We start from the raw sequence: 55402 nt of genomic DNA, 5'->3' as shown, positions 1-55402 counted from the left end.
TATTGAAGGCGCCTGCACAGGCGCCTTTTTACTGGGCGCGTGGATTTGCAGGCGCCGACCAAGCGCTTGACCAATCCCGACTCCCCAATCCCCAATCCCGGCTCCATGCAATAATCCCCGGCCCCCAGCATCGCCGGCCGCCATGACCACCGCTCTCGTCACCACCGCCCTGCCCTATGCCAACGGACCGCTGCATCTGGGGCATCTGGTCGGCTACATCCAGGCCGATATCTGGGTGCGCGCGCGGCGGCTGCGCGGCGACCGTACCTGGTTCGTGTGCGCCGACGACACGCACGGCACGCCGATCATGCTGGCCGCGGAGAAGGCCGGGGTCACCCCGGAAAGCTTCATCGCCGCCATCCAGGCCAGCCATGAGCGCGACTTCGCCGCGTTCGGCGTGGCCTTCGACCACTACGACTCGACCAACTCGGCCGCCAACCGCGCCCTGACCGAGGCGTTCTACGCCAAGCTCGAGGCCGGCGGCCACATCGCGCGGCGCTCGGTGGCGCAGTTCTACGACCCGGCCAAGGGCATGTTCCTGCCCGACCGCTACATCAAGGGCATCTGCCCGAACTGCGGCAGCGCCGACCAGTACGGCGACAACTGCGAGGTCTGCGGCGCCACCTATTCCCCGACCGAACTGAAGGAACCGAAGTCGGTGATCTCGGGCGCCACGCCGGAGCTGCGCGATTCGGAGCACTTCTTCTTCGAGGTCGGCCGCTTCGACGGCTTCCTGCGGCAGTGGCTGGCCGGCGACGTCGCCCTGCCCGGGGTCAAGGCCAAGTTGATGGAATGGCTGGACAGCGAAGGCGGCCTGCGCGCCTGGGACATCTCCCGCGATGCGCCGTACTTCGGCTTCCAGATTCCCGGCCAGCCGGGCAAGTATTTCTACGTGTGGCTGGACGCGCCGATCGGCTATCTGAGCAGCTTCCAGACCCTGTGCGCGAGCCTGGGCGAAGCGTTCGAGCCGCACCTGGCCGCCGGCACCGCCACCGAGCTGCACCACTTCATCGGCAAGGACATCGTCAACTTTCACGGCCTGTTCTGGCCGGCGGTGCTGCACGGCACCGGCCACCGCGCGCCGACCCGGCTGCACGTCAACGGCTACCTGACCGTCGACGGCGCCAAAATGTCCAAGTCGCGCGGCACCTTCGTCATGGCCCGCACCTACCTGGACGTGGGCCTGGAGCCGGAAGCGCTGCGCTATTACTTCGCGGCCAAGTCCTCCGGCGGCGTCGACGATCTCGACCTGAACCTGGGCGACTTCGTGGCGCGCGTCAATGCGGACCTGGTCGGCAAGTTCGTCAACCTGGCCAGCCGCTGCGCCGGCTTCATCGACAAGCGCTTCGCCGGCAAGCTCGCCGACGCGCTGCCGGACCCGGCGCAGTACACGCGCTTCGTCGCCGCGCTGGCGCCGATCCGCGACGCCTACGAGCGCAACGACCCGGCCAGCGCGATCCGCCAGACCATGGCCCTGGCCGACGAGGCCAACAAGTACATCGACGAACACAAACCCTGGGTGCTGGCCAAGCAGGACGGCGCCGGGGCGCACCTGCAGGCGGTGTGCACGCAGGGCCTGAACCTGTTCCGGGTACTGGCCGCCGCGCTCAAGCCGGTGCTGCCGCGCACCTGCGCCGAAGCCGAAGCATTCCTGTCGGCCCCGCTCGGCGCCTGGGACGACCTGCAGGCGCCGCTGCTGGCGCACGTGATCCAGCCCTACGCCCCCTTGTTCACCCGTATCGACCCGAAACTGCTCGACGCCATGACCGACGCCTCCAAGGACACCCTCGCCCCCGCCCCGGCCGCCGCGGCCGCTGCCGCCAAACAGGAAGCAAAGGCCGCCACCAATCCCCAATCCCCACTCCCGAATCCCGGCGTCATCGGCATCGACGACTTCGCCAAGCTCGACCTGCGCATCGGCAAGGTGCTGGTCTGCGAGTTCGTCGAAGGCTCGGACAAGCTGCTGCGCTTCGAACTGGATGCCGGCGAGCTGGGCAAGCGCCAGATCTTCTCCGGCATCCGCGGCAGCTACGGCGAGCCGGACAAGCTGGTCGGCCGCAACGTGGTGTTCATCGCCAACCTGGCCCCGCGCAAGATGCGCTTCGGCCTCAGCGAGGGCATGATCCTGTCGGCAGGCTTCGATGGCGGTTCCCTGGCCCTGCTCGACGCCGACAGCGGCGCGCAACCGGGCATGCCGGTGCGTTGACGGCCGGGAGTCGGGATTGGGGATTGGTTGAGCGCACACCCTCGGCCCAGTCGAGCCCATGAACTGCTGTTGCGAATCCCTAATCCCAAATGCCGAATCCCAGCGCCCTCGCGCTCTTCGACTTCGACCATACGGTCACCACCGCCGATACCTATTCGGGGTTCCTGCGCCGTGTGGCCACGCCGGCGCAGCAGGCGCGGGCGCGCTGGACGGTCGGGCCGTGGCTGGCCGGCTATCGGCTGGGCCTGGTGTCGGCGGCGGCGTTGCGCACGCGGGTGACCCGGCTGGTGTTCGCCGGACGCGACGCGGACGACATCGCCCGCCAGGCCGAACACTACGCGCAGGAGGCGCTGCCGTCGCTGTTGCGGCCGGAGATGATGCAGCGGATCGCCTGGCACCAGGACCAGGGGCACGCCGTGGCGCTGGTCTCGGGTTCGCTGGATCTGTATCTGCAGCCCTGGTGCAAGCAGCATGGGCTGCACCTGATCTGCAACCGCCTGGAAGTGCAGGACGGGCGCCTGACTGGCCGCTATCGCCACGGCGACTGCGGGCCGCGCAAGGCCGCGCTGATCCGCGTGCAATACGACCTGAGCACCTATCGGCGCATCTACGCGTATGGCGACAGCCGCGAGGATCGGCCCATGCTGGCGCTGGCGCACGAGCGCTGGTACCGCGGGCGCCGGATCGCCTGAGCCGATGACGCTGCGCCAGACGCCGCCGCCCCTGCCGCCCCTGCCGCCCGCGACGCAGCGCGTGGCCGCCTCCGCGGCACGCAGCGACGCCGAGGCGACGCCACCGCGCGACCGCAGCGCGGTCGTCGCCTTGTCGATCGTGGCGCTGGCGATCCCGCTCGGCATCGCATTCGCCGTCAGCATGTGGGGCTGGCGCATCCACCCCGCGGCGCGCAGCGACGACGCCTGGGTGGCGATGCCGGCGCCGCGCCCCGGTGGCGCCATGCCCGGCGCGCCGGCCGCCGTCTCCACGCGTGCGCCCACGAACGACCCGACCGTAGTGATCGCCCGGTTCCGCGAGGACGTGCTGCCGGCGATCCGGGTCGGCCAGGCCGCGCAGGTGCGCCTGGCCGACGCTGCCGACATCGCCTGGATTGGCCACGTGCAGGCGATCGGTGCCGGCGCGGACGCGGACACGGCGATCGACACGGCCGCGCAGGCCGGCAACCATGTCCAGCGCGTGCGGCGGCAGCCGGTGCGAATCGTGCTGGACCGTGCGCAGGCCGCGCCCGCCACGTTGGAACCGGGCACCGCGGTCCAGGTCGTGATCAACACCAGCAGCGCGCGCTAGGGTCGGGCCGCGACGAGGCCGCGCTACACTGTGCCGGCCAGCCACGCCGGCGTTTCCGCTTCTTCGCCCCTGCTCCACGCCGTGCGCTCGCGCGCCGCCTCCGTCATGACGCCCGCCCACGACACCCTGCTCGAACGCCTCGATCGCCTGCTGCCGCAGACCCAATGCGGCCAGTGCGGGTTCGATGGCTGCCGTCCCTACGCCGAGGCGATGGCAGCTGGCACGGCGCAGGTGGACCGCTGCCCGCCCGGCGGCGATGCCGGCGCGCGCGCCCTGGCGCGGGTGCTCGGGGTCCCCGCCCTGCCCTACGACCGCAGCCGCGGCACGCACGCGCCGCCGCAGGTGGCGTGGGTGGTCGAGGCCGACTGCATCGGCTGCACCAAGTGCATCCAGGCTTGCCCGGTCGACGCCATCGTCGGCGGCGCCAAGCACATGCACACGGTACTGGCGCCCTTGTGCACCGGTTGCGCGCTGTGCCTGCCGGCCTGCCCGGTGGACTGCATCGTCCTGCGCTGAGACTGCCGCTGCAGCGCGGCCGCCACGGCGGGCGCATCCGGATCGACACCCGCCGCGTATGTCCTGGTGTCATCCCACCGGAGCGCCGTGCATGCCGACGTCGACCGCCGCCTTCCCGTTCACCCGACCGTCCCTGCCGCTGGCCCTGGCTCTGGGCAGCGCCGCCCTGGTCGCCGCCACGCCGGCGCGGGCGATGCTGCACTACGAGGGCATCGCCTATGCCGCAGACGGCAAACAGGTGCTGTACCGCGAAAGCCACTGGGTGCGCGAGGATGGCGCGCGCCTGGTGCTGTACCAGTGCGCGGACGGCGCCGCGTTCGCGCGCAAGCGCGTGGACGACGGCAGCGCCGCGCCGGACTTCGAACTGGTCGATGCGCGCAGCGGCTACCGCGAGGGCGTGCGCCGCAGCGGCAGCGGGCGCGAGATGTTCAGCCAGGCCAAGGGCCAGGCCGAACGCCGCGCGCCGCTGCCGAAGAGCGCCCAGGCGCAGGTGATCGACGCCGGCTTCGACGCCTACCTGCGCCAGCGCTGGGACAGCCTGGGCAGCGGCGCGCCGCAGCGCATCGCCTTCGTGCTGCCCAGCGAACTGCGCACGCTCGACTTCCGCATCACCCCCGGCCCGGCCGATGCCGAGGTGCAGCGCTACACGCTGAGCCTGGCCGCCTGGTACGGCACGCTGCTGCCCGACCTCAGCGTCGCCTACACGCGCAAGGACCGGCGCCTGCTGGAGTTCCGCGGCGTCGGCAACATCCGCGACGCACGCGGCCGCTACCCGAGCGTGCGCATCGAGTTTCCCGAACGCCTGCGCGGCCAGGCCGACGCCGGCGCGTGGGAGCAGGCGCTGCAGCAACCCCTGGTCGCGCAATGCAGCGCGCGCTGAGCCGCGCCGCCAGCGCATTCACGCCGGCCCCTGCCGCACCCGCTACAACCATGCCTGCGCATCGCCCGCGCATCGACGAGGACACCTCATGGCCAAGGCCTACCTGTGGTTCAACGCTGCGCTGTACGCGCTGCTGGCAGTCTGGTGCACGCTGCTGCCGGCGCAAACCGCCGCGGCGGTGGGCTATGTCGGCCTGGACCGCTCCGGCCAGTCCGAATACCTGGTCATCTACGGCGGCCTGCAACTGGGCATGGCCTTCCTGTTCGGCTACTTCGCCCGCACCGGGCAACTGCGCACCGGCCTGCTCCTGGCGCTGGCCTTCTACGTCCCCATCGTGCTCTACCGCAGTGCCAGCCTGTTGCGGCTGTGGCCGGTGGGCCCGACCACGACCGGGTTGGCCGCGTTCGAGATCGTCCTGCTGCTCGCCGCAGTCGTCCTGTGGCGACGCCAGCGCGCCTGAGCGACGGCCGCGGCGAAAGCCTGTAGCATCGCGCCGACCTTCGCCACCGTCTCCAGGCATGACCGAGTCGCCCGATCACGACGAAGCAGGACAATTGCTGGTCGCCACCGCCACCGGCGACAGCGCTGCGTTCGAACGCCTGTACCGCACCACCTCCTCGCGCCTGTTCGGCGTGTGCCTGCGCATCGTGCCGCAGCGCGGCGAAGCCGAGGACGTGTTGCAGGAGGTGTTCTCCGCTGTCTGGCGCAAGGCCGCGCAATTCGATCCGCAGCGCGCACGCGGCCTCACCTGGCTGACCATGATCGCCCGCAACAAGGCCATCGATTATCTGCGCGCACGCGCGCCTGCGCGGCAGTCGGTGGCGCTGGACGACGCCGGCGAGCTGCAGGACGAAGGCCGCGATCCGCTCGCCGACACCGAGTGGCGGGTGGCCGGCCGGCGCCTGGACGTGTGCATGGGCGAACTGGAGCCGCCGCGCGGCGAGCTGATCCGCACCGCGTTCTTCGAAGGCATCACCTATGAGGAACTGGCCCAGCGCAGCGGCACGCCGCTGGGCACGGTCAAGAGCTGGATCCGCCGCGGCCTGGCCAAACTGAAAGCGTGCCTGGAACGATGAACGCCTCCGTGCCCGATCCGCAGGAAACCCCGCCGCCGCGCGACGTGCTGGCCGGCGAGTACGTGCTCGGCGTGCTCGACGCGCAGGAGCGCCGTGCCGCCGAGGCGCGCATCGACAGCGACCACGCATTCGCCGCGGCGGTGCTGCAGTGGCAACAGCACCTGATGCCACTGGCCGACGAGATCGCCCCGGTGGAGGTACCCGAACGTGTGTGGGTGCGCATCCGCGCCTCGCTGGGCCTGGATGCGCCGGCGCCGCGCGCGCGCCCTGCCGCACCCGGGTTCTGGGACAGCGTGCGGACCTGGCGCTGGCTCAGCGCCGGCGGCTTCGCCACCGCCACCGCCTGCCTGCTGGCGCTGCTGCTGGCGCGCGCGCCGGTGCCGCCGCCGGCCACGCAGCCGCCGCCGGTCGCCACCACCACGCCCAAGCCCAGCGGCATCGCGATGACCTCCACGCTGATGCAGGACGACGGCAAGCCCGGCTATGTGGCGCTGATGGACGCCGACAAGCGCAGCATCACCCTCACCCCACTGGGCGGCAACCGCGACAACGCCCGCGTGCCCGAGCTGTGGCTGATCCCGGCCGACGGCAAGGCGCGCTCGATGGGCGTGTTCGACGAGGCCAAGGCGCGCGTGGCACGCATTCCCGATGCGTTGATGCCCTTGCTCAGCGACGGCGCCGTGCTGGCAGTGACCATGGAACCGCCCGGCGGCGCGCCCGGCGGTGTGGCCACCGGCCCGGTCGTGGCCAAGGGCGGCATCAGCACGCTGCAGCTGGCACCGTAGACAATTTCCCTTCTCCCCTCGGGAGAAGGTGCCCCGAAGGGGCGGATGAGGGTACGGGCGAAGCCTCGTGGACCTGATTCCGCGAGCGCTTCGCTCCGTACCCTCACCCCAACCCCTCTCCCGATGGGAGAGGGGCGCTAGCGCCTCGGCGCTTTCGGCGCCTTGCACGCACCGCGCACAGGCCGTGCCACCCGCAGGCTGTGCCGCGCTCCTCCAGGAAAACACGGCGCGCATTCACCCGCCCACCACTCGTCTGCCGTCAGCATCGACGCCGCCATCGCGCATCCGCACGACAGCCAAGATCTTCCGATTCGCGCAACGCCTGCGCTGCGCTGTCGTGGCCGCAATGCCTCGCAAGCAGCTGTGCAGGGGAAATCCGACGCGGGTGCATCCGTCTTCCGGTTTCGCTCGTATCGCTCCCCAAGTCCCCCAATGAGACGCGCTTGTGCCGAGTCCCGTTCCGGAACCCCGCCCTGCCTCACCCCCGCCTGCGCCGCCTGGCCGCATCCTGCGCACCTTGCGGCGCTGGTTCGACACCAGCGCCGAGATCGAGCTGGATCCGGCACGCGCCGACCGCATCGACTGGCTGCGCGCCGCGCCCTACATCGGCCTGCACCTGGCGTGCCTGGGCGTGTTCTGGGTCGGCGTATCGTGGTTCGCCGTCGGCATGGCCGTGGCGATGTACGCGGTGCGCATGTTCGCGCTCACCGGCTTCTACCACCGCTACTTCGCCCACCGCGCGTTCAAGACTTCGCGCCCGGTGCAGTTCCTGTTCGCCGCGATCGGCGCCACCTGCGTGCAACGCGGGCCGCTGTGGTGGGCCGCGCACCACCGCAACCACCATCGCCACACCGATACGCCGGCCGATCCGCATTCGCCGCGCCAGCACGGCTTCTGGTGGAGCCATAGCGGCTGGTTCCTGACCCCGCGCGGTTTCCGCACCGATTGGGAAGCGATCCCGGACCTGCGCCGCTTCCCCGAACTGCGCTTCCTCGACCGCTTCGACCTGCTGCTGCCGGTGCTGCTGGCGCTGGCGCTGTTCCTGCTCGGCGGGTGGCTGCAACAGCACGTGCCGCAGCTCGGCACCGATGGTCCGCAGTTGCTGGTGTGGGGCTTCTTCGTCTCCACCGTGGCGCTGTTCCATGCCACCTTCACCATCAATTCGCTGGCGCACCGCTTCGGCAGCCGCCGCTTCGACACCCGCGACGACAGCCGCAACAACCTGTGGCTGGCGCTGCTGACCTTCGGCGAAGGCTGGCACAACAACCATCATTTCTTCCCGGGCGCCGCGCGCCAGGGCTTCCGCTGGTGGGAACTGGACCTGACCTGGTATGGACTGAAGGCGCTGTCGTGGACCCGCGTGATCCGCGAGCTCAAGCCGGTGCCGGCCGGGCTGGTGCGCGCGCAGGCGCGTGCCCGATGAGCCGGATCGCGGTGGTGGGCTCGGGGATCGCCGGCCTCGGCGCGGCGTGGCTGCTGTCGCAGCGTCACGAGGTGACGCTGTACGAAGCGGCCGATTATCTCGGCGGCCATACCCATACCCATGCGATCGAACTGGACGGCGTGGAATACGCGGTGGACAGCGGCTTCATCGTGTTCAATCCGCAGCACTACCCGCTGCTGAGCGCGTTGTTCGCGCGGCTCGGGGTGGCGTCGCAGCCGACCACGATGAGTTTCTCGGTGCACGAGGAGCGCACCGGACTGGAGTACAACGCCGGCACGCTTGGCGGGCTGTTCTGCCAGCGCCGCAATCTGCTGTCGCCGCGCTTCTGGCGCATGCTGCGCGATCTGCGGCGGTTCTACCGGGAAGCGCCGCAGGCGCTGCACGACGTCACCCTGGCGCAACTGACCCTCGGCGAGTTCCTGCAGCGCCACGGCTACTCCGAGGTATTCCGCGACGCACACCTGGTGCCGATGGCCTCGGCGCTGTGGTCCTCGCCCTCGCGGCAGATCCTCGACTTCCCGATGCGCCAGCTAATCGGCTTCATGGCCAACCACCACATGCTGCAGGTCAGCGGCCGTCCGCAGTGGCAGGTGGTGCGCGGCGGCTCCAACAGCTATGTGCGTGCGCTGCGCAGCCGCTGGCGGGTGCGCGAGCGGCTGGGCACGCCGGTGCGCGCGCTGCAGCGGACCGCGCACGGCAGCGTCGCGATCGCCTGCGATGCCGACACCCAGCAATACGATCATGCGGTGTTGGCCTGCCACGCCGACGACGCGCTGCGCCTGCTCACCGATCCCAGCGAGGCCGAAACCGAGATCCTCGGCGCGATCGGCTACCAGGACAACGAGACCGTGCTGCACACCGACGCGCGCGTGCTGCCGCGCGACCGCCGCGCCTGGGCCGCGTGGAACGCGCACGTGCCGGCCGATCCGGACGCGCCATGCACGGTCAGCTACTGGATGAACGCCCTGCAGTCGCTGCAGGCGCCGCAGCCGTTCATCGTCAGCCTCAACCGCAGCGACGCGATCGATCCGGCCAAGGTGCTGCGGCGCATGCGCTACCGGCATCCGCTGCAGACCCAGGCATCGGTGGCGGCGCAGGCGCGCAAGGGCGAGATCCAGGGCCAGCGCAACACCTGGTTCGCCGGTGCCGGCTGGGGCTTCGGTTTCCACGAAGACGGCCTGCGCAGCGCGGTCGACGTGGCCGCGGCACTGGGGGTACCCTGGTCATGACGCTGATGCGCCGTGCTGCCGTGCCCGCCCCGCCGGCTGGCGCCGTCTCGACAACGTCGGCGGCGGCGGGCACGACCTTGCATGGCCTGCACAGCGCGGTGTACACCGGCTGGGTGCGGCATCGCCGCTATGCGCCCAAGGCGCTGGCGTTCCGTTATCCGCTGTTCCTGCTGTACTTGGACCTGGACGAACTGGAGCAGGTGTTCGCGCGGCGCTGGCTGTGGTCAGTGAACCGGCGCAACGTGGCCGAGTTCCGCCGCAGCGACTATCTGGGCGACCCCGCGCAGCCGCTGGACGAGGCGGTGCGCGACCGTGTGCAGCAGCACACCGGCGAGCGCCCGCTCGGCCCGGTGCGCATGCTCACCCACCTGCGCTACTTCGGCCACTGCTTCAATCCGGTCACGTTCTACTACTGCCACGATGCGCAGCAGCGGCTGCACAGCATCGTCGCCGAGATCACCAACACGCCGTGGCGGCAACGCCACGCCTACGTGCTGCCGATGGCAGAAGCGCGCAGTCACGGCGCCACGCACGCCTGGCGCTTCGCCAAGCGCTTCCACGTCTCGCCGTTCATGGCGATGGCGCACACCTACGCCTGGCGCTTCAGCGAGCCCGGCGCGCAACTGCGCGTGCACATGGACGTGCTCGATCCCACGCCGGCGACGACGCGGCGGCGCTTCGACGCCACCCTGGTGCTCGAGCGCCGCGCCCTCGACGGCGCCAGCCTGGCGCAGGCGCTGCTGCGCTATCCGGCGATGACCCTGCAGGTCATGGCCAAGATCCACTGGCAGGCGCTGCGGCTGTGGCTGCGTGGCAACCCGGTGCACGACCATCCCGACCATTCCCTTCCGCGAGAACGCCGATGAACGCTCCGCATGCGCCCTCTTCCGCCGCCGCGCTAGCCCCAGCCGCACCGCCGTTGCGCGGTCTCGATCGCCTGCTGCGGCAGCGCCTGCTCGCCACGCTGGATGGGCTGCGCGAAGGCCAGTTGCGCATCGAGGAGGCCGGCACGCTGACCACGCTGGGCGATGCCAGCGCCGGCGCAGACGCGCTGCAGGCGCATCTGCGCATCCACGACCCGCACTTCTACCGCCAGGCCGCGCTCAACGGCAGCGTCGGCGTCGGCGAGGCGTATATGGATGGCCTGTGGGACTGCGACGACCTGGTCGCGCTGGTGCGCCTGCTGGTACGCAACCGCGACCGCCTGGACGCGATGGAAACCGGTCTGGCCCGGCTCGGCGGCCTGGCGATGCGCGGCCTGCACGCGTTCGCGCGCAACACCCGCGCCGGCAGCCGCCGCAACATCGCCGCGCACTACGACCTGGGCAACCAGTTGTTCGAACTGTTCCTGGATCGCAACCTGATGTACTCCTCGGCGATCTTTCGCGACGCCGACGCCGCCTTGGGCGAGGCTGCGCTGGAGCGCGCGGCCGAACGCAAGCTGCAGCGCATCTGCGCCAAGCTCGACCTGCAGCCGCACCACCACCTGGTCGAGATCGGCACCGGTTGGGGTGGCTTCGCGCTGTACGCCGCCAAGCACCACGGCTGCCGCGTCACCACCACCACCATCTCGCGCGAGCAGTACGAACTGGCCCGGCAGCGCATCGCCGCCGCCGGGCTGTCGGACCGGGTCGAGGTGCTGCTGCGCGACTACCGCGATCTCGACGGCCGCTACGACCGCCTGGTCTCGATCGAGATGATCGAGGCGATCGGCCACCAGTACCTGGACACCTACTTCGGCAAGGTCGGCAGCCTGCTCAAGGACGACGGCCAGGCGCTGATCCAGGCCATCACCATCGAGGATCATCGCTACGCGCAGGCGCTCAAGTCGGTGGACTTCATCAAGCGCCACATCTTCCCGGGCAGCTTCATTCCCTCGGTGGCGGCGATGACCGGCGCGATCGGCCGCGCCAGCGACCTGCGCCTGTTCAACCTGGAAGACATCGGCCCCAGCTATGCGCTGACCCTGCGCGCCTGGCGTGAGCGCTTCATGGCCAAGTTGCCGCAGGTACGCGCGCTCGGCTACGACGAACGCTTCATCCGCATGTGGGAGTTCTACCTGGCGTACTGCGAAGGCGGCTTCCTGGAGCGCTCGATCGGCGACGTGCACCTGTGGCTGAGCAAGCCGCGCGCGCGGCCGGCGCAGTTCGCGCCGGCGCTGGCGGGCGACGCATGAGCAACCTGATCAACTACCTCGCCCTGCAGGGGCTGTGGCTGGCCGCGGTGGTCGGCGCCGCGCACGGGCTGGCCTGGGCCGGCCCGGCGGCGCTGGCGCTGTTCGCGCTGTACCAGTTGTGGCCGCGCCGCCGTGCCCGCGGCGACGCCGCGCTGATCGCACTGGCGCTGCCGCTGGGCGCCGGTGTCGATGCCGCCATGCGCGCCGGCGACTGGGTGCGCTACGCCGCCGCGCCGCCATCGCCGTGGCCGCCGCTGTGGATCCTGGCGCTGTGGGCCGGCTTCGCGCTGACCTTCCAGCATTCGCTGGCCTGGGTGATGCGCCATCCCTGGCGCGCGGCGCTGTTCGGCGCCACTGCCGGCCCGTTGGGCTATGTGCTGGCCGCACGCGGCTGGCAAGCGGTGACGCTGGTGCAGCCATTGCCGCAGGCGCTGCTGGCGCTGGCCCTGGGCTGGGCCGCGGCACTGACCCTGCTGAGCCTGGCCACGCGCCGCCTGAGCGCCGCCACGCCGGTGCTGTCGGCAACCGGAGCGGCGCGATGAACGCCTGGCCGTTGTTGCATGTGGGCGTGTTCACCGTGCTGGTCATGCTCGCCGGCTGGGCCTGGCAGCGGCAGACCCGCAACGCCGGCGCGGTCGACGTGCTGTGGTCGGCGTGCATGGCCCTGACCGCGGTGTACTGCGCCTGGCGCGCCGACGGCGCGCTGCTGCCGCGCGTGCTGACCGCGGTGCTGGGTGGACTATGGGGCGCGCGCCTGGCCTGGCACCTGGGTGTGCGCGTGTTCGGCGATGCCCACGAGGACGGCCGCTATCGCGCCCTGCGCGAGCACTGGCACGGCGACCAGCGCAAGTTCCTGGCGTTCTTCCTCGGCCAGGCGCTGGTGGTGCTGGCGTTCGCGGTGCCGTTGTCGGTGGCCGCGCACAATCCGCAGCCGCAGTGGAGCGTGTGGACCACCCTGGCGGTGGGGACCTGGCTGATCGCGGTGGGCGGGGAAAGCCTGGCCGACCGGCAACTGGCCGCGTTCCGCGCCGACCCGGCGAACAAGGGCAAGACCTGTCGCCAAGGCCTGTGGCGCTATTCGCGGCATCCGAACTACTTCTTCGAATTCGTGCACTGGTTCGCCTATGTGTTCCTGGCGGTGGGCAGCGGCGCGCTGTGGGTCGGCGTGGCCGCGCTGGGGCCGGCGCTGATGTTCGCCTTCCTGTACCGGGTCACCGGCATTCCCTACACCGAACAGCAGGCCCTGCGCTCGCGCGGCCGCGACTACGCCGACTACCAGCGCAGCACCAGCGCCTTCTTCCCCATGCCGCCGCGGCACTGAGCCGCGCCAGGAGATCCGCCGATGTCCAGCACCTTCGCCACCTCTTCCCCGCCCGCCGCGCCGGCCGAGCCGCTGGCCACGCGCCTGGCCGAATCCGGCCTGCTGCCCGACGCCGTGCTGCGCGCGGCGATGCGCCGGCTGTGCACGCAGCGCCTGCGCGACGAGCGCGACGGCGGTGCCGACGCCGCCTGGGAGCGCCAGCGCCTGCTGATCGAATCGCTGCGCGAGAGCGCCATCGCCATCGAGACCGACGCGGCCAACCGCCAGCACTACGAAGTGCCGCCGCGTTTCTTCGAGCTATGCCTGGGCAAGCGCCTGAAGTACAGCAGTTGCTACTGGGATGCGAGCACGCCGGACCTGGACGCGGCCGAGGAACGCATGCTGCAGCTGTATGCCGAACGCGCGCAGTTGCGCGACCGCCAGCGCATCCTCGAACTGGGCTGCGGCTGGGGCTCGCTGACCTTGTGGATGGCCGAGCACTTCCCCGGCGCGCGTATCACCGCGGTGTCCAACTCGCGGCCGCAACGCGAACACATCGAAGCGCAGTGCCGCGCACGCGGACTGAGCAACGTCAAGGTGATCACCCACGACGCCAACACCCTGACCCTGCCCACCGAGAGCTACGACCGCGTGGTCTCGATCGAGATGTTCGAGCACATGCGCAACTACCGCGAACTGCTCAAGCGGGTCAGTCACTGGCTGGTGCCGGGCGGACGGCTGTTCGTGCACATCTTCTGCCATCGCGACCTGGCCTACCCGTTCGAGGTGCAGGGCGAGGACAACTGGATGGGCCGGCACTTCTTCACCGGCGGGTTGATGCCGGCGGCCGACACCCTGCTGCAGTTCCAGGACGACCTGGCGATCGAACGCCGCTGGCTCCTGTCCGGCCAGCACTACGAGAAGACCGCCAACGCCTGGCTGCACAACCAGGACCGCCATCGCGATGCGCTGATGCCGGTGCTGCAGGCCACCTACGGCGCCGACGCCAAGATCTGGTGGCAACGCTGGCGCATGTTCTGGATGGCCTGCGCGGAACTGTTCGGCTACGAACAGGGCCAGCAGTGGAGCGTGGCGCATTACCGGTTTGTGAGGCGCTGAGGCGCCGGGATTGGGGAGTGGGGATTGGGGATTGGCAAAGGCGGCGTACTGCCGCCTGATCGACCCTGTGTAGGAGCGGCTTCAGCCGCGAGGGGCGTTACCGGTGATGCCTGTCGCGGTCGAAGCCCCTCCTACGAAGATCAAGGGATACGCAAGCGACGTCGTGGCGGCAAGACGAATCCCCAATCCCCAATCACCACTCCCGGCCGCTCAAGCGGCCGCCGTAATGACGATCTCGATCTTCCAGGCCGGGTCGGCCAGCTTGGCCTGCACGGTGGCGCGGGCCGGGGTGTTGCCCCGGCTCACCCACTCTTCCCAGACCTTGTTCATCTCGGCGAACTCGGCCAGGTCGGTCATGTAGATCTCGGCGCGCAGGATCCGGCTCTTGTCGGTGGCGGCGAGCCCCAGCAGCCGGTCGATCGCCGCCAGCACCTCACGGGTCTGGCCGGCGATGTCGGCGCTGGTGTCCTCGGCGATTTGCCCGGCCAGGTAGGCCACGCCGTTGTGCACGGTCATTTCCGACATCCGCGGGCCGGTATCGAAACGCTGGATCATGATGCGCTGTCCTGTAGTGGGAAGACCGCGCCATTGTCGCGCGATTGCGCCGCGGCTGCAGGCGCCGGCCGCCACAGGCGATACGCCACCGGCAGCAGCCAGGCCAGGATCAGCACGATCGCCAGCTTCTGGGTCAGGCCGCGCGGCGGCGCGCGCCACAGCACATGCACCCACAAGGCCACGAACCCCAGCACCGCCAGCAGCGACAACGGCCCGGCGCGGCGCTGCCACGCCTGCTGCCGGCGCAGCCAGACACTTTGCAACAGCATCGCCGTGGTCACGCACAGGAACGCGGTCTGCGCGGATAGCCCGTGCACCAGCGGCGCCAGCAGCGGCGCGCGCTGCGGCAGGTAGCTGTCGCCGACTGCGACCCCGCATAACCCCAGCGCCGCACAGCCGAACAGCAGTACGGGCGCGCCGCTGCGCGCGCGTGGCGGCGCCTGCGCATACAAGCCGGCTGCCAACGCCATCACGCCGGCGGCCAGCAAAACGTAGACAGTGCGCAGCACCAAGCCGCCAGGGCCATGCAGGTACTGGCTGAGCGTGGCCTGCTGCCAATGCAGATCGGCGCGCACGACCTGCAACGCCATCGCCACACCGAGGAACAGCAGCGCCAGCAGCAGCGCCGCGGCACCGGCCAGGCGCGTCCAGCGCGGCGGCGCGGGAAAGGGAGATGCGGACAACGGCATGACAGGCTCCGGAACCCAACACAGACCATCGCCGCAAGCGCCGGCCATGGCCCCTGCCGCGGCCCCGACGCCGTGGCGACGTACGATTCCACTATCATGCGCGTCGCCGGCGTGGCCGGTATAGCCTAGAGCGCGTGATGCACGGTGAGAGGAGCGGCATGGTGATGGAGGGATCGGTATGCGCTGCGACACGCGGCCAGGGATGGCACCAAGCCAACCCGCGCAGGGCCGGCTTCGCTCCGCTGTCGGGACGTGGCACGTTGCGTGCATCGAGGGGTTGCGCGACAGGCTGGGGCAACCCGCCTTGCTCCGGCACCTCACACACCGCGTCGTAACCACCTGTCCATAGCCTTCTCCATGTTCCTTACACGCTCTCACCCAACCGGTATCGCGATGGCCTCTCTTCGTTCCGCTCTTCGTTCCGCCTGCAGTTCCGCTCCGACTCCGCCGCGCACCGCGCGCCGCGCGTCGTGGTGCCTGGCCGCCCGTCTGCAATGACCGACGCCACGCCCTCCGCTCCCGCGTCCACTCCCGGCTGGCGCCGTGCGCTGCCGGTGCTGGCCAGCCTGGCGATCCTGGCCCTGGCGCTGCATGCGCTGGCCACGGAGTTCAGTACCCACGGCTACAGTGCGATCCGTCACGCCTTCAACCAGCTGAGCCTCAGCCAGATCGTACTGACGCTGCTGCTGGGCCTGAGCAGCTACGCCTGCCTGATCGGCTTCGATGCCGTCGGCCTGCGCCGCAGCGGGCGCAAGCTGCATCCGATGCGGATCAGCATCACCGCGTTCCTGGCGCATGCGGTCGGGCAGACCCTGGGCTTCGCCGCGCTGACCGGCGGCGCGGTGCGCCTGCGCGGCTACGGCCGGGTCGGGCTGAGCCTGGCCGAGATCGGCCAGGTGGTGCTGATGAGCACGCTCGGCTTCGTGTTCGGCGCCTGGCTGCTGCTGGCGCTGGCCCTGACCCTGGAGCCGGCCGCGGCGGCGCTGGCGCTGCCGGTCGGTGCCACCGCGGTGCGCGCGATCGGCATCGCGCTGCTGGTCGGCTTCGCCACGATGCTGCTGCTGGCCGGCCGCGACGGCCGCACCCTGCGTTGGCGCAGCCATGAGCTGTGGCTGCCGGACCGACGCACCACCCTGGGCGTGACCGCGTTGAGCGTGGTCGAGCTGGGTCTGGCCAGCGCCGCGTTCTACGTGCTGCTGCCCAACGAATCGGGGATCGAATACATCGGTTTCGTCGGCCTGTACCTGGTCGCGGTGGTGGCGGGTCTGGTCTCGACCGTGCCGGCCGGCCTGGGCGTGTTCGAATGGAGCCTGCTCAAGCTGCTGCCCGGCGTGGCGCCGGCGGCGGTGCTGGCGGCGGCGCTCATCTACCGCATCACCTACTACGTGGTGCCGCTGCTGCTGTCGGTGCTGATGGCCTCGCTGTCCGGCCTGCGCCGGCCGCTGGTCGCCAGTGCCGGCGGGGTGCGCGTGGCCTGGCGCACGCTGCGCCCGTGGCTGCCGCAGATCATCGCCCTGGCGGTGTTCGCGGTCGGCGCGGCGCTGGTCATCGACGGCACCCTGCCCACCCCCAAGCGGCGCCAGGACATGGCGCCGCTGTCGATCATGGAAACCTCGCACCTGCTGGCCAGCCTCGGCGGCGTGGTGCTGTTGCTGATCGGCCAGGGCCTGCAGCGGCGCAGCCACGCGGCCTGGGTGCTGGCGATCGGCATCTGCGTGCTGCTGCCGTTGCCGGCCTGGCTGCGCGGCGGCCACGTCTCGGTGGCGTTGTCCTCGCTGGTGGTGGCGGTCGGCCTGTGGGGCGCGCGCCGCGAGTTCTATCGCGAAGGCGCGCTGCTCGACGAGGCCTGGTCGTGGCCGTGGCTGCGCAACCTCGGCCTGGTGCTGATCGCCACGATCTGGCTGCTGTTCTTCGTCTACAGCCACGTCGAATACCAGAACGAGCTGTGGTGGGAGTTCGCCACCTCGGCCAATGCGCCGCGCGCGCTGCGCGCGGTGCTGCTGGTCAGCGTGGCGGTGGTGGTGTTCGGGCTGGCGCGGCTGCTGCACAGCACCCGCTCGCCGTTGCCGCCGGCCGATGGCGCGCAGCTGGACGCGCTGGCGCCGGTGCTGGCCGAGGCCACCGACACCCAGGCCTGCCTGGTGCTGACTGGCGACAAGGCCCTGCTGCAGGCCGAGGACGGCCCCGGTTTCGTGATGATGCAGCGCTACGGCGGCTCGCTGGTGGCGATGGGCGATCCGGTCGGCGCGCCGGAGGTGGCCCGCGCGCTGATCTGGCGCTTCCGCGAGGAAGCCGACCGCATGGGTCTGCGCCCGGTGTTCTACCAGGTCGGCGAGCAGCACTGGCAGACCTACCTGGACCTGGGCCTGACCCTGGTCAAGCTCGGCGAGGAAGCGATGGTGTCGCTGGAGGGTTTCCACCTGGAGGGCCGCGACCGCGCCGACCTGCGCCAGGCCTGGAACCGCGGCAAGCGCAGCGGGCTGAGCTTCCGCATCGTCGAAACCGAGGCGGTGGACGCGCTGATGCCGGTGCTGGCCGAGGTCTCGCAGCAATGGCTGGAAGACAAGGCCGGCGCCGAGAAGGGCTTCTCGCTGGGCAGCTTCGACCCGGCCTACCTGCGCCGCTTCCCGATCGCGGTGGTGGAGTTCGAGGGCAAGGTCGTGGCCTTCGCCAACCTGTGGCAGGCACCGGCCGGCCACGAGCTGTCGGTGGACCTGATGCGGCACATCGCCGACGCGCCGAAGGGCACCATGGATTTCCTGTTCATCGAGCTGTTCCTGTGGGGCCGCGACCAGGGCTACAAGCGCTTCTCGCTGGGCATGGCGCCGCTGTCGGGCCTGGCCCAGCACCGCCTGGCCGGCCGCTGGAACCGCTTCGGCAACCTGATCGTGCGCCACGGCGAACGCTTCTACGGCTTCACCGGCCTGCGCCGCTTCAAGTCCAAGTTCGCCCCCACCTGGCGCACCCGCTACCTCGCCGCCCCCGGCGGCATGCACCTGCCCGCCGCGCTGCTGGACGTGACCCGGTTGATCTCGCTGGATCCGCGCAAGCCGGAGTGAGGCGGGGATTGGGGAGTCGGGATTGGGGATTGGCGCGGCGCCCCCGTTTGCCGGGGCATTGCGAGGCTGCGCGCCGCACCCTCATCCGCCCCTGCGGGGCACCTTCTCCCACAGGGCGAAGGAAGAGCAAAGCCCCTCTCCCACCGGGAGAGGGGTTGGCGTGAGGGTACGGCCGCCATGGAGCGCCCGGCGGCGGCCAGCCACGCTCGCCGCCTTGCAGGACCGATGTTTCAGTGGTCCGCGTCGCGGCTGAAGCCGCTCCTACGACGACGCGAGCAGGCAAGTCCGCACCGGCGAACCAGCCCACCAATCCCCAATCCCGACTCCCCAATCCCGGCTTCTACTGAATGCGCTGCAGGATCTGCTTGGCCAGCGTGGCGTAATCGCCCTGGAAATGATGGTCGCCGGGCAGCTTGACCAGTTGCGGCCCGCCCTTGGGCAGGTCCGGGCACAGCGCGTCGTCGTCGTCCTCGCCGTAGATGCACAGGGTCTGCGCCGGCGGCATCTTCGCCACTTCCGGGGCGATCGGCAGGCCGTCGTCGCCGGAACTGATCCAGTTGGACACGTGGAACTCGTAGTCGGCGGTCTTGCCCACCGACAGCAAGGCGGTGAGCTGCACCTGGTCGCGCATCGCTTCCGGCAACTGGTTGTAGGCCGCCGGCAGCACGTCGGCGCCCTGCGAGAAGCCGATCAGCACCACGCGCCCGCGCTGCCACAGGTGGCTGTAGTGGCGGTAGATGCGGTCCAGGTCGGTGGCAAAGCCCTGCGGCGTACGCTCGCTCCAGAAGTAGCGCAGCGAATCCACGCCCACCACCGGGATGCCGGCCTTGGCCAGGGCGCCGGCGACCTGCTGGTCGAGCCCGGCCCAGCCGCCGTCGCCGGAGACGAAGATCGCGAACACGTTGCCATTGTCGGCATCGCCCGCACCCGCGGCGGCCGGCACGTCGACCACCGGCAGCCCGGCCAGGTCGGCCGGCGTCGGCGGCAGGCTGACGCCGGGCCGATCGCCCAGCGAACGCACCGCCGCACGCAGCCCAGGCAACGCATCGCCGCTGGCGCTGCGGCGGAACTGCCGCGCCTGCGCCACCTTCTGCACGAACGCGTCGCTCTGCTGGGTGCAGCGGTCGCGGCGGCTCTTGGCGTCGAGCGCCGCCAGCCACGGCACCGGCAGCGCGGTCGGCTTCAACGCACGCGCCGGCGCGGTGATGCCGGCGCCGCAGATCTGGTCGTCCAGCACCTGCACCGGGCAGAAATCCTCGGTCAGCAGGCCCGCCAGCAGATGCTTGGGCGCCTGCGCGGCGACCGCGTAGGCCAGCGCGGCGCCATCGCCATCGCCGACCAGCAACGGCAGGTGGTAGGTCGGCACGTGGAAATAGGCCTGCACGTAGCGCGAGAAGTTCTCCACGTCGCCCGCGGAGAAGCCGCAGGTGCCGTCGATCTTGGCCAGTACCGCCTGCAGGTGCGCGCTGTCGATCACCGCGACCATCGCGCCATCGTCGCGCAGCGCCTCGATCTGGCGCGTGCGCTCGGCGTCGGCGTGCTTGCCGCCGGCGAACCACAGCACCACGCGCTGCGCGTTGCCCTTGGGCAACAGCACCGGCACCTGCTCGAAGCGGCCGTGGCTGAGCTTTTCCGGCGCCGCGGCCGGTGCGCCGGCACGCGGTGCGGCAGCGGCCGCAGCGCCAGGCGCTGCGCCGGCGACGCCGGCCGCGAGCAGTCCGCCCAATGCACATCCCCACATCCAACCGCCACGCTTCTGCATCATCCAGCCATCCTGAAAAGGCGCGTTAAAGATAATCCCGAACGGCGGCGACGCGAAGCGCGGCGCGCCCTGCGGTTCATGCCAGGTACGCCGGACCTGGGCCATCGCCCTGCATCGGCGGGCCGTCAGGCGTCCGCGTCGGCACCGGGATGGCGCAGCCGCCAGGCCGCCAGTGCCTGCCGATAGCGCTCCAGTTCCTCGTGGTAGAGGTCGTAGACGCACAACGGGCAGCCGCTATCGCAGCAGTCGCTGGGGCCGGGCGGCAGCGGCGCCTGCGGGCAGGGATCGGCGTTGGCGGCAGGGTCGGACATGAGGCTCCGTGGCAGCGGCCGGGGCGGACCGGCGCGGCAGTGTAGAAGAAGGCGGTGCTGGCCGCGGTCACTACTCCGTCAGCCGATGGCCTGGCGCAGGTTGGCGCGCGCGGCCGCGTCGTAGCGCGTGTGGAACCGCTCGCTGAGGAAGATGCGCGGCTGCGCCAGCACGGTGCGCAGGAAAGCGCGGCGCTTGCGCCGGTACAACCAGCCCGGCACTACCCCGCGGTACTCCTCGGCAATGGCGCGGTCGTAGGCGGCAAAGGCCTCGGGCGTAGCGCCGAGGATCGCCATGTCGCAATCCAGGAACAGCGCCGCGTCCGCATCCACCGACGCCGTGGTCAATTGCCCATGACGCGCGGTGAGTTCGATCAACGCAGCCACCCGCGCCACATCCATGCCGGCGTCCGGCAGCCACTGCGCGATCGCCGCCTCGGCCAGGCGCGCGGACTGCGCTTCGTTGTCGCCGCGGCCAGCGCGGTACACCGCATCGTGATAGAGGACGGCCAGGTAGACCTCGCGCGGCTGCTGCCAGCCGCTGTCGACAGCGACCTCGGCGTAATGCGCCAGCACTGCCTCGACGTGGCCGAAATGGTGATACGCCCGCGGCGGCTCGGCGTAGGCGGCCCGCAGTTGCGTCCATTGCGCATCGGGCAGCGTGAGCGGCGCCGCGTTCATGCGTCGCGCTGCGCAGGGTCGGCGCGCAACGGCCAATGGGCTTCGTGCAGATAGCGTCCCTGGCCCTGCACACTGCGGATCAGACTCAGCGACCCCGCCTGCCAGGGCAACGCCGACACGCGCTGCGGCGCCAGCGCCTGGTCGACATAGGCCAGGGTCATGTGCGGCAGATAGACGCCGTCGGCGCGCGGCGCCACACCGTGTCGAACCAACAGCTGTTGCAGCGCTTGGCGCAGGGCCAGCAGCGGCGCGGGCTCGCCCTCGCCGCGCAGCACCAGCGGTCGGCTGCGCGCGCGGCTGTCGAAGGTCACCGCCTGATCGAACGCCAGTGCGAACGGCGCGGCGGAAAGCGCCTGCCCGGCTGCGCAGGCCTGTTGCAGCAGGCGTGGCGGGATGCCGGCGTACTCGCCGAGATAGTGCAAGGTCACATGCAGCCGCTCGGGCGGCAGCGCGCGTCCATGCAATCCGTGCTCGTGGCAAAGCTGCCGACCAAGGCGATGCACCGCCTGCGCCGTCTGCGCGTCCGGCAACAAAGCGAAGAACAGGCTTTCGCGCGCGGCGGGCGCGTCGAAACCGAGCGAGAACTGGGCGCCGGCAGGCGCGGCATCGGGATACATGGCGGAAACGGCAAACGCCGCAATCGGGTCGGGCAGCGGTCGAGCGCGCATGGTAGCAAGCACGCCCGACCGCTGCAGACCATCGGCACGCCGACATCGGCACGCCGACCCGGCCAGCGCCGCGATGGCGGCGCGCCGGGTCGGCGGCAGGCGGCGATTACGCCGCGTTCTTCATCGCGTGCTTGCGGGTGCGCATCACGTCGTGGCAGGCGCGCACTTCCGGCAGCAGGCGGGTGGCGGCGTCGCGCGCGGCGACCGGGGTATCGGCGTCGGCAATGGTCTCGTTGAAGGCCTTCAGCAGGCGATCCTCGGACTCTTCCAGCTCGGCGACGTAGCCGTACTTGGTGTCGCCCAGCGCGGCACGGACCTTGCCGTACATCTGCTGCATGCTGCCGACCATGGTGCCGTGGTCTTCCGGCTTGCCGCCGACCGACTGCACCACCGCACTCAGGCTGCTGACGATGTCCGACTTGACGCCGGCGATGCGCAGGAACAGCGCGGACAACTCGGCGTCGCCCACCTTCTTCGCGGCTTCTTCGTAGAAGTCCTTGCCGTCGCGGGAAATGGCGATGAGGTCGTTGAGGCTGTGGGTGGTCTTGCTCTGAATGCTCATGGAGAACTCCTGTGGCGAGGCCAGCGATATCGCGCAACGGGCACACGGGGGTGAACCTGGATATCGCACGGCGCGTTCGAAAGGATTGCCGCGTTGCGTAGTGGTAGCGATGCTGGGCACAAGCGCATAAAGCGCACGTGAGCCATCGGCATTCGCTCGTCACGCCGCATTGCCGGTGGTGAACACGCGTTCATTGGCCGCACTGCGCAGTCAGGCATGTGCTGAAGTTTTCACCATCCTGTCTTCGCGCATTGCAGCGCTTGGTATGCCGCGACTTATCCACACGGTTGCCTCACGGTCGTCCACAGCGGTTGTGGATGACGGCCGCCGCCGATCGCGTCGGCCCGCGACCGCTCGTCGGCGCCGCCGCAACGTCCTCCGCGCCCGGCAACAAACGCCTATAGTGCAGGCGAGCCCTCGCCACTGCAGGGCACCGCGAGGTGCGTCATGTTCGCCTGGACCGCGTTCGCCCTGCTCGCCGCTGCTGCGGCCACCACGTCGCCGCCCACGTTGCCAGTGCCGCCAGCGCACCCGGCAGCGGCGATGCAGGCAGACGCGACACCGCCAACCCCTGCGACGCCCCCCGCGCCGACGCCGACGCAGACGCCTGAGCAGATCATGCAGCTACCGCCTGCGCTGCACGCGCTGCTGCAGCAGCGCATCGACCCGCACGCCGACCCCGAGCACCGCCTGCAGCAACTGGTAGCGCTGGCCTTCGATGCCAAGGGCCTGAACCTGCAGTACGACCCCAAGGCCACCCACAGCGTCGCCGAGAGCTACGCCACTCGCCACGTCAACTGCCTGTCCTTCACCCTGCTGTTCGTGGCGATGGCGCGCGACGTCGGGCTGCAGGCGCAGGTCCAGGAAGTGCGCCGCGTGCTGACTTGGTACGAAGACGGCGATGCGCTGTACAACGTCGGCCACGTCAACGCCGGCGTGCGCGTGGACAGCGGGCGCGGCAGCATCGACCTGGACCGCAGCGTGCTGATGGACCGGCGCGGGCCGCAACCCATCTCCGACCGCCGCGCCCTCGCCCACTACTACAACAACCGCGGCGCCGAGCTGATGGTCGACGGCGACCTGGACGGCGCCCGCGCGCATCTGGCGATGGCGCTGCAGATGGACCCGCGCTTCGCCGGGGCCTGGAACAACCAGGGCGTGCTGGCGATGCGCGATGGCGACAGCGGCGCCGCCGCACGCGACTACGCCAAGGCGCTGGAGATCGATCCGGAGCATCTGCCGGCGCTGTCCAACGCCGTCGGCCTGGCCCGGCGCCTGGGCGACAGCGCGCGCGCGGCCGCACTGCAGCGGCAGATGGAACACGTGCGCCAGCGCGATCCGTTCCAGCAATATCTGCTCGGCACCGAGGCCGAGCGGCGCCAGGACTACACCGCGGCGATCGCCTACTACCGGCATGCGCTGCACCTGTACGACGGCGCCCACCTGCTGTACTTCGCCCTGGCCCGCGCCTACCTGCACAGCGGCGACACCCGCCGCGCCAGCGTGGCGCTGCGCGAGGCCATGGCGCACGCCGATCCGGCCACCCAACCGCGCTACCAGGGCAAGCTGGACGCGCTGCGGCGGCTGTCCTCGACCGCGCGGCCGCTGCGCTAACGCGCGCTAGCCTGCCGCGTGCGCGCAGGCGCCGCGCCGTGCCGCCTGGCGCGCCCACAGGTAGATCAACAGGCCGCCCACGGCCATCGCCGCGCCGACATAGCCGGTGGAGGTCCAGCCCAGGCCGGCACCGATCGCGATCCCGCCCAGCCACGGCCCCAGCGCGTTGGCCAGGTTGAATGCCGCGTGGTTGGAAGCCGCCGCCAGGGTCTGCGCATCGCTGGCCACGTCCATCAAACGGGTCTGCAGCACCGGCGCCAGCGCGCCCATGCTGCCGACCGCGACCACCGCCGGCAGCACCGTCCACGGCGAGGTCGCCGCCAGCGGGAACACCAGCAGCACCGCCAGCGACCACAGCAGCACCAGCGGCACCGCGCGGAACTGCATGCGATCGAACAGCCAGCCGCCGGCCAGATTGCCGAGCAATCCGCCCAGCCCGAACGCGGCCATCGCCACCGGGATCCAGTGTTCGGACACGCCGGTGACCTCCATCAGGGTCGGCGCCAGATAGCTGAAGACGCAGAACATGCCGGCGAAGCCGATCGCGCCGATGCCCAGCGCCAGCCACACCTGCGTGCGGTTGAAGGCGCGCAGTTCGCGCAGCGGCGAGGGCCGCGCCTCCTGCGGATCGGCCGGCAGCAGACGCCACACCAGCACCACGGTCAACACCGCGATCGCCGCGACCAGGGCGTAGGCGTAGCGCCATTCCGCCACCTGGCCGAGCCAGGTCGCCAGCGGGTTGCCGACCAGCACCGCCAGGTTCAGGCCCAGCAGCACCCGGCTGACCGCCGCGCCACGCTGGTCGGGCGGCCCGATCGACGCGGCCACCAGGGTCGCCACACCGAAATAGGCGCCATGCGGCAGGCCGGCGACGAAGCGCGCCAGCAGCATGCTGTGATAGTCCGGCGCCAGCGCGCTGGCGAGATTGCCGAACGCATAGAAGCCCATCAGCGCCAGCAGCAGATGCCGGCGCGACCAGCGCGCGCCGAGGATCGCCAGCAGCGGCGCGCCCACCACCACCCCCAGCGCATAGGCGCTGATCAGATGCCCGACCTGCGGCGCATCGATGTCCAGGCCACGGCCGATGTACGGCATCAGGCCCATGGTGGAGAACTCGCTGGTGCCGATCGCGAAACCGCCCATCGCCAGCGCGAACAGGATCAGCACGTAGCCGCGCCGCGACAGCGGCGCCGTGGCGGATGAGGTCATGCGCACATCCCACAAGAGGAAGGGCTGCCCATTGTTGTGCATTGCAGCAAACATTGCAGCCCCACGCGCGCAACGCCGCGTTGCGGCATGCCGCTGGCGGAGCTTCAGATGACGACGATGCCCTGGCGAAGATGCCGCGGCAGCAACGCACTGTCCCATCGCACCGCCGCGAAACCGCCGGGTGCGTCCCCATGTCTTGCACGCATGCTTCCGTGCAGCGCCGCGCTGCAGGGTTGCCCGCCCTACCCCACACCGAGAGACCCACCGATGACCGATACCGCTTCCCCGCTGTTCACGCCGCTGCGCCTGGGCGCGATCGCACTGGCCAACCGCATCGTGATGGCACCCCTGACCCGCAACCGCGCCGAAGGCGAAGGCCGCATCCCCTCGCCGCTGGCCGCCGAGTACTACGGCCAGCGCGCCAGCGCCGGCCTGCTCATCGCCGAGGCGACCCAGATCAGCCCGATGGGCCAGGGCTACAAGGACACCCCGGGGATCTACAGCGACGCACAGGTCGCGGCCTGGAAGCAGGTCACCGACGAAGTGCATCGGCGTGGCGGCAAGATCGTGCTGCAGCTGTGGCACGTCGGCCGCATCTCGCACGTCAGCCTGCTGCCGGACGGCGCCGCGCCGGTGGCGCCCAGCGCGCTGCGCGCCGATGCCAAGACCTTCACCGCCGAGGGCTTCACCGATGTCTCCGCGCCGCGCGCGCTGCGCCTGGACGAGATCCCCGGGCTGATCGAGGACTTCCGCCGCGCCGCCCGCAACGCCATCGCCGCCGGCTTCGACGGCGTGGAAGTGCACGCCGCCAACGGCTACCTGATCGACCAGTTCCTGCGCGACGGCAGCAACCACCGCGACGACGCCTACGGCGGCAGCATCGAGAACCGCACCCGCCTGCTGTTCGAAGTGGTGCAGGCGGTGGCGCAGGAAATCGGCGCCGACCGCACCGGCGTGCGCCTGTCGCCGGTGACCCCGGCCAACGATGCCCGCGACAGCGACCCGCAGCCGCTGTTCGAGCGCGCGGTGGAACGCCTGGATCCGCTGGGCCTGGCCTTCGTGCACGTGATCGAAGGCGCCACCGGCGGCCCGCGCGACAACATCGCCTTCGACTACGCGGCGCTGCGCGCCAAGTTCCATGGCCCGTGGCTGGTCAACAACGGCTACGACAAGGCGCTGGCCGAAGAGACCGTGGCCTCCAGCCGCGCCGACGCGGTGGCCTTCGGCCGCCCGTTCATCGCCAACCCGGACCTGGTGGAACGGCTGCGCCGCGACGCGCCCTTGAACCAGGTGGACGCCGACACGCTGTACGGCGGCGGTGCCAAGGGCTACACCGACTACCCGACGCTGGACTGATTGCCCCGGGCTGGCGGCACCGCGCAGTGCCGCCAGCCTCGCGTCCAGGCAGCGCCGTCTTCTGCGGCGGGCGCTCGGGCGCGATGCGCATCGAGGCACGGGCCGCGTCGCATCCGGCGCAGAGAGCTCGCTCTAGAACGTCAACCGCTCGCCGAGGAAATCAACGAACACGCGCAGCTTCGGCAGCATGTGCCGGCTCGACGGCCACAACAGATGGAAGGTGCCGGTGGAGTCGACATAGTCGTCGAGCAGCGTGCGCAGCGTGCCGGCCGCCAGTTCCGCGCGTACCGAGTGCTCCGGCAGGAACGCGATGCCACAGCCGCGCAAGGCGAAGCTGAGCCGCGTCTCGATGTTGTTGCACACCATCGACACCGGCAACGGCAGGCCAGCCGCCGCCGCACCCAGCGGCCAGGCTTCCAGGCGCCCGCTGCTGCGGAAACGGTAGTGCAGACACTGATGGGCCAGCAGGTCCTGCGGCTGGAGCGGCGTGCCGCAGCGCTGCAGGTAGTCGGGCGAGGCCACCAGGCAGCGGCGGAAACTGCCCAGGCGGCGCGAGGCCAGCCGCGAATCGTCCGGCTCGGCCACGCGCAACACGGCATCGAAACCTTCTTCGATCACGTCCACCAGGCGATCGTCGAAATCCAGGTCCAGCTGGACCTGCGGATAGGCGCGCATGAAGTCGCCCAGCACCGGCAACAGCACGTTGTTGTTCATCGGCAGGCTGATCCGCAGCCGCCCCTTCGGCGTCGCCGCCAGGCTACCCAGCTCGCCGCGCGCCGCTTCGACCTCGGCCAGGATGCGCCGGCAGCGCGGCAGGAACAGCTGGCCTTCGGCGGTCAGGGTCAGGCTGCGGGTGCTGCGATGGAACAAACGCACGCCCAGCGATTGCTCCAGCCGCGCCACGCTCTTGGCCATCGCCGAGGCGGACAGGCCCAGCACCCGCCCGGCCTCGGCGAAGCCGCCGCTCTCCATCACCTGCACGAAGCCACGCAGGCTCCCCAGACTGTCCATCGCAGCGTCACCGATTGCGGACATTTCCGTCCTCGCAGCGAGGAACTTTACCCGTCTTTTTCCGCAATCGGCAGGCGTCCACGCTGCACCTCCCTCCTCCATGCACAGCGCCGATGCCCATGCCCACCTCCATCCCCGATCCTGCACCGATGCTCTCGCCGCGCCAGGCTGCTCCGCTCGATGCCGCGATCGACCGCGCGCTGCACGAACGCCGGCTCGTCGGCGCAGTGGTGCTGGTCGCCCATCGCGGCGCCTGTATCTATCGCCGCGCCGCCGGCTGGGCCGACCGCGAAGCGCAACGGCCGATGCGCCAGGAGACGACGTTCCGCCTGGCCTCGGTCAGCAAACCGATCGTGGCGACCGCGGCGCTGGCGCTAGTCGCGCAGGGCCGCCTGGCGCTGGATGCGCCGATCGCCGGCTGGCTGCCGTGGTTCAGGCCGGCCCTGCCCGACGGACGCGTGCCGGACATCAGCCTGCGCCAGTTGCTCAGCCATAGCGCCGGGCTCGGCTACCGCTTCCTCGAACCCGAAGACGGTGCGCATGCGCGCGCCGGCGTCTCCGACGGCATGGACCACAGCGACCTGAGTCTGGAGCAGAACCTGCGCCGCCTGGCCCAAGTGCCGCTGCAGTACGCGCCGGGCACGGGCTGGGGCTACTCGCTGGCCATCGACGTCGCCGGCGCGGTGCTGGAGGCCGCCAGCGGGCAGCCGCTGCCGCAGTTGGTCCACGATCTGGTCACCGCGCCGCTGGGGATGCAGGCCACCGCCTTCCATGCCGAGGACGCCGCCAACCTGGCAGTGCCCTACGTCGGCGACGCGCCGATGCCGCATCGACTGGGCGAAGGCGAGGTGGTCGCGCCGTTCGCCGACGGCGCAGGCATCGTCTTCCATCCCTCGCGCGCGCTGGATCGCACCGCGTTTCCCTCCGCCGGCGCCGGCATGGTCGGCAGCGCCGGCGACGTGCTGCGCCTGCTGGAGACGCTGCGCAGCGGCGGCGCGCCGCTGTTGCCGGCCGATCTGGTCGCCGAGATGGGGCGCGCGCAGACCGGCGACTTCGGCCCACCGGACGGACCGGGCTGGAGCTACGGCCTGGGCTTTGCGGTGCTGCGCGACCCGGCGCCGACCGCGACGCCGGAGGCGCCCGGCACCTGGCGCTGGGGTGGCGCCTACGGGCACAGCTGGTTCGTCGATCCGGCGCACCAACTGAGCGTGGTGGCGCTGACCAACACGCTGTACGAAGGCATGTCCGGCGCGTTCGTGGTCGAACTGCGCGACGCGGTCTACGCCAGCCTGCGCGAACGGGCGGCATGAGCGGCCAGGGCCTGGAGTGCGGCGCGCCGTCGCGCCCGCCCGAGGCGCGACGCCTGCCCTGGAGCGGATTGCTGGCGCTGGCCTGTGCCGGCTTCGTCACCATCCTCACCGAGACGCTGCCGGCCGGGCTGCTGCCGGCGATGGCGGACGGGCTGGGCGTCGGCGAGGCGTGGATCGGCCAGTTGGTCAGCGTGTACGCACTGGGCTCGCTGCTGGCGGCCATCCCGCTCACCGCCGCCACCCGGCGCCAGCGCCGGCGCCGGTTGCTGCTGCTCGCCATCGCCGGCTTCGCCGTCGCCAACACGGTCACCGCGGTGTCCAGCCGCTATGCCCCGATCCTGGTCGCGCGCCTGCTCGCCGGGGTCAGCGCCGGATTGCTGTGGGCACTGCTGGCCGGCTACGCGAGCCGGATGGTGGCGCCGGCCCAGCAGGGCCGCGCCATCGCGGTGGCCATGGTCGGCACGCCGTTGGCGCTGGCGCTGGGCGTGCCGGCGGGTACCTGGCTCGGGCAGCAGGTGGGCTGGCGCTGGAGCTTCGGCGCGATGTCCTTGCTGAGCCTCGGCCTGCTCGGCTGGGCCCGCGCCGCACTGCCGGATTTCGCCGGCCAGGCGGCGCATGCGGCGCTGCCGCTGCGCAGGGTGCTGCGCCTGCCCGGCATCGCCCGGGTGCTGGCGGTGATGCTGCTGTTCGTGCTCGCGCACAACCTGCTCTACACCTACGTCGCGCCGCTGCTGGCGCGGTCCGGCGCCGCGGTGGCGGTGGATCGCTCTCTGCTGCTGTTCGGCGTGGCCGCGCTGCTGGGCATCGTCGTGGTCGGGACGTGGATCGATCGCTGGCTGCGGCCCCTGCTGCTGGCCAGCATCGCCTTGTTCGCGCTGGCGGCGCTGACGCTGGCGCTGTGGCCGCGCTCGCCGACGCTGCTGGCGGTGGCCTTGGCGCTGTGGGGATTGGCGTTCGGCGGCTGCGCGACGCTGTTCCAGACCGCGATCGCCCGCCGTGCCGGCGACGCCGCCGATCTGGCGCAGTCGCTGGTGGTCACGGGCTGGAACCTGGCCATCGCCAGCGCCGGCCTGCTCGGCGGCGCACTGCTGCAACGGCATGGCGCCGCCGCGCTGCCCTGGACCGCGCTGGCGCTGCTGTTGCCGGCATGGGCCTGCGCGCATCGCCGCTAGAACGTCGACGTCTGCGCGGCGTCGGCGCTCGCACGACCGCAGCCTGCCGCCGGCCCCGCGGCGCGGCTCAGGCCTTGCGCAGGAAGCAGGTCTTCAGCACCAGGCCCTTGATCTTGTCCGAGTTGCCTTCGATGTGTTCGGCATCGTCCTCGACCAGGCGGATGCCGCGGATCACGGTGCCCTGCTTCAGCGGGATCGATGAACCCTTGACCTTCAGGTCCTTGATCACGACCACCGTGTCGCCGGCCTGCAGCACGTTGCCGTTGCTGTCGCGTACCACCGTCGCCGCGTCGTTGGCGGCCTCGGCCGCGGCCGGCCACTCGTGGCCGCAGTCCGCGCACACCCAGTTGGCGCCGTCGACGTAGGTGTTTTCCAGGGTGCATTGCGGGCAGGCGGGTGCGGCGGGCATGGGAGTCCTTGATACGGCGACGACGGCGAGCCGCCTATTGTAGCCGCCCGCCCCGTGCCGCCGTGCCAGCCGCAGGAATCTCATGTCCGCTTCGTCCGGGTCCCGTCTCGCGATCTACGCCGCGCTCGCCGGCAATCTGGCCATCGCCATCGCCAAGTTCGTCGCCGCGGCGATCTCCGGCAGTTCGGCGATGCTCAGCGAAGGCGTGCATTCGCTGGTGGACACGGTCAACGAGCTGTTGTTGCTGTACGGCCTGCGCCGCGCCGCGCGCCCGGCCGATGCCACCCATCCGTTCGGCCACGGACGCGAGCTGTACTTCTGGAGCTTCATCGTCGCCTTGCTGGTGTTCGCGCTCGGCGCCGGGGTATCGCTGTACGAGGGCATCGCCCATATCCGCCATCCGCAGCCGGCCAGCGACCACACCCTCAACTACATCGTGCTGGGGCTGTCGCTGTTGTTCGAAGGCGGCTCGTGGTGGATCTCGCTGCGCGAGTTCCGCGCGCGCAAGGGCCGCCTGAGCTACGTGCAGGCGTTCCGCGAGAGCAAGGATCCGAGCCTGTTCACCGTGCTGGTGGAAGACAGCGCGGCGTTGATCGGCCTGTTGATCGCACTCACCGGGCTGCTCGCTGCGCAATGGCTGGACATGCCGGAACTGGATGGCGTCGCCTCCATCGGCATCGCCGCGGTGCTGGCCTGCTCGGCGTTCGTGCTGGCGCGCGAGACCAAGGGCCTGCTGATCGGCGAGCCGGCGGCGCGCCCGCTCGGCGACGCGCTGCGGCGCATCGCCGCCGCCGATCCGGACGTGCGCGCGGTCAACGGCGTGCTCAGCATGCAGATGGGGCCGGACCAGGTGGTCGCCGCGCTCAGCGCCGAGTTCGAGGACCAGCGCAGCACCGCGCAGATCGAAGCGTGCATCGAGCGCATCGAGGCCACCGCACGCGCCGAGCATCCGGAACTGCAGGCGCTGTTCGTCAAACCGCAGACCCCGGAGACCTGGCTGGCCCGGCGCACCGCGCTGCGCCAGCCGCCGGCGCCCTGAATGGCAGTACGCCGGCGCGACTTGCGGCCCTGCGCCGCTTTTCGTTAGGGTAGCCGGGTAGCACCCTCTCATCGCGCTGTGACTGTGCCGGCGTATCCCCCTTACTCACTGAACGAGGTTTCCCATGGAGATCGCCAACGGGCTTGTCGCCACCATCCACTACACCCTCACCGACGATGCCGGTGAAGTGATCGACCAGTCCTCGCCGGACAATCCGCTGAGCTACCTGCACGGCGCCGGCAACATCGTGCCGGGCCTGGAAAAGGCGTTGACCGGCAAGCGCACCGGCGAATCGGTCAAGGCCGACGTGATCCCGGCCGAAGGCTACGGCCCGCGCCACGAGCAGCTGGTGCAGCAGGTGCCGCGCGGTTCGTTCCCGGATGCCGGGTCGCTGGCGCCGGGCATGCAGTTCCAGGCGCAGACCGACCAGGGTCCGCTGCTGGTCACGGTCACCGACGTCGGCGACGAGCTGGTGACCATCGACGGCAACCATCCGCTGGCCGGGCAGGTGCTGCATTTCGCGGTGGAAGTGGCCGGCGTGCGCGAGGCCACCGAGCAGGAAAAGAACCAGGGCCACGCCGGCGCCGCCCTGTAAGCGGCCCGGTTTCGCGTCCCCCACGAGGCCCGCCGATGCGGGCCTCGTGCGTTTGCGGCCGCGCTTGCGTCGCGCTGCGGCTTGCCCCACAGTGCGCGGCCCTCCCGCCCCCGGCACCGTCATGCGCCTCGGTATCGACTTCGGCACCAGCAACTCCGCCGCCGCCGCGGTGATTGACGGCCGCGTGGTGCCGATCGACTTCGGCGCGCAGCAGCAGTTCCGCACCACGGTGTACTTCCCCGAAGTGATGCGCGACCCGGCCGAGTTCGATCTGACCCCGGCGCTGGAACGGCAGGTGGACGAGCTGATCGACTCCGGCCGCCGCGATGCGCTCGCCGCCGGGCGCGAACGCAGCCACGAGGCGCTGCGCCGCGACGCGATCCGGGTGGTGCGCCGGCAATGGATGGAAACGCAGATGCGCGAGCCGCGCAGTTCCGCGGCGCTGCTGCAGAACGCCGTGTACGGCGATGCCGCGCTGGACGCCTACTTCGTCGAGGGCGAAGGCAACCTGGTGCAGAGCCCCAAGTCGATGCTGGGCTACAACCTGCATCCGCGCGCACGCCAGACCATTACCGGCATCGCCGCGCACATTCTCGAACACATCCGCCTGACCGCCTCGCAGCAACTGGGCGTGCAGGTACGCCGCGCCCTGCTCGGGCGCCCGGTGCAGTTCCGCAGCTCGATCGGCGAGGCCGGCAACGCGCAGGCGCTGGAGATCCTGCACAGCGCCGCGATCACCGCCGGCTTCGACGACGTCGCCTTCCTGGAGGAACCGGCCGCCGCGGCGATGCATTACCACGCGGTCAGCCGCGAGCGCCACGCCGCGGTGGTGGTGGACATCGGCGGCGGCACCACCGACATCGCCCATGCCAGCGTCGGCGGCGACGCCGCGCCGCAGGTGCACCGCGCCTGGGGCATCCCGCGCGGCGGCACCGACATCGACCTGGCGCTGAGCCTGGCCGGCTTCATGCCGCAGTTCGGCCGCGGCATCACCCGCGTACCCTCGCATCACTACGTCGAGGCGGCGATGGTGCAGGACACCACCCGCCAGCGCGATTTCCGCCAGCATCGCTACGACGCCGTGCCGGCGCCCTACGACACGCGCCTGCAAGCGCTGCAGGAACCCGGCAACACCGCGCGCCTGTACCGCGCGGTGGAGCGCAGCAAGATCCGCCTCAGCGACGCCGAACGGCACGAAGAGACGCTGGACTACATCGAGGCCGGGCTGCAGGTGCAGGTGCAGGCCGAGGAACTGGTGCAGGCCGCACGCAGCTATTTGGAGGCCCTGCAGGAACTGCTGGCGCAGGTGCGCCAGGACATCGGCGGCGATCCGGCCGCAGTGTTCCTGACCGGCGGCATGTCGCGCGCCGGCTACCTGCAGCGCCTGGTCGCTGCCGCCTTCCCGCAAGCGCGCCTGGTCCATGGCGACCCCTCGTTCGGCGTGGTGCAGGGCCTGGCGCTGGCCGCCGCGCAGGACTAGCACGGCACAGGCTGTACAGGCGTCGGTGGCCTCCGCCGACTTGCGGCGTCCTGCCGAGGCGCTGCCTTCGGCCTGCGTTGTTCATACTGTGAAGGCGCGACTCGCGTAGCATAGGTGCACGCTTCAGCGTCACGTCTCTACGCGCGTCTCGTCCGGCCGTTCCTGTCGCCCGACGCGCTCCCTTCTCGCCCCACCCTCCGTCCCGCTTCGGGCCGGACCCACCGGGAGCGCCATGTCCCCCGCCCCTGCCACGCTCCAGGCCGAGCGCCTGGCGTCGCCGCTCCATCCTCCGTACCGACCGACAGGTCGCGATCGCGGCGGCGACGCATGAGCGAGACCGCGAGGGAAGCCGCCGACTCCGGCATCGCCTGCGACCGCTGCGACGCGATCTGCTGCCGCCTGACCGTGCTGGTGATGCCGGACGACAACGTCCCCGAACATCTCACCGAGTACACCCGCGAAGGGCTGCACGTGATGGCGCGCGACGAGGACGGCTGGTGCGTGGCGGTGGACGGCGCGCGCATGTGCTGCTCGATCTATACGCAGCGCCCGGCGATCTGCCGCAAGTTCGCGATGGCCGGCCCGTACTGCCGCGAGATCCGCCGCACCCACCACGAGCAACTGACCCGTGGCATTCCACTGACGATGTACTGACTGCAGGAGTTCCAGCATGGCACGACCCACCAGCAACACCGCTTCGCCCAGCGCCAGGAACGCACGCGGCGCCAGCGCCAACGACAAGGCGCAAAAGGGCCTCAGCCGCGAGCGCATCGAGGCCGACCTGGCCGCCTTCCACCAGGCCGGCGGCCGCGTCGAGGTGCTCGGCACCACCCGCGTGCTGAAGAAGGTCGACGTCGCCGACGCGGGCTGACGCCCGCCCGCGCTTCCCGCGCGCCCATCGCAGTTCCTTGCGGCAGGCAATCCGCGAGGACGTGGACGCCCGTCCACGCCCGAGCGATGACGCGGCGCCAGGCATCCAACGACGGCGCCTTGGGTTCGGCTCGATCGCCGCACCGACCAAGCCCGATACGGCGTCCTCGGATGCCAGCGCAGGCCCGGAAGCACGGCGCCGTCTTCACGCCGAAAGCGCATACTGCGATCTCGTCCACGGTCTCGCTTCGGCATGCTCCTGCGCTCCCTTTCTGCCGAACTCGGCCAGCCCGCCTGCGGCAACTGTCGCGATGGCGAGCCACTGGATTTCGCCGTGCGCATGGCGTTCCAGCCCATCGTCGATGCCGCCAACCGCTCGATCTATGCCTACGAAGCGCTGGTGCGCGGCGAGGACGGCAGCGGCGCGGCGGCGGTACTGGCGCGGGTGCGCCCGCAGCAGATGTACCGCTTCGACCAGACCTGCCGGGTGCAGGCGATCGCCACCGCCGCACAGCTTGGCCTGCGCACGCGGCTGTCGATCAACTTCATTCCCAACGCGGTGTACGAGCCGGCGACCTGCATCCGCCTGACCCTGAAGGCGGCCGAGCACTTCGGCGTGCCCACCGGCGCCCTGATCTTCGAGTTGAGCGAGTCCGAACGCATCGCCGACCTGCCCAAGGTCGTGCGCATCCTGCGCGACTACGCGCAGCGCGGCTTCCTCACCGCGATCGACGACTTCGGCGCCGGCCACTCCGGCCTGAACCTGCTCGCCGATTTCCAGCCGCACCTGCTCAAGCTGGACATGGCGCTGATCCGCGGCATCGACGGCAGCGCCGCGCGTCGCCATATCGTCGGCGGCATCGTCGCGATGGCCGCACAACTGGGTTGCCGCATCCTCGCCGAGGGCGTGGAGACGCCCGCCGAGTACCGCGCATTGCGCGCGCTGGGCATCGATCTCTACCAGGGCTATCTGTTCGCCAAGCCGGCGCTGGAGGCGTTGCCGGAGATCACCGCGGCGCAGTGGGACGCGCTGGAGCACGCCGGCTGAGCGATGCGCTGCCGCAGCGCACGGCAGCCGCACGACTTGCCCACAGCGGCCACGCTTGCGACCATCGCCTTTCCCCTGCGTTTCCGATGTGCAATGCCCTCGCTCCATACCCTGCTGCCGCCGTGGACGCACCGCTGGCTCGACGTGATCGTGCCCGGTGCGCAGATTGTGCTGAGCTGTTGATCCTGGACCGCTTCGGCGTGTCCGGCACCGTGCTGTGGACCGCCTTCACCGGATTCGCCGCGGTCGCGGCGGTGGCGTTCTTCGCCGCCTGGAGCGTGCTGTCCAACATCTTCTGCACGCTGCTGATCTTCACTACGCGCCCGTTCCGCCTGCACGACCACATCGAATTGCTGGAGAACGGCGAGAAGCCGGGCCTGAAGGGCCAGGTGATCGACATCAACCTGATCTACACCACGCTGCGCGAGGAGCACGACGGCGACCGCGACAGCGTGCTGCAGATCCCCAACAGCCTGTTCTTCCAGCGCAGCACGCGGCGCTGGCGCGGCCATCCGGTGCCGCCCGGCCTGGGCTGAGCGCCGCGACGCCGACGCTGACGCCATGCACATGGCGCAGCCGCTATGGTCGACGCCAGCCGCCCTCGTGCGGCGCCCCTTTCTTCCCGACCAGGTACTGCATGGAACCCGTCATCCCCCCGTTCGCCGACCTTTTCGCCCAGCTCGGTCTGCCCAACAGCGAAAGCGAAATCCGCCAGTTCATCGCTCGGCACGCGCCGCTGCCCGATGACATGCGCCTGGAAGAAGCACCGTTCTGGACACCGGCGCAGGCGCAGCTGCTGCGCGAGGAACGCCTGGAAGACGCCGACTGGGCGATCGTGGTCGATCAGCTCAACATCGCGCTGCACGCGAAGCCCGTGCTGGATGCAGATCGCGCCGGCTGAGCCTCAACGCAGCTGACTGTCCTTGCTGCCGCGGCGGTTGTAGCCGCTGTGCTCGTGCTGCGCCCGGTCCTGCGCCTCCTGGCAGGCCACGCACAGGCGCACGCCCGGCACCGCCTTGCGCCGCGCTTCTGGGATCGGCGCGTCGCAGTCCTCGCAGTGGCTCAACCCCGAGCCCTGCGGCAATTGGCTGCGCGCCCGCTTGATCGCATCCTCGACGGTCGCATCGATCTGGTCCTGCACCGCGCCGTCGCCTGCCCACCCAGTGGCCATGGTCGTCTCCGCACTGTTGCCTTGCCTGGATGATGCGGCCGGCACCGGCGAATGCAATGCACGCCGGCTTCACCTTCCCGCGATGTTCATGTGCCCTGCGCGGCGCCGACCGTCACCAGATCAGATCGTCCGGCACCTGGAACTGGCTGTAGTAGGGATCGTCCTCGCCGCTGGCCGGCGCTGCCGCCAGCGCATCGAACGCGATGGTCTCCGGGTCCCGGGCGACGATCCTTTCCACGACCGCGCGCGGCACCGGCACATAGCCGGCATCCAGCCGCGCGATCACCACACTGCCGGCGATCAGTTGCGCGCGCAAGGCCGCATCCACCCGCAGCCGCTGGATCTTGCCGGCATCGGTGAAGTGGTAGTCGATCTCGCCGTCGGCCTTGAGCTTGTGGCTCTCGACCAGTTGCCGCGCCTGTGCGCGCAGCTCCTGCGCACGGGCCTGGGCGTTGCGCTCGGCGGACAGCGCGCGGTCGCGCTCCACCCGCTCCTGCCGCAGCCGCTCGCTCTCGCGCTGCTCGGCGCTGGGCGGCGGCGGGGTCTTGCCCTGGCGCGCCTTGGCCTGCTCGCGCGCGACCTGCGCCACCTGGCTCTTCTTCACCAGGCCGGCCTTGAGCAGCTGCTCCTGCAGGGGATTGCGCATCGGAAGCGTCCACGGACTCGGAATCGGGAGGCGCATGATACCCGCAGCACCAGCGCCCGCCCGCGAAAGCCGTCACCGCGGATGCCCCGCGGCGCGCGGCGCGCTAAGGTGGCGGGATGGACACCCTGCGCTATCTCGTCGGCTATCCGCCCCAGGTCCTGGACCAGGTGCGCGAGCTGATCGCGCGCGAACGCCTGGGCGACTGGCTGCGCAGCCGCTACCCCGAGGCCAACGCGGTACGCACCGACCGCCAGTTGTACGACTACACGCAAGCACTGAAGGACCGCTGCATGCGCAGCGCCGAGCCGCTGCACAAGGTGATCTACGACAACCGCCTGCAGGCGGTGAAGCACGCGCTGGGCACCCACACCACGGTGTCGCGCGTGCAGGGCGGCAAGCTCAAGGCCAGCCGCGAGATCCGCATCGCCGGCGTGTTCCGCGATGCGCCGGCGGCGTTCCTGCCGATGATCGTCGCCCACGAGCTGGCGCACCTGAAGGAAAGCGCGCACAACAAGGCGTTCTACCAGTTGTGCGCGCACATGACGCCGGAGTACCACCGCCTGGAGTTCGACCTGCGCCTGTACCTGACCCAGCTGGAACTGTCCGGCGGCAGCGACCGCTGAGCGGCGCCGCGCGTGGCAGCGCAGCGGCGGCAGCACGTACACTGCGCTGCCCTGATCGCCGAGCGTTTCGATGTCCTCCCCCACCCGCCTCGACAAATACGTGGCCGCCATGCTGCCGTGCTCGCGCAGCGAAGCGCAGCAATACATCGAGGGCGGCTGGGTCAGCGTGGACGGCGTGGTGGTCGAGGAGCCGCAGGCCGCGGTGACGACGCAGCAGGTGACCCTGGCCGCCGACGCGCAACTCGGCGCGGTCGAACCGGCCACGCTGCTGCTGCACAAGCCGGCCGGCCTGGATCTGGACGCGGCGCTGGCGCTGGTCAGGCCGGACACGCGCAGCGCCCTGGACACGAGCGAGGTGCGCGTGCTGAAACGCCACTTCCTGCGCCTGAACGCGCCGCTGCCGTTGGAGCCGGCGGCCAGCGGCCTGCTGGTGCTGAGCCAGGACGGCCGCGTGCTGCGCCGCCTGACCGAGGACGCGAGTTCGATCGAACAGGAATTCGTGGTCGAAGTGCGCGGCGAACTGCGGCCCTACGGCATGCTGCGGCTGGCGCACGGCCTGGTCTACCAGCAGCGCAGCCTGCCGCCGTGCAAGGTGAGCTGGCAGAACGAGGACCGCCTGCGCTTTGCGATCAAGCACGTGCAGCCCGGCCAGCTGCAGGCCATGTGCGCCGAGGTGGGACTGGAGGCGATCAGCCTGCGCCGCCTGCGCATCGGCCGCATCCCGCTGGGCAAACTGGCGCCGGGCGAGTGGCGTTACCTGCCGGGTGGCGAGCGCTTCTGAGAGGTTTCGCCGCTGCGGCGATGATCGTTGTTGCCAGCGCGCCGTACCCTCACCCCAACCCCTCTCCCGGGGGGAGAGGGGCTATGCGCGCGCGACGGCTCAGGGCTTTGCGAGCGCGCGCTGGATCGCCTGCTCGACCAGCGGCGCCATCACCGCATAGCCGGCGTTGTTGGGATGCACGCCGTCGATGGCCACGGTCTTGTCCATGCCGCCGTCGCGGTTGCTCAGCTTGCTGTAGTAATCCAGGTACACGGCACCCTGCTGCTGCGCGTACTGCTGCATCCACGCATTGAGCGCACGCACCTTCTGCGCCGGCTGCAGGCCCGGGCGCCACGGATAGTCGGTCACCGGCAGCACCGAAGCCAGCACCACCTTGATGTGGTGGGCCTGCGCCAGTTCGGTCATCGAACTGAGGTTGTCCTCGATCATGTCCAGCGTGGACAGCCCGGTGTTGCCGGCCAGATCGTTGGTGCCGGCCAGGATCACCACCACCGCCGGCTTCAGGTCGATCACGTCCTGGCGGAAGCGCACCAGCATCTGCGCGGTGGTCTGCCCGGAAATGCCGCGATTGACGTAGGCGGACTTGCCGGGGAAGAAGGTGGTGCCTTCGCGGCGGCCCCAGGCGTCGGTGATGGAGTCGCCGTAGAACACCACGCGCGGCGCGTCCGCGGCCGGCGCCGGCAGCGCGGCGTTGTCGGCGCGGTAGCGCTGCAGTTGCGCCCAGTCCAGCAGCCGCTGCTGCATCGCCTTCACTTCGTCGGGCTTGAGCGTGTCCGGCGCCCGCGTGTACAGCGCATCGACCTTGCCCTCCAGCGTCCCGGTGGACGCGGGCGTTGCCGCCTGCACAGCGCCGGCGGCAGTGGCGCACAGCGCGATGGCGAGGGACAACAGCGAGGGGCATTTCATCGAGGCATTCCTTGTGCGGACAACGGTGATCGCACAGTGTAACCAACCGCTCGCATCGCCCATGCCGCATCGCCGCAGCGGCACGGCGACCCCGTCGGACGGCATCGCGATTCAGCCCGCGCTCACGCTGGAAATCCGGCGGTCGGGATCGACAGCGCATATCGCCACGCGCCCTCTCTGCCTGCCTCGCCGCGCGGTGTCGATGCTCGGCAACACGCGGCCGCGACCGCCATCGCACCCGGCATCGGCATGCGTCACGCGCGTGCCGGCACGATGACAGCACGATGCCGCCGCCATCGTTTTTCGCTATCGCGGCAACCTTTTGCGAACGCCCTAACTTTTTCGTAAGTACATGACACGCAAGGATTTTCACTTCTAGGATGGCCGCGGACGTGACGGGGGGATCCTCACCCAAGCCCGAAGGACATCCATGAAAACGCGTGATGCACACCAGAACCTCTCCCGCCTGCGGCTGGCGTTGATTCCCGGCTTGATGTTCAGCGCAATGGCGATGGCGCAGTCCGCAGGCACCGCAGCGGCGACGACCGACACCAGCGCCGCCAGCGCACAATGGCGCAGCACCTTCTCCGGCGGCACGCCGTTCGCCACGCACAGCCTCTGGGACAGCGCCGGCGGCGGCTTCCTCAACACCCGCTTCGCGCCCGGCGAATGGCAGATCACCCCGTTCAACGCGCCGCGCCTGAAGACCGCGTGGACCTTCACCACGCAAGGCGACGTCTCGGCCACCCCGACCGTGCAGGGCACGGCGCTGTACGTGCCGGACTGGGGCGGCCAGCTGTATCGCATCGACACCGATCTGGGCAAGGCGGTGTGGCAGGTGAAGCTGGCCGACTACACCGGCATCGCCGGTTCGCTGTCGCGCAATAGCCCGGCGATCGCGCGCGACAGCATCCTGGTCGGCGACCAGGCCAGCGGCACCGTGCTGGCGATCGACAAGACCACCGGCAAGCTGTTGTGGAAGACCCTGGTCGAGTCCAACCCGCAGGCGCGCATCACCGCCTCGCCGGTGATCTACGGCGACCGCGTCTACGTCGGCGTGTCCTCCGGCGACTGGGGTGGCCTGACGCCGGGCTACAAATATTCCTTCCGTGGCAGCGTCGCCGCGCTGGACCTGAAGACCGGCAAGCTGCTGTGGAGCTTCCGCACCACGCCGGAGGGCTACACCGGTGCCTCGGTGTGGGGCACGCTGGCGATCGATCCGCTGCGCCAGCGCGTCTACGCCACCACCGGCAACAACTACTCGGTGCCGGTCGACGTGGCTACCTGCGTCAAGAACGCCAACGGCGACAAGACCGCGCAACTGGCCTGCATGGCACCGGACAACTATGTCGATTCGGTGCTGGCGCTGGACATGCGCAGCGGCAAGCCGGTGTGGACGCGTCGCCTGCAGGGCGCCGATGCCTGGTCGCTGTCGTGCCTGGTCGCGCCGACCAATGGCCTGTGCCAGGACCCGCAGGGACCCGACTACGACTTCAGCGGCGGCGGCGCCAACCTGTTCACGGTGATTCGCAACGGCAAGCCGCAGGCGCTGGTCGGTGCCGGCCAGAAGAGCGGCGTCTACTGGGCATTCGATGCCGACACCGGGCAGACCGTGTGGTCGACCCAGGTCGGCCCGGGCGGCACCGCCGGCGGCATCGAATGGGGCTCGTCGGTGGATCCGTTCGCCGCGCGCGTGTACGTGGCCATCAACAACAACGAGCACACGCCGTACACGCTGGCGCCGGGCAACACCGAGACCTGGAACGCCGGCTCCTGGGCCGCGCTGGATGCGACCAGCGGCAAGATCCTCTGGCAGGTCAAGGTGCCGGGCACCGACCCGGTGCAGACCGCATTCGGCGCCGGCGGCCGCGGCCCGCTCGCGTCGTCGCCGGGCCTGGTCTATGCCGGTTCGATGTCCGGCGCGATGACCGTGCTCGATGCCAAGACCGGCGCCACGCTGTGGAGCTTCGACGCCGGCGGCTCGGTGTCCAGCGCACCGGCGATCGTCGATGGTGCGGTGTACTGGGGCGCGGGCTACAGCCGCTTCAACTTCGGCACCGGGGTCAACAAGCTGTACAAGTTCGTACCGTCGAACCGGCGCCGCTGATCGCAGCTGAAGGCCACACTCTTCGGTCGTAATGCCTCTCCTGCGCAAGCGGGAGAGGCTGTTGCGCGGTGCTCGAGGGCATCGCATCGCGAAGCACCAGGCATCAGACGAGAACGACCTGGCGCCCGTACGCGTCGCACGGTGCGCACTGCGACGAGAGAGGGCACGACGCAACGCCAGGCCCATGAAAATCCGGCGGGCTCCGCTTCCCGCGGCGCCCGCCGACCTATCGGCTGACCGCTCAGTTGAACGTGTAGTCCAGCGTCAGGAACATTTCCCGGCCGTTGTACTCGCTCGCGGTCTGCCCGGTGGGGACGAACTCGAAGCCGCCGGCGTAGTACGGAATCGCGCCGACCTTGTCGAAGATGTTCGACACCGCGAGCTTTGCGTGCAGATCCGGCGTGATCTGCAGGCCGACCGAGCCGTTCCAGGTGATCCACGCCGGCACGTGGCCCCGGTAGGTCGTGTCGGGCACGGTGACCTGATTGCCGTCCTGGGTGACCTGGCAGACGCCGGTGGAGACGGACTCGCCGCCATTAGGCACCGTGACCATGCCGGGCTGGATGCCGTTGGGCAGCACGTCGCAGCCGGCGTAGTTGGGAGCGCGCATGCGGCCGTTGCGCACGCCGGAAATCGACACGTTCCAGCGGCCCTTGGTCCAGTCGGCGATCCAGGTCATGCGACTGGCCACGTTCTGGTAGCGGGTGTTCTGCAGCGGATCCGAGGCCAGCACGCGCTGCTTGTACGCCAGGTTGTTGGTGTAGTTGATGCCCGCGCGGAAGTCGCCGTAGCCGTCGGTGTGGAACTTGTAGTCCAGCGACGCGTCGACACCGGCCACGTACAGCGAGGCTTCGTTGATCGGGCCCGATTGCACCGAGACGATCTGGCCGTTGGCGTCGCGCTTCACCATCTGCGTGACCATCTGGCAGTACTCCGATCCGGCCACGTGCGCCGTGTATGGCGACAGGCCCGAGGTCCCGTTCGGCTTCACGCCGGTCAGGCAACCCGCTTCGTCGGCCAGCACAGTGTCCTGGCCGAGGTACTGGATGGCGTTGTCCACGCCCATGTTCCAGTAATCGGCCGACACCGACAGCCCCTGCACGCCCGGCACCTGCCAGACGAAACCGTAGGTCCAGGAGTGTCCGGTCTGCGGCAGCAACAGGCGGCTGCCGTTGGTGTAGAGCGTGTAGTACTGCGACCCGGGACGCTGCACGCTGTTGCACCAGGTGTTGTTGTTCTGACCGGCCTTGATCGCGTTCACGCACTGCAACGGGTCGGCGTAGAAGCCCACCGGCGAGGTCGAACCGGTCAGGTAGATGGCCTGCATGTCCGGCGCCTTGAAGTTGGTGCCGTAGCTGCCGCGCAGCAGCAGACCGTCGTACGGCCGCCACTCCAGGCCCGAGCCCCAGGTGCGGGCGATGTCGGCACGGCTGGCGTCGTTGTACTTGTCCAGGCGACCGGAGAGTGTCCAGGTCACCGACTCCAGCACCGGCACGCGGAACTCCGTGCCCAGCGAGAAGCGCTGCCGGGTGCCGGCACCGGTGAGATAGGCACCGAACGGGTTCTGGAACGTGGATGGATCCGCCGCGCGCGGGTCGGGCGACAGCTTGAAGCCGTTGTGCGCGGCTTCGAGCACCGCGGCCCAGCCCACCGACCGATCGGCCCACGGCAACTTGAACAGGTCGCCGTTGACGCGCAGCTGCGCCTGGTCGAGCCAGGACGAAGCGGTGTTCACGCCGGTCACCGCGAACTGGTCGTACTGCTGCGGCGTGATCGGGTTCCAGAACTGCTGCCAGTTGAACGCGTAGATCGGCAGGCCGTCCGCGGTGGTGCCCTGCTGCTGGCCGAGGAAGAAGGTGTTGGTGGCCTGGGCGTTGTAGCCGGTGAATTCCTCGCGGACGATGTACTTCTGGGTGTTGAGGTTGAGGTCCCAGTTGAAACGGCCGTCGAACACGGTGCCGCGCAGGCCCGCCTGCAGGTTCCAGTTGAGTTCGCGATCGTAGGTGTTGGCGCTGACGCCGATCTCGTTCTGGGTCAACTGGCGGATGACCTGTTTGACCGTCTGCCCGGTGGTCTGGTCGTAGAACGGACCGGCGCTGAACACGTTGAGCTGCGTGTTGGAGATGCCCACGGTCTGGTACAGGGCGGCCGAGCCGTAGAACTGCAGGCCGTTCTGGAAGTCGTACTCGCCCGACAGATAACCGTTGTTGCTGCGGCTGCCCGGGGTCAGCACCCAGTTCTGGAACAGCGCCGGCTGCGCGCAGTAGAAGCCGTTGTCGGTGACGCCGGTGATCTGGGCGCCATTGGTGGTCACCGAGTGCGACTGGGCCAGGCGCGAATTGGTGAACTTGTCGCAGGTGCCGGAGGGCGGCGTGATGTAGTGGCCGTTGGCGTCGGTGGCCGACAGCGCGATCGCGCCGGCGGCATCGTACTGGTAGCCGAACATGCGCGAGGCCGGGCCCCATGCGCCGTAGCCCGCATCGGCCACGGAATCCTGGTAGGGCCGATCCATGCCCCACAGCGCGCTGCGGTTGGAGTGCTCCAGGTTGTAGGTCACGTGCCAGTTGCTGCCGGCACGGCCACCGAAGTAGTTGATGTCGCCGTACTCGCGGCCGCCACGCGTCGCGCCGCCCGCGGTGACCTGCAGTTGGTTGCCCTCGTAGTTCTTCTTGAGGATCACGTTGACCACGCCGGCAACCGCGTCCGAGCCGTAGATCGACGACGCGCCGGAGGCCAGCACTTCGATGTGATCGATCATCCCGGTGGGGATGTTGTTGAAGTTCTGGAAGTTGCTCTGCTTGTTGAGCGGCTGCGGGTAATCGACCACGCGATGGCCGTCGATCATCAGCAAGCTGAAACCGGGGCCGAGCCCGCGCAGGTTCACCGACCGCGCATTGACCGAACTGGAACCCCACGAGGCCGGGTCGGACACCTGCTGGCCCACCTGCGGCAGCGAATCGAGGAATTCCCACAGCGTGGTGTAGCCCTGCTTCTTGATCTCTTCGCCGGTGATGGTGACCACCGGTGCGGGACCTTCGACCTCCACGCGCGGGATCATCGACCCGGTGACCGTCACCGCCTTGAGCTCGACCGGCTTGTCGGCCTTGCCGGGGCCGGTTGGCGGCGGCGGGCTGTCGGGCGCGGATTGCGCCATGAGAGAAGGCGCCCACAGCGCGAGCGCAACGGAACTGGCGATGAGTCCACGCCGGAAAGCGGTTCTGTTCACAGGTCTCCCCCTCAGGAGCGATCGATGTTCGAAGTGGTGCAAAGCCCCCCGATTCCCCTGACCTTGCGCGGGCCATCCACAAGGCGGTGCATACAAGAACAAGAAGTTCATATATGTAACGCTAGCGTTATAGGCCGAATTTGAATCGATGCAAGCTGCGCTGCAGCACCCCAGGTTTTATTTAAGTAATTGAATCTACTGAAATTTGTCGGAAAGCCTGCAGAAAGGTAGCCACGCGTCGAAACCGTCCTGGGCAGGCACATCCGGGCCTGTTTCATACGGCTTGGCCGGACGTCTCAGCGGCGGGTGACCGGACCGAAACAACATCGCCGGGCAGCGGTGTCGACGCGTCGATCAGGCCGCCCACGCACCCTGCGTTGATGTCGACGCCTAGCCGATGTGCAGCGCCGTGCGCCCGCTCTGCAGCGCCCATGAGCCATGCCGATGCAGCACGGCGACCCCGTAGTTCTCTCGCGCCATCACACGCAATGTGAGCAGCTGTCTACGAAACCGGCCGCCCGAGCGTGACGTCTGGCACGCAATCATCGTGGCGTCGCCCGTAGCCTCGGCAGGCACCCTGAACTCGGGTGCAATGAATGGCATCCGGTCCCCTGCCGGATGGTCTCGTCCCTCTTCACAGAAGGAAGATCGATGAATCGCAAGCACGCGTTGTATGTGGCGTTGCTCGCCGGCATTGCCGGCATGTCCCCCGTCGCCATGGCTGCCACTCCCCCAGCAGCCGAGATGGACTCCGCCCCGGTTGAAGCACGCCCGGATGCCGCCGCGCTCGGTGGCGCGGAACTGCGCAGCCTTCCCCCGGGCAGCGCGCACGCACCGCGCCTGATCGAACTGGCCGCGCCCGACAGCAGCAAGGCCGCGGCGATGAAGCAGGCGCGCGGACAGCAGGTCAAGAACGGCCAGCCGCTGCAGATCGGCTTTTCCCGCGACGTCGCCAAGCCCGACATCAACCTGCGCCGGCTGAAGTGGCAGACCCTTCCCAACGGCGCGCAGGTCACCAGTTTCGAAATCGCCTCGACCAATGCGCAGGCGCTGCGCGCGGCGCTGCAACTCAGCGGCAGCGGCGCCCAGCCCGGCGATCCGCGCAAGGCGACGCTGCGCTTCGCTGGCGAGGACGGCCGCGTGTTCCAGCAGAGCGGCGCCGATTTCGCCGGCAGCCAGCCCGGCTGGTCGGCGGTGATCGCCGGCGCGCGCATGGTGGTGGAGATCGAACTGCCGGCGGGCCAGTATCCGCAGGGCTTCGCGCTGAAGATCCCGCAGCTGTCGCACCTGGACATCAGCCCGGTCGCCAGCGACACGATGATGCGGCCGATGATCGGCGAGAGCGATTCATGCGAGCGCGACATCGTCTGCCGCGCCAATCCGAGCTCGGGCTTCACCTCGGCGGCCAAGTCGGTGGCGCGCATGACCTTCACCAGTGGCGGCAGCACCTACCTGTGCACCGGCACTCTGCTCAACAACAGCAACTCGCCGAAGAAAGCGATGTTCTGGACCGCGGCGCACTGCATCAGCACCCAGACCGTGGCCAACACGCTGCAGACCTACTGGTTCTACGACGCCACCACCTGCGGCGGCTCCACGGTCAATTCCAACTACACCACGCTCGGCGGCGGTGCCTACCTGCGCTACGCCAACACCACCCGCGACACCTCGTTGCTTGAGCTCAAGAGCGCCCCGCCCAGCGGCGCCTTCTATGCGGGCTGGAGCAGTTCGGCGATCGGCTCGACCGGCACCGCGATCGAAGGCATCCACCACCCGGCCGGCGACGTCAAGAAGTACTCGCTGGGCAAGGTCACCGCCCTGTCCACCTCCACCGACGGCAAGTCGCCGCTGTACCGCGTGCAGTGGAGCACCGGCGTCACCGAGGGCGGCTCGTCCGGCTCCGGCCTGTTCACCGTCAGCAGCAACGGCACCTACCAGTTGCGCGGTGGCCTGTATGGCGGCACCTCGTACTGCAGCGCGCCCAGCGATCCCGACTACTACTCGCGCTTCGCCGACGTGTACTCGTCGATCCAGCAGTATCTGAGCCCGTAAGCCAAGGTCCGGGAGGGCCGTACTCCCGCACCTGCGCCTAGGACAGGCCGTCTCACACGGGCGGCCTGTCCGTTTCGCACGCCGATGGCGTACACCGGCTACACTCGACGCATTCCCCTCACCGGCAGATGCGCATTGGCCAAGCCCAACTACTCCTTCGAAAAACGTCAGCGCGAGCTGGCCAAGAAGAAACAGCAGGAAGAAAAGGAAGCACGCAAGCGCGAAGCGCGCGCCGCGGCGGCCAAGCCTGCCTCCGACGACGACACCGCTGCTCCGAACGCGACAGACACCGCCAGCGACGCCTAGGCCTAAAGCGGCGCAGCAGGCCCCTGCTGATCGCCGGAACATCGACGTCTACCGGCACCCTGTCTCGCGACGCACCCGCCTCGACGCGACATGCCCGGTGCTGCGCTCAGCTGACCTTCTTGGCCAGCATGGTGCCCAGCACGAACAGCACCAGGGCGATGGCGATGCCGGCCCAGAACAGGAACTTGGCGACGCCCATCGCCGCGCCCGCCACGCCGCTGAAGCCGAGCGCGCCGGCGATGAGTCCGATGATGGCGATGATGATGGCCCACTTGATCATGATGCGGTCTTCCCGAAACGAGGACAGGTGCACGCCGTGACGGCGTGCGGTGACGCCGGCCCAGGGCCGACGCTCGTCCGGGAGACTAGCCAGCGCGACATGCGCAGGCGGTGAAACGCGGATACACGCGCCGTGCACGCATGGCACGGCGCGGGACCGACGCTCAGGCGGTGCCGGTCTGCGCCGGCGCCGCCCCATCCGCCGGCAGGTTCGCCGGGAACCATTCCGCGCGGCGCAGCCAGCCGGCGAGGAACTTGGCGTCGACCGGACGCTCTGCCACCACGCGCTGGTAGTAGTCGATGCGCTGCTGCCGATACTGCGCATACACCTGCGCCGTATCGGCGCTGGCCAGGGCCGCCAGGGTGGTCGGCCCCATCTCCCCATCGATCACCAAGTCCGTCGCGCCCAGTTGCTGCAGGATGCGCTGCAACAGCTTGATCGCCACGTCGCCGGCGTTGACGTAGAAATCGAACACGAGTTCGGCCAGGGGTTGCGAGGCGATCTGGTCGGCGCCGATCCTGTCCCAGTATTCGTGCTGGTAGATCGTCGCAGCCTGCTCGACGGTCAGCGCGCGCAACGCCTGCAGGGTCGGCGCCTCGCCCAGCAGTGTCTGCGCGCAGCGCTGGAACGTGGCCAGGGTGATGCCGTAATTGGTGGCACCGCCCGGATCGTCAGGATCGTCGACGAAGCCGCCTTCGAACCGCAGCAGCTGCGGGAGATACAGGTCGAACGAGGCCATGGCCAACTCCTTGCGATCGATGGGCGTTCCCGGCGGCGTGGCACACCCGACGGCGCCATGCAGTGCGCTGAGGTACGCGGGGCGCGCCGCCAGGCGGCGCAGACGCTCATGGCGTGGCTGCCTGTGGCGTCGGCGCGCCGTCCGGAAAGCCCAGCGCCTGCTCGGCCGCACGCGCGGTCAGCGCCATGTCCGCCCAGGCCGGATGCGGCGTGGTGGGCGGGATCTGGCTGCGCATCAGCCGCTGCGGATCGGTCTGGTCGGCAAAGGTGCCGCTCCAGGCCTGCGGCGTCTGCCACAGCGCATGCTGCAACACGACCTGCATGTTGGCGATGGAGTGCCGTGGCAACAGATGCGGGAACCAGGCGCCGTTGACGTCGTAGGCGGTCCGGAACGCCTGCCCCACCGGCGCATAGCCGAACGTGGACGGCGGCAGCGACGGCACGTAGTCCCAGTAGTTGTAGCAGCGCGTGCTGTCGGCTGCAGGAATATGTGCGGCATAGACCTGCTCCCAGCTCGCGTCGCCGACCATCGGGCTGCAGAAATTGATGTTGCGACTGGGCAGCGCCGGCCGGCTCAGCGCCAGGTCCAGCGAGAACAACTGGCTCAACGCGCCGCCCAGGCTGTGCCCGGTGACGTAGACCTGGGTCGGCGCGAAGTGCTCCAGCAGGGCGAACAACTGCTCGCGCATCGAGGCGCGCATGGCGCCGCCCCTGGCGTTGTAGATGCCGTAGAACCCGGCCGACACCTGCGGCGCCGGCGTGGCCGTGCCAGCGGCGGGGACGAAGGCGGTGGTGGAGAAGTCCAGGTCCTCGTAGATGTCCAGGTCCGAATCGGTGCCGCGGAACGCGAACAGATAGGTGCCGGCGGCGACCGTGGAGCGGAACAGCAGGCCGAACAGCTCCTCGCTACCGCCCAGCGGATCGCCGTCCCAGCCGGACCAGCGGGCGACCAGGCGGTAGTCGGACGGCGCCGACACCGGCTTGCCTTCGTAGGCCGCGTAGGCGGCGATGCTGGCGGCGGCCATCGCCAGGGTCAGTTGCGGCGGCAACAGCGGTTGCGTCGCGGGAATCGCACTCATCGGCAAACATCCTGTCGGGCGGCGCGGCGTGCGCCGCGGAAGCCGGCACACGCTTTCCCTGCGGAACCGTGGTCCGTCCGCCACGCGGCGGCGGCCATCGGGCGATGACCGCACGGGCGGAGCGTGCGGTTTGATAGCACTGCCGATCACGGTGATGCTTGGATGCGCATCGCAGCGCACATCGCCACCGCTGTATTTGTCTACAGTGCTCTGCATGCGGGCGCGCACGCACCGCCTATGCACGCCGCTTGCACCCTTCCGTCACGGACCGCGCGCGCGCCTCCCGGCACAGTGCAGGCGGGCACTGTCGCCCGCTCGGAGATCCGCATGGCCAGCCCGCAGGAACTGGAAGAGAAATTCTGGAAGGCATTGAAGTCCGACCGCACCGTGATGCTGGGCCTGGACGGCGTCGAGGATGGCCACGCGCGCCCGATGACCGCGCAGTTCGAGGGCGACAGCGGCGGCCCGATCTGGTTCTTCACCTCCAAGGACAACGCGCTGGTGCAGAAGCTGGCGCAGAGCCAGCGGGTGATCGCCGCGTTCAGCGCCAAGGGCCACGATCTGTTCGCCAGCATCAGCGGCACGCTCAGTGTCGACAACGACCAGGCCGTGATCGAGCGCCTGTGGAACGGCTATGTCGCAGCGTGGTACGAAGAGGGCAAGGAAGATCCCAAGCTGGCATTGCTGCGCCTGGATCCGGATCACGCGCAGATCTGGCTCAACGGCTCCAGCCTGATGGCCGGCATCAAGGTGTTGTTCGGCATCGACCCCAAGCGCGACTACCAGGACAAGGTCGCCGACGTGCCGCTGCGCTGAGCGGCACGCTGGGGCACTGCACGCCAGCCGGCCGCATGCCGGCTGGCCATGCACGATCAGGGACGCGAGGTCAGCGGCAGCCGCTGACGGATCGCCTCGCGCAGCACGCGTTCGCATTGCCGGGTGGCGGCATCCACGTCGTTCTCGGCCAATGCCTCCGCGCGCGCCAATGCCGCCAACGCGGCGCCCGCGTCGCCACGCTGCGCCGCCATCAGCGCCTGGCAGCGCGGACGCAACGCCGGACTCGTCCAATCGATCTCTGCATTCAGTGACGCATCCAGGGGATCGGCCTGGTCGGCGCCGGCCATGGCACGCGAGAACGCGAGTTCGCAGCGCAACAGCGCGACCAGGGTGTGCCAGGCTTCGGCGACCGGCGCAGGCAGCGTCGCGACCTGCTCTTCGAAAACCGGCTGCAGCGCAGCGATCTGCGCCCACTCGCCACGGATCTGCATGGCTTTCAGCGTGAACCAGACATAGAAAAACCAGCCGTCGCCGTCCGCGAGCAGAGCCAGGCGGTGTGCCGGCAGCTTGTCCGCGGTGACGCCGCGCAGCGAGAGGCCATTGAGTTCGGCCAGCACCTCGGCCAGGGCGTCCGGATCGCGCCGCCGTGCATGCTTCAGCAACTTCAGGCCGTCGCTGCCGCCGAGCGCGCTCTGCAACGGCACCAGATTGCCCAACCCGACTGCCAGATTGAACACGGCTGCGCCGATGCAGAACGCGCCACTGCTGCTGCCCAGCCCCAGGCGCCATGCCAGGAATCCGCATCCGGCCGCCACCAGCAGGTTGGCCAGCGGACCTCCGGCGATCAGCACCAGATACTGCCGGCGCACTGCCGCATACGGGTTCGGCACCGCCAGCACGACGCCCGTGTTGTCGCCTTGCCGCGTGCGTTGCCAGCGAACCCGCCAGCCGCGGCGCCGCGCAAGCAGGTGCAGTGGGCCGACCCGCACCATGGACACGGTCATGCCGACCGCGCGCGCCGCCAACGCGTGTCCGCCCTCGTGGATCGCAATCGTGGCGAACACCGCCAGCGGGAAGATCAGCAGCATCGCCAGAAAGGGCGCCAGCGCCGACGTGACCACGTGCGCCAGGGCCATGCAGCCGGCGACCATCGCCAGGTTGCCGACAATGATCAGGACAAGGCGCACACCTTTGAGCACGGCGTCGAGCCAGGGCGGTGCGGCCCATGCGGTGCGCGTTTGGTCAATAGCGCTCATCCGCGTCCACCCCGTTGGATCGCGCCTCGCCCCGCCTCGCGCAGCACCCCACTGCGATCGCGCCCTGCCCCGCACCGCTGCTGGCGCGATCTGCCAAGTCCTTGCACGGTTCGCCGGCGCCGTCCGATCGCCCACGCGCCGCGACTAGCGGCGATAGCGCACCGCCAACTGCGCGGCCGCCGCGGCACGCTGCCGGCGCAGGGCAAGGCCGAGCGGACTCATGGTCGCCACCTCGGCGTCGCCCGCCTGTTCTTCCAAGGCCCGCTGCACCCGCGGCGACAGCCCCCAGTCCGCAGAGATGGCCTTGGCGCAGTGCGCCGACCAGGCTTCCAGCATCTCGGTCATCGCCGCCGGCGTGGGCGTTGCCTCGGCGTGGCGCGCGTGGACATCGCGCAGCACCTGCACCACCGAGACGGCGCCCAGCCCGCATAGCAGCGCCAGCAACTGCGCGGCATTCGCATCGTCGCGATCGGGCACCTGGGAGGCGGCGTGCGCCGACAGCAGGGTGTGTTCCCACAGCACCGCCGCACAGCGGCCGAAGACGCTGCCGTCGTCGACGATCACCGGCTGCAGCAGCGCCGCCAGCACGATCTGGCGCAGGCCCTCGGTGCCGAGGAGAGCCACCGCCCGCTCCAGGTTCTCGATCGGCTCGGGATGGCGGCGGTAGACGACGCTGTTGGCGATGCGCAGCAGGTTGCCGGCCAGCGCCGGGTCCTGGCCCAGGATCGTGGCGATGGAATGCGCGCCGGCGGCCGGATCGTTGATCGCACGGGTGAGCTGCGGCAGCAGGTGCGGACGCCGTGGCGTGTAGCGCGGATGCGCGTCGATGCGCGCCAGCACCACGGCGGCATCGGCCATGACCGCCGGCGCGGCCGCCGCCGCTGCGTGCACCGGCCGGCCAGCGAACGCCAGCTCGCACAGGCTCGCCAGGATCGCGGCGTCCGGCACCGGATCCAGGCCGATCAGCGCCGGGTCGGCGAAGGGGTCGAGGCCCGGTTCCGCTGCGGCATCAGGCGCGGCCGGCGCGGCGCGTGCAGGCGCTGCCGGCGCCTCGGGCAGGTCGGCATCCTCGGCGACGGCACGCACCTCCGGCGCCTCCGCCGCATCGCCACGGCCACGGCGCCACCACCACCAGAGTCCCGCCCCCAGCACCAGCGCACCCGCGCTGATGGCAATCCACATGATCGGCACGATCGTCGTCATCCGCAAAACATCGCCAGGTCCCCGCGCCCAGCCACCGGTGCGCACCCACGTGGCACGCAACGCCATTCAAGCATGCCGCGCCGATTCGTGCGCGGCGGTACCGACCTGCGGCCGCAGGCACCCGCTGTGCGGGTGTCCTGCGCCGATCCGCGCGCGCGCATCGACACGCCGCGTCGCGGCGCCCATGTCACCCATCGCACCATGCAAGCGCCATGCCGGCGGCGCCCGACGCCGCGACGGCTACATGTTGCGCCGATACTCGCCGCCGACCTCGTACAGCGCGTGGCTGATCTGGCCCAGGCTATGGGTCTTCACCGCCTCCATCAGCGCCGCGAACACGTTGCGGCGCTCGCGCGCGGTGCGTTGCAGCGCGCCCAGGCCGGCGCCGTCCGCGGCCAGCGCCAGCGCGTTGCGGCGCTGCTGCCAGTCGCGCACGTTGCCGATCTGCTGGTCCTTTTCCTGTTCGGTGGAGCGGATCAGCTCGATCTCGGTGGCGGTCTCGCCGGCGTGCTCCTTGGGCAGGAACGTGTTGACCCCGACCAACGGCAGGCTGCCGTCGTGCTTCTTGTGCTCGTAGTACAGGCTCTCTTCCTGGATCTTGCCGCGCTGGTACATGGTGTCCATCGCGCCGAGCACGCCGCCACGTTCGCTGATCGCCTCGAACTCCTTGTACACCGCCTCCTCGACCAGGTCGGTGAGCTGCTCGACGATGAAGCTGCCCTGCCAGGGGTTCTCGCAGAAGTTCAGCCCCAGCTCCTTGTTGATGATCATCTGGATCGCCACCGCGCGGCGCACGCTCTCCTCGGTCGGCGTGGTGATCGCCTCGTCGTAGGCGTTGGTGTGCAGGCTGTTGCAGTTGTCGAACAACGCATACAGCGCCTGCAGCGTGGTGCGGATGTCGTTGAACTGGATCTCCTGCGCGTGCAGCGAGCGGCCCGAGGTCTGGATGTGGTACTTCATCATCTGGCTGCGCTCGTTGCCGCCGTAGCGCTCGCGCATCGCCCGCGCCCAGATCCGCCGTGCCACCCGGCCGATCACCGTGTATTCCGGGTCCATGCCGTTACTGAAGAAGAAGCTCAGGTTCGGCGCGAAATCGTCGATGTGCATGCCGCGCGCCAGGTAGTACTCGACGATGGTGAAGCCATTGCTGAGGGTGAAGGCGAGCTGGCTGACCGGGTTCGCCCCGGCCTCGGCGATGTGATAGCCGGAGATCGACACCGAGTAGAAATTACGCACCTTCTGCTCGACGAAATACTGCTGGATGTCGCCCATCATGCGCAGTGCGAATTCGGTGCTGAAGATGCAGGTGTTCTGCGCCTGGTCCTCCTTGAGGATGTCCGCCTGCACCGTGCCGCGCACGCTGGACAGGGTCTGCGCCTTGATCTGCGCATAGGTCGGCGCATCCACCAACTGCTCGCCGCTGACCCCGAGCAGGGCCAGGCCGAGGCCGTCGTTGCCCGGCGGCAGTTCGCCGTGATAGCGCGGGCGTTCGCGGCCTTCGAACAGCCGTGCCAGGGTCTGCTCGGCCTGCGCCCAGCGCTGCGCGTCGGCCTTGAGGTACTTCTCCACCTGCTGGTCGATGGCGGTGTTCATGAACATCGCCAGGATCATCGGTGCCGGGCCGTTGATGGTCATCGACACGCTGGTGGTCGGCGCGCACAGGTCGAAGCCGGAGTACAGCTTCTTCATGTCGTCCAGGGTCGGGATATTGACCCCGGAGTTGCCGATCTTGCCGTAGATGTCCGGACGCGGCGCCGGGTCCTCGCCGTACAGGGTGACGCTGTCGAAGGCGGTGGACAGGCGCGCGGCCGGCTGGCCGACGCTCAGATAGTGGAAGCGCCGGTTGGTGCGCTCGGGCGTGCCCTCGCCGGCGAACATGCGGATCGGATCCTCGCCGGTGCGCCGGTACGGGTACACGCCGCCGGTGTACGGATAGCTGCCGGGCAGGTTCTCCTTGCCGAGGAAGGTCAGCAGTTCGCCCCAGCTCTTGTAGCGCGGCGCGGCGATCTTCGGAATGGACTGATGGCTCAGCGACTGCCGGTAGTTCTCCACCCGGATCGGCTTGCCGCGCACCGCGTACTCGGTGACCGGATCGGTGATCGACTTCAGCCGTTGCGGCCACTCGCGCAGCAGCTTCAGCGACTCGTTGGACAGCGACTGCAAGGCATCGTTGTAGCGCTGGCGCAGCAACAGCAGGCTGGCGTCGACGGCGGCAGCGGAGGCCTCGGCGGACGTGCGCGGCGCCGGCAGCAGGTCCTGCGCCGCGTACAGTTCCAGTTGCGCCGGCAACTGCGGATCCTGCAGTTCGTGCAACGCCTGCCAGAACGCCTGCGCACGGTCGGCCGCTTCGGCCTGGCGCAGCACGCCGGCATTGAGGGCGCGCCCCTGCTCGGCGATCTCGGCCAGGTAGCGCACGCGCGCACCGGGAATCAGCACGGTGGCGCGCGGCTCCTTCAGCGTGGTGTCGAGCTGCGGGCGGAAATCGCAGTGCGCCTGCGCACCAGGCGAGCCTGCAGCGGCCTCCGTCTGCGCATCGAGCTTCTCGCGCAACAGGCGGCACAGATTGACGAACATCCAGCTCACGCCCGGATCGTTGAACTGGCTGGCGATGGTGGGATATACCGGGACCGCCTCGTCCTCCAGCTGGAACGCCGCGCGGTTGCGCCGCCACTGCTTGCGCACGTCGCGCAACGCATCCTCGGCGCCGCGCCGGTCGTACTTGTTCAGCACCACCAGTTCGGCGAAGTCGAGCATGTCGATCTTCTCCAGCTGGCTCGGCGCGCCATAGTCGCTGGTCATCACGTACACCGGGAAATCGACC

Annotated in this window: 52 protein-coding genes and 2 pseudogenes (1 of these 54 only partly in view); 34 read left to right on the top strand and 20 right to left on the bottom strand. The window is 69.9% G+C overall.

Annotated elements, in window-relative coordinates:
• Positions 1-142 precede the first annotated feature (142 nt).
• The 15 genes from metG to GGR66_RS16650 all read left to right on the top strand — a co-directional run bounded on the left by metG (position 143) and on the right by GGR66_RS16650 (position 14033).
• Positions 143-2206: a methionine--tRNA ligase gene (metG, locus tag GGR66_RS16720; protein ID WP_184449209.1), complete on the top strand. Its 2064-nt coding sequence runs from the start codon at positions 143-145 to the stop codon at positions 2204-2206.
• Positions 2207-2295: 89 nt separating this feature from the next.
• Positions 2296-2898, top strand: coding sequence for an HAD family hydrolase (locus tag GGR66_RS16715; protein ID WP_184449206.1), 603 nt, complete (start codon positions 2296-2298; stop codon positions 2896-2898).
• A 4-nt stretch (positions 2899-2902) separates the two neighbouring features.
• Positions 2903-3508 (top strand): hypothetical protein, encoded by a 606-nt coding sequence (locus tag GGR66_RS16710; protein WP_184449204.1) that lies wholly within the window; start codon positions 2903-2905, stop codon positions 3506-3508.
• 81 nt (positions 3509-3589) lie between these two features.
• Positions 3590-4024 (top strand): Rnf electron transport complex subunit RnfB, encoded by a 435-nt coding sequence (gene rnfB, locus GGR66_RS16705; protein ID WP_326521043.1) that lies wholly within the window; start codon positions 3590-3592, stop codon positions 4022-4024.
• A gap of 91 nt (positions 4025-4115) precedes the next feature.
• Positions 4116-4904: a hypothetical protein gene (locus tag GGR66_RS16700; RefSeq protein ID WP_160968256.1), complete on the top strand. Its 789-nt coding sequence runs from the start codon at positions 4116-4118 to the stop codon at positions 4902-4904.
• Positions 4905-4992: 88 nt separating this feature from the next.
• Complete coding sequence (locus GGR66_RS16695) at positions 4993-5364, top strand: DUF4345 domain-containing protein (protein ID WP_160968254.1); 372 nt, start codon at positions 4993-4995, stop codon at positions 5362-5364.
• Positions 5365-5422: 58 nt separating this feature from the next.
• Positions 5423-5980: a sigma-70 family RNA polymerase sigma factor gene (locus tag GGR66_RS16690; protein WP_160968252.1), complete on the top strand. Its 558-nt coding sequence runs from the start codon at positions 5423-5425 to the stop codon at positions 5978-5980.
• The gene (locus tag GGR66_RS16685; protein ID WP_160968250.1) at positions 5977-6765 is read left to right on the top strand and encodes an anti-sigma factor; all 789 of its coding nucleotides are present in this window, start codon (positions 5977-5979) and stop codon (positions 6763-6765) included. Before GGR66_RS16690 ends, GGR66_RS16685 begins: the two co-directional genes overlap by 4 nt.
• A 445-nt stretch (positions 6766-7210) precedes the next feature.
• Positions 7211-8188, top strand: coding sequence for an acyl-CoA desaturase (locus GGR66_RS16680; protein WP_184449202.1), 978 nt, complete (start codon positions 7211-7213; stop codon positions 8186-8188).
• Entirely contained in the window at positions 8185-9438 is a 1254-nt protein-coding gene (locus tag GGR66_RS16675; RefSeq protein ID WP_167087528.1) for an FAD-dependent oxidoreductase, read from the top strand. The genes GGR66_RS16680 and GGR66_RS16675 overlap by 4 nt, the downstream gene beginning before the upstream one ends.
• Positions 9435-10304, top strand: coding sequence for a DUF1365 domain-containing protein (locus GGR66_RS16670; protein ID WP_184449200.1), 870 nt, complete (start codon positions 9435-9437; stop codon positions 10302-10304). The genes GGR66_RS16675 and GGR66_RS16670 overlap by 4 nt, the downstream gene beginning before the upstream one ends.
• Complete coding sequence (locus tag GGR66_RS16665) at positions 10301-11614, top strand: cyclopropane-fatty-acyl-phospholipid synthase family protein (RefSeq protein WP_255421744.1); 1314 nt, start codon at positions 10301-10303, stop codon at positions 11612-11614. The genes GGR66_RS16670 and GGR66_RS16665 overlap by 4 nt, the downstream gene beginning before the upstream one ends.
• Positions 11611-12156 carry a DUF2878 domain-containing protein gene (locus tag GGR66_RS16660; RefSeq protein WP_184449198.1) on the top strand — a complete coding sequence of 182 codons (546 nt, stop codon included), beginning with the start codon at positions 11611-11613 and terminating at the stop codon, positions 12154-12156. Before GGR66_RS16665 ends, GGR66_RS16660 begins: the two co-directional genes overlap by 4 nt.
• A complete protein-coding gene (locus GGR66_RS16655; protein ID WP_184449196.1) occupies positions 12153-12935 on the top strand; it encodes a DUF1295 domain-containing protein in 783 nt (260 codons plus the stop codon). The genes GGR66_RS16660 and GGR66_RS16655 overlap by 4 nt, the downstream gene beginning before the upstream one ends.
• A 21-nt stretch (positions 12936-12956) precedes the next feature.
• Positions 12957-14033, top strand: coding sequence for a cyclopropane-fatty-acyl-phospholipid synthase family protein (locus GGR66_RS16650; RefSeq protein WP_184449194.1), 1077 nt, complete (start codon positions 12957-12959; stop codon positions 14031-14033).
• 210 nt (positions 14034-14243) lie between these two features.
• Here the strand turns inward: GGR66_RS16650 and GGR66_RS16645 are convergent, their stop codons facing one another.
• Both GGR66_RS16645 and GGR66_RS16640 read right to left on the bottom strand, forming a co-directional pair.
• Complete coding sequence (locus tag GGR66_RS16645) at positions 14244-14588, bottom strand: RidA family protein (RefSeq protein WP_184449191.1); 345 nt, start codon at positions 14586-14588, stop codon at positions 14244-14246.
• Positions 14585-15277: a DUF998 domain-containing protein gene (locus GGR66_RS16640; RefSeq protein ID WP_184449189.1), complete on the bottom strand. Its 693-nt coding sequence runs from the start codon at positions 15275-15277 to the stop codon at positions 14585-14587. Before GGR66_RS16640 ends, GGR66_RS16645 begins: the two co-directional genes overlap by 4 nt.
• A 494-nt stretch (positions 15278-15771) precedes the next feature.
• Between GGR66_RS16640 and mprF the strand changes: the two genes are divergently transcribed.
• A complete protein-coding gene (gene mprF / locus GGR66_RS16635) occupies positions 15772-18336 on the top strand; it encodes a bifunctional lysylphosphatidylglycerol flippase/synthetase MprF (protein ID WP_184449187.1) in 2565 nt (854 codons plus the stop codon).
• A 340-nt stretch (positions 18337-18676) separates the two neighbouring features.
• Here mprF and GGR66_RS16630 read toward each other — a convergent pair whose 3' ends face one another.
• The 5 genes from GGR66_RS16630 to GGR66_RS16610 all read right to left on the bottom strand — a co-directional run bounded on the left by GGR66_RS16630 (position 18677) and on the right by GGR66_RS16610 (position 22317).
• A complete protein-coding gene (locus GGR66_RS16630) occupies positions 18677-20101 on the bottom strand; it encodes a virulence factor family protein (RefSeq protein WP_184449185.1) in 1425 nt (474 codons plus the stop codon).
• 122 nt (positions 20102-20223) lie between these two features.
• Positions 20224-20409 carry an oxidoreductase-like domain-containing protein gene (locus tag GGR66_RS16625; protein WP_184449183.1) on the bottom strand — a complete coding sequence of 62 codons (186 nt, stop codon included), beginning with the start codon at positions 20407-20409 and terminating at the stop codon, positions 20224-20226.
• A gap of 78 nt (positions 20410-20487) precedes the next feature.
• Positions 20488-21087: a hypothetical protein gene (locus GGR66_RS16620; protein WP_184449181.1), complete on the bottom strand. Its 600-nt coding sequence runs from the start codon at positions 21085-21087 to the stop codon at positions 20488-20490.
• A complete protein-coding gene (locus GGR66_RS16615) occupies positions 21084-21755 on the bottom strand; it encodes a 2'-5' RNA ligase family protein (RefSeq protein WP_255421743.1) in 672 nt (223 codons plus the stop codon). Before GGR66_RS16615 ends, GGR66_RS16620 begins: the two co-directional genes overlap by 4 nt.
• A 106-nt stretch (positions 21756-21861) precedes the next feature.
• Complete coding sequence (locus GGR66_RS16610; protein ID WP_184449179.1) at positions 21862-22317, bottom strand: PA2169 family four-helix-bundle protein; 456 nt, start codon at positions 22315-22317, stop codon at positions 21862-21864.
• Positions 22318-22935: 618 nt separating this feature from the next.
• Between GGR66_RS16610 and GGR66_RS16605 the strand changes: the two genes are divergently transcribed.
• Entirely contained in the window at positions 22936-23931 is a 996-nt protein-coding gene (locus tag GGR66_RS16605) for a tetratricopeptide repeat protein (protein ID WP_184449177.1), read from the top strand.
• A gap of 6 nt (positions 23932-23937) precedes the next feature.
• Here GGR66_RS16605 and GGR66_RS16600 read toward each other — a convergent pair whose 3' ends face one another.
• Positions 23938-25140, bottom strand: coding sequence for an MFS transporter (locus tag GGR66_RS16600; RefSeq protein ID WP_184449175.1), 1203 nt, complete (start codon positions 25138-25140; stop codon positions 23938-23940).
• 267 nt (positions 25141-25407) lie between these two features.
• On the opposite strand from GGR66_RS16600, the gene GGR66_RS16595 reads away from it, so the two are divergent.
• Positions 25408-26496: an alkene reductase gene (locus GGR66_RS16595; RefSeq protein WP_184449173.1), complete on the top strand. Its 1089-nt coding sequence runs from the start codon at positions 25408-25410 to the stop codon at positions 26494-26496.
• A 132-nt stretch (positions 26497-26628) separates the two neighbouring features.
• On the opposite strand, the gene GGR66_RS16590 is transcribed toward GGR66_RS16595, so the two are convergent.
• On the bottom strand, positions 26629-27507 hold the full coding sequence (locus GGR66_RS16590; protein ID WP_167087500.1) for a LysR family transcriptional regulator: 879 nt from the start codon (positions 27505-27507) through the stop codon (positions 26629-26631).
• A 149-nt stretch (positions 27508-27656) separates the two neighbouring features.
• Here GGR66_RS16590 and GGR66_RS16585 point away from each other — a divergent pair, with 149 nt between their 5' ends.
• Entirely contained in the window at positions 27657-28817 is a 1161-nt protein-coding gene (locus GGR66_RS16585) for a serine hydrolase domain-containing protein (RefSeq protein ID WP_221236491.1), read from the top strand.
• Positions 28814-29989 (top strand): MFS transporter, encoded by a 1176-nt coding sequence (locus GGR66_RS16580; RefSeq protein WP_184449169.1) that lies wholly within the window; start codon positions 28814-28816, stop codon positions 29987-29989. The genes GGR66_RS16585 and GGR66_RS16580 overlap by 4 nt, the downstream gene beginning before the upstream one ends.
• Positions 29990-30056: 67 nt before the next feature.
• Here the strand turns inward: GGR66_RS16580 and GGR66_RS16575 are convergent, their stop codons facing one another.
• Positions 30057-30398, bottom strand: coding sequence for a zinc ribbon domain-containing protein YjdM (locus GGR66_RS16575; protein ID WP_048490980.1), 342 nt, complete (start codon positions 30396-30398; stop codon positions 30057-30059).
• A 97-nt stretch (positions 30399-30495) separates the two neighbouring features.
• Between GGR66_RS16575 and GGR66_RS16570 the strand changes: the two are divergent.
• From GGR66_RS16570 to GGR66_RS16535, 8 genes and pseudogenes are all read left to right on the top strand, one after another.
• Positions 30496-31437, top strand: a pseudogene (locus tag GGR66_RS16570) (cation diffusion facilitator family transporter); the annotation flags it as partial.
• Positions 31438-31561: 124 nt separating this feature from the next.
• Positions 31562-32032: a peptidylprolyl isomerase gene (locus tag GGR66_RS16565; protein WP_167087492.1), complete on the top strand. Its 471-nt coding sequence runs from the start codon at positions 31562-31564 to the stop codon at positions 32030-32032.
• A 121-nt stretch (positions 32033-32153) separates the two neighbouring features.
• The gene (locus GGR66_RS16560) at positions 32154-33512 is read left to right on the top strand and encodes an Hsp70 family protein (protein WP_184449166.1); all 1359 of its coding nucleotides are present in this window, start codon (positions 32154-32156) and stop codon (positions 33510-33512) included.
• A gap of 327 nt (positions 33513-33839) precedes the next feature.
• Positions 33840-34166, top strand: a complete 327-nt coding sequence (locus tag GGR66_RS16555; RefSeq protein ID WP_167087488.1) for a YkgJ family cysteine cluster protein — start codon at positions 33840-33842, stop codon at positions 34164-34166.
• Positions 34167-34182: 16 nt separating this feature from the next.
• Positions 34183-34383, top strand: a complete 201-nt coding sequence (locus GGR66_RS16550; RefSeq protein ID WP_184449164.1) for a hypothetical protein — start codon at positions 34183-34185, stop codon at positions 34381-34383.
• A 252-nt stretch (positions 34384-34635) separates the two neighbouring features.
• The gene (locus GGR66_RS16545) at positions 34636-35430 is read left to right on the top strand and encodes an EAL domain-containing protein (RefSeq protein ID WP_184449162.1); all 795 of its coding nucleotides are present in this window, start codon (positions 34636-34638) and stop codon (positions 35428-35430) included.
• A 93-nt stretch (positions 35431-35523) separates the two neighbouring features.
• Positions 35524-35966, top strand: a pseudogene (locus GGR66_RS16540) (mechanosensitive ion channel domain-containing protein).
• A gap of 101 nt (positions 35967-36067) precedes the next feature.
• On the top strand, positions 36068-36331 hold the full coding sequence (locus GGR66_RS16535; protein WP_184449160.1) for a DUF2789 domain-containing protein: 264 nt from the start codon (positions 36068-36070) through the stop codon (positions 36329-36331).
• Between the two features lie 3 nt (positions 36332-36334).
• Here GGR66_RS16535 and GGR66_RS16530 read toward each other — a convergent pair whose 3' ends face one another.
• Together GGR66_RS16530 and GGR66_RS16525 are read right to left on the bottom strand one after the other, a co-directional pair.
• Positions 36335-36601: a DksA/TraR family C4-type zinc finger protein gene (locus GGR66_RS16530; RefSeq protein WP_167087480.1), complete on the bottom strand. Its 267-nt coding sequence runs from the start codon at positions 36599-36601 to the stop codon at positions 36335-36337.
• Between the two features lie 112 nt (positions 36602-36713).
• Positions 36714-37247, bottom strand: coding sequence for a DUF2058 domain-containing protein (locus tag GGR66_RS16525; RefSeq protein ID WP_167087478.1), 534 nt, complete (start codon positions 37245-37247; stop codon positions 36714-36716).
• Between the two features lie 116 nt (positions 37248-37363).
• Here GGR66_RS16525 and GGR66_RS16520 point away from each other — a divergent pair, with 116 nt between their 5' ends.
• Both GGR66_RS16520 and GGR66_RS16515 read left to right on the top strand, forming a co-directional pair.
• Positions 37364-37870 (top strand): YgjP-like metallopeptidase domain-containing protein, encoded by a 507-nt coding sequence (locus tag GGR66_RS16520; protein WP_184449158.1) that lies wholly within the window; start codon positions 37364-37366, stop codon positions 37868-37870.
• A 70-nt stretch (positions 37871-37940) separates the two neighbouring features.
• On the top strand, positions 37941-38651 hold the full coding sequence (locus GGR66_RS16515; RefSeq protein ID WP_184449156.1) for an rRNA pseudouridine synthase: 711 nt from the start codon (positions 37941-37943) through the stop codon (positions 38649-38651).
• 99 nt (positions 38652-38750) lie between these two features.
• Here the strand turns inward: GGR66_RS16515 and GGR66_RS16510 are convergent, their stop codons facing one another.
• Positions 38751-39557 carry an SGNH/GDSL hydrolase family protein gene (locus tag GGR66_RS16510; RefSeq protein ID WP_184449154.1) on the bottom strand — a complete coding sequence of 269 codons (807 nt, stop codon included), beginning with the start codon at positions 39555-39557 and terminating at the stop codon, positions 38751-38753.
• 505 nt (positions 39558-40062) lie between these two features.
• Here GGR66_RS16510 and GGR66_RS16505 point away from each other — a divergent pair.
• A complete protein-coding gene (locus GGR66_RS16505; protein WP_255421753.1) occupies positions 40063-41664 on the top strand; it encodes a PQQ-binding-like beta-propeller repeat protein in 1602 nt (533 codons plus the stop codon).
• Positions 41665-41905: 241 nt separating this feature from the next.
• Here the strand turns inward: GGR66_RS16505 and GGR66_RS16500 are convergent, their stop codons facing one another.
• Positions 41906-44818: a TonB-dependent receptor gene (locus GGR66_RS16500; protein ID WP_167087470.1), complete on the bottom strand. Its 2913-nt coding sequence runs from the start codon at positions 44816-44818 to the stop codon at positions 41906-41908.
• A 723-nt stretch (positions 44819-45541) separates the two neighbouring features.
• On the opposite strand from GGR66_RS16500, the gene GGR66_RS16495 reads away from it, so the two are divergent.
• Positions 45542-46942 (top strand): serine protease, encoded by a 1401-nt coding sequence (locus tag GGR66_RS16495; RefSeq protein ID WP_184449150.1) that lies wholly within the window; start codon positions 45542-45544, stop codon positions 46940-46942.
• A 135-nt stretch (positions 46943-47077) separates the two neighbouring features.
• Positions 47078-47248, top strand: coding sequence for a hypothetical protein (locus tag GGR66_RS16490; RefSeq protein ID WP_167087466.1), 171 nt, complete (start codon positions 47078-47080; stop codon positions 47246-47248).
• 106 nt (positions 47249-47354) lie between these two features.
• On the opposite strand, the gene GGR66_RS16485 is transcribed toward GGR66_RS16490, so the two are convergent.
• The 3 genes from GGR66_RS16485 to GGR66_RS16475 form a co-directional block, all read right to left on the bottom strand.
• On the bottom strand, positions 47355-47528 hold the full coding sequence (locus GGR66_RS16485) for a DUF1328 family protein (RefSeq protein WP_160948036.1): 174 nt from the start codon (positions 47526-47528) through the stop codon (positions 47355-47357).
• Positions 47529-47691: 163 nt separating this feature from the next.
• Complete coding sequence (locus GGR66_RS16480) at positions 47692-48267, bottom strand: N-acetylmuramidase (RefSeq protein WP_184449149.1); 576 nt, start codon at positions 48265-48267, stop codon at positions 47692-47694.
• A gap of 106 nt (positions 48268-48373) precedes the next feature.
• Entirely contained in the window at positions 48374-49345 is a 972-nt protein-coding gene (locus tag GGR66_RS16475; RefSeq protein WP_167087462.1) for a lipase family protein, read from the bottom strand.
• A 327-nt stretch (positions 49346-49672) separates the two neighbouring features.
• Between GGR66_RS16475 and GGR66_RS16470 the strand changes: the two genes are divergently transcribed.
• Positions 49673-50161 (top strand): pyridoxamine 5'-phosphate oxidase family protein, encoded by a 489-nt coding sequence (locus GGR66_RS16470; RefSeq protein ID WP_167087460.1) that lies wholly within the window; start codon positions 49673-49675, stop codon positions 50159-50161.
• Positions 50162-50217: 56 nt separating this feature from the next.
• Here the strand turns inward: GGR66_RS16470 and GGR66_RS16465 are convergent, their stop codons facing one another.
• The 3 genes from GGR66_RS16465 to GGR66_RS16455 form a co-directional block, all read right to left on the bottom strand.
• Positions 50218-51513 (bottom strand): M50 family metallopeptidase, encoded by a 1296-nt coding sequence (locus GGR66_RS16465; protein WP_184449147.1) that lies wholly within the window; start codon positions 51511-51513, stop codon positions 50218-50220.
• Between the two features lie 9 nt (positions 51514-51522).
• Positions 51523-52560, bottom strand: a complete 1038-nt coding sequence (locus GGR66_RS16460) for an HDOD domain-containing protein (protein WP_255421742.1) — start codon at positions 52558-52560, stop codon at positions 51523-51525.
• A 261-nt stretch (positions 52561-52821) separates the two neighbouring features.
• Positions 52822-55402 carry the 3' portion of a methylmalonyl-CoA mutase family protein gene (locus GGR66_RS16455; protein ID WP_184449143.1) on the bottom strand. The gene runs 1013 nt beyond the window's last position, so the window shows 2581 of its 3594 coding nt (coding positions 1014-3594); its start codon lies off the right edge, out of view; it ends in the stop codon at positions 52822-52824.

It is taken from the genome of Xanthomonas sp. 3498 (genome assembly GCF_014199795.1).
In the GTDB taxonomy this organism is placed as follows: domain Bacteria; phylum Pseudomonadota; class Gammaproteobacteria; order Xanthomonadales; family Xanthomonadaceae; genus Xanthomonas_A; species Xanthomonas_A rydalmerensis.
Note: the sequence above shows the minus strand (reverse complement) of the source record. Positions and strands in the feature narration are given on the sequence as shown.

Coding starts and splice junctions, on each gene's coding strand:
- metG (WP_184449209.1), top strand. CDS start 143: ATGACCACCGCTCTCGTCACCACCGCCCTGCCCTATGCCAACGGACCG.
- GGR66_RS16715 (WP_184449206.1), top strand. CDS start 2,296: ATGCCGAATCCCAGCGCCCTCGCGCTCTTCGACTTCGACCATACGGTC.
- GGR66_RS16710 (WP_184449204.1), top strand. CDS start 2,903: ATGACGCTGCGCCAGACGCCGCCGCCCCTGCCGCCCCTGCCGCCCGCG.
- GGR66_RS16700 (WP_160968256.1), top strand. CDS start 4,116: ATGCCGACGTCGACCGCCGCCTTCCCGTTCACCCGACCGTCCCTGCCG.
- GGR66_RS16695 (WP_160968254.1), top strand. CDS start 4,993: ATGGCCAAGGCCTACCTGTGGTTCAACGCTGCGCTGTACGCGCTGCTG.
- GGR66_RS16690 (WP_160968252.1), top strand. CDS start 5,423: ATGACCGAGTCGCCCGATCACGACGAAGCAGGACAATTGCTGGTCGCC.
- GGR66_RS16685 (WP_160968250.1), top strand. CDS start 5,977: ATGAACGCCTCCGTGCCCGATCCGCAGGAAACCCCGCCGCCGCGCGAC.
- GGR66_RS16675 (WP_167087528.1), top strand. CDS start 8,185: ATGAGCCGGATCGCGGTGGTGGGCTCGGGGATCGCCGGCCTCGGCGCG.
- GGR66_RS16670 (WP_184449200.1), top strand. CDS start 9,435: ATGACGCTGATGCGCCGTGCTGCCGTGCCCGCCCCGCCGGCTGGCGCC.
- GGR66_RS16665 (WP_255421744.1), top strand. CDS start 10,301: ATGAACGCTCCGCATGCGCCCTCTTCCGCCGCCGCGCTAGCCCCAGCC.
- GGR66_RS16660 (WP_184449198.1), top strand. CDS start 11,611: ATGAGCAACCTGATCAACTACCTCGCCCTGCAGGGGCTGTGGCTGGCC.
- GGR66_RS16655 (WP_184449196.1), top strand. CDS start 12,153: ATGAACGCCTGGCCGTTGTTGCATGTGGGCGTGTTCACCGTGCTGGTC.
- GGR66_RS16650 (WP_184449194.1), top strand. CDS start 12,957: ATGTCCAGCACCTTCGCCACCTCTTCCCCGCCCGCCGCGCCGGCCGAG.
- GGR66_RS16645 (WP_184449191.1), bottom strand. CDS start 14,588: ATGATCCAGCGTTTCGATACCGGCCCGCGGATGTCGGAAATGACCGTG.
- GGR66_RS16640 (WP_184449189.1), bottom strand. CDS start 15,277: ATGCCGTTGTCCGCATCTCCCTTTCCCGCGCCGCCGCGCTGGACGCGC.
- mprF (WP_184449187.1), top strand. CDS start 15,772: ATGACCGACGCCACGCCCTCCGCTCCCGCGTCCACTCCCGGCTGGCGC.
- GGR66_RS16630 (WP_184449185.1), bottom strand. CDS start 20,101: ATGATGCAGAAGCGTGGCGGTTGGATGTGGGGATGTGCATTGGGCGGA.
- GGR66_RS16625 (WP_184449183.1), bottom strand. CDS start 20,409: ATGTCCGACCCTGCCGCCAACGCCGATCCCTGCCCGCAGGCGCCGCTG.
- GGR66_RS16620 (WP_184449181.1), bottom strand. CDS start 21,087: ATGAACGCGGCGCCGCTCACGCTGCCCGATGCGCAATGGACGCAACTG.
- GGR66_RS16615 (WP_255421743.1), bottom strand. CDS start 21,755: ATGCGCGCTCGACCGCTGCCCGACCCGATTGCGGCGTTTGCCGTTTCC.
- GGR66_RS16610 (WP_184449179.1), bottom strand. CDS start 22,317: ATGAGCATTCAGAGCAAGACCACCCACAGCCTCAACGACCTCATCGCC.
- GGR66_RS16605 (WP_184449177.1), top strand. CDS start 22,936: ATGCAGCTACCGCCTGCGCTGCACGCGCTGCTGCAGCAGCGCATCGAC.
- GGR66_RS16600 (WP_184449175.1), bottom strand. CDS start 25,140: ATGACCTCATCCGCCACGGCGCCGCTGTCGCGGCGCGGCTACGTGCTG.
- GGR66_RS16595 (WP_184449173.1), top strand. CDS start 25,408: ATGACCGATACCGCTTCCCCGCTGTTCACGCCGCTGCGCCTGGGCGCG.
- GGR66_RS16590 (WP_167087500.1), bottom strand. CDS start 27,507: ATGGACAGTCTGGGGAGCCTGCGTGGCTTCGTGCAGGTGATGGAGAGC.
- GGR66_RS16585 (WP_221236491.1), top strand. CDS start 27,657: ATGCTCTCGCCGCGCCAGGCTGCTCCGCTCGATGCCGCGATCGACCGC.
- GGR66_RS16580 (WP_184449169.1), top strand. CDS start 28,814: ATGAGCGGCCAGGGCCTGGAGTGCGGCGCGCCGTCGCGCCCGCCCGAG.
- GGR66_RS16575 (WP_048490980.1), bottom strand. CDS start 30,398: ATGCCCGCCGCACCCGCCTGCCCGCAATGCACCCTGGAAAACACCTAC.
- GGR66_RS16565 (WP_167087492.1), top strand. CDS start 31,562: ATGGAGATCGCCAACGGGCTTGTCGCCACCATCCACTACACCCTCACC.
- GGR66_RS16560 (WP_184449166.1), top strand. CDS start 32,154: ATGCGCCTCGGTATCGACTTCGGCACCAGCAACTCCGCCGCCGCCGCG.
- GGR66_RS16555 (WP_167087488.1), top strand. CDS start 33,840: ATGAGCGAGACCGCGAGGGAAGCCGCCGACTCCGGCATCGCCTGCGAC.
- GGR66_RS16550 (WP_184449164.1), top strand. CDS start 34,183: ATGGCACGACCCACCAGCAACACCGCTTCGCCCAGCGCCAGGAACGCA.
- GGR66_RS16545 (WP_184449162.1), top strand. CDS start 34,636: ATGCTCCTGCGCTCCCTTTCTGCCGAACTCGGCCAGCCCGCCTGCGGC.
- GGR66_RS16535 (WP_184449160.1), top strand. CDS start 36,068: ATGGAACCCGTCATCCCCCCGTTCGCCGACCTTTTCGCCCAGCTCGGT.
- GGR66_RS16530 (WP_167087480.1), bottom strand. CDS start 36,601: ATGGCCACTGGGTGGGCAGGCGACGGCGCGGTGCAGGACCAGATCGAT.
- GGR66_RS16525 (WP_167087478.1), bottom strand. CDS start 37,247: ATGCGCAATCCCCTGCAGGAGCAGCTGCTCAAGGCCGGCCTGGTGAAG.
- GGR66_RS16520 (WP_184449158.1), top strand. CDS start 37,364: ATGGACACCCTGCGCTATCTCGTCGGCTATCCGCCCCAGGTCCTGGAC.
- GGR66_RS16515 (WP_184449156.1), top strand. CDS start 37,941: ATGTCCTCCCCCACCCGCCTCGACAAATACGTGGCCGCCATGCTGCCG.
- GGR66_RS16510 (WP_184449154.1), bottom strand. CDS start 39,557: ATGAAATGCCCCTCGCTGTTGTCCCTCGCCATCGCGCTGTGCGCCACT.
- GGR66_RS16505 (WP_255421753.1), top strand. CDS start 40,063: ATGGCGATGGCGCAGTCCGCAGGCACCGCAGCGGCGACGACCGACACC.
- GGR66_RS16500 (WP_167087470.1), bottom strand. CDS start 44,818: ATGGCGCAATCCGCGCCCGACAGCCCGCCGCCGCCAACCGGCCCCGGC.
- GGR66_RS16495 (WP_184449150.1), top strand. CDS start 45,542: ATGAATCGCAAGCACGCGTTGTATGTGGCGTTGCTCGCCGGCATTGCC.
- GGR66_RS16485 (WP_160948036.1), bottom strand. CDS start 47,528: ATGATCAAGTGGGCCATCATCATCGCCATCATCGGACTCATCGCCGGC.
- GGR66_RS16480 (WP_184449149.1), bottom strand. CDS start 48,267: ATGGCCTCGTTCGACCTGTATCTCCCGCAGCTGCTGCGGTTCGAAGGC.
- GGR66_RS16475 (WP_167087462.1), bottom strand. CDS start 49,345: ATGAGTGCGATTCCCGCGACGCAACCGCTGTTGCCGCCGCAACTGACC.
- GGR66_RS16470 (WP_167087460.1), top strand. CDS start 49,673: ATGGCCAGCCCGCAGGAACTGGAAGAGAAATTCTGGAAGGCATTGAAG.
- GGR66_RS16460 (WP_255421742.1), bottom strand. CDS start 52,560: ATGTGGATTGCCATCAGCGCGGGTGCGCTGGTGCTGGGGGCGGGACTC.